The sequence below is a fragment of the Azonexus hydrophilus DSM 23864 genome (assembly GCF_000429605.1).
Classification (GTDB): domain Bacteria; phylum Pseudomonadota; class Gammaproteobacteria; order Burkholderiales; family Rhodocyclaceae; genus Azonexus; species Azonexus hydrophilus.
Genome location: NZ_AUCE01000012.1, coordinates 333,077 through 389,460, shown reverse-complemented (window position 1 = coordinate 389,460; position 56,384 = coordinate 333,077). Strand labels below are relative to the sequence as shown.

Below are 56,384 nucleotides of genomic sequence, written 5' to 3'. Positions count from 1 at the left end.
TCGATAACGACTTCCTCGACTTCCGGGCACCGTCCGGCCAGGGCTGGGGCTACTGCGTCTTCGGCCAGGTCGTCGAGGGCATGGACGTGGTCGACAAAATCCGTGCCGTCGCCACCGGCAACAAGGGTTTCCACCAGGATGTGCCGAAGGAAGACGTGATCATCGAAAAAGCGGAAGTGGTTTGATCCTTTTCATTTCCGACCTGCACCTGTCGCCCCGGTCACCCGGGGCGACTTGTTTGTTCCTCGACTTTCTTGCCGGCCGCGCCCGCCAGGCCGAGCAGCTCTACATCCTCGGCGACCTCTTCGAGGCCTGGATCGGCGACGATGACATCGACGACCCCTACCACGCGCCCATCGTCGCTGCCTTGCGTGCCGCCAGCGATGCCGGCCTGGCCATCAGCGTCATGCATGGCAACCGCGACTTCCTGCTCGGCGAAGGCTTTGCCGCCCGCACCGGCGTCCGCCTGATCAGCGAACCTTATATCCTGTCCACCGCCGAATGGCAGTTCGTTCTCGCCCACGGCGACGCGCTCTGCCTCGACGATACCGACTACATGGCCTTCCGTGCCCAGGTCCGCGATCCGGCCTGGCAGGCGGCTCTGCTGGCCAAGCCGCTGAGCGAACGCCGGGCCATCGCCGCGCACATGCGCGAAGTCTCCGAAACCAGCCAGCGCGCCAAGGAAAATCCCTACACCGACCTACAGCCGGCAGCGACCGAGGACTTTCTTCGCCAGCACGGCTACGCCACCTTCATCCACGGCCATACGCACCAGCCGGCAAGGCACGATCACATCGTAGACGGCATCCACGTCGAACGCTGGGTGCTCTCCGACTGGCACGAGGACTGCGGCGAATGCCTGGCCTGGGACGGCGAAGCGCTACACCGCGAAGTCCTGCGCCCGGTCGCCCAATGAAACAGAACGGCAGCGCCCTCGACATCCTGCGCGACGTTTTCGGCTACCCCGCCTTCCGTGGCGAGCAGGCTGAAATCATCGCCCATGTCGCCGGCGGCGGCGACGCCCTGGTGCTGATGCCGACCGGCGGTGGCAAAAGCCTGTGCTACCAGATTCCGGCCTTGCTGCGCCCGGGTTGCGCCATCGTCGTCTCGCCACTGATCGCGCTGATGCAGGATCAGGTCGACGCACTGACCCAGCTCGGCGTACGCGCTGCCGTGCTCAACTCGACGCTCGACCGGCGTGAAGCGCAAGCTGTCGAACAGGCGATCTTCGCCGGCCAGCTCGACCTCGTCTACATCGCCCCCGAACGGCTGATGCTCGACCGCACCCTGGCCATGTTCGACGCCCTCTGCGAAGCCGGCAAGCTCGCCCTGTTCGCCATCGACGAAGCGCACTGCGTGTCGCAATGGGGGCACGATTTCCGCCCGGAATACCTGCAGTTATCGGCGCTGCACGAGCGCTACCCGCGGGTGCCGCGCATCGCCCTCACCGCCACCGCCGACCGGGCGACGCAGAACGAGATGCTGCAGCGCCTGGGCCTGGGCGAAGCGCGCGTCTTCCTGTCCAGCTTCGACCGCCCGAACATCCGCTACACCGTCGTCGAGAAGGACAACGCGCGCCAGCAACTGCTCGGCTTCCTTGGCGGGCGCAAAGGCCAGGCCGGCATCGTCTATTGCCTGTCGCGCAAGAAGGTCGAGGAAACCGCCACCTGGCTGTCGACTCAAGGCTATCCGGCGCTGCCCTACCACGCCGGCCTGCCGGCCAACGAGCGCGCCGCCAACCAGCGCCGCTTCCTGCGCGAAGACGGCCTGGTCATGTGCGCGACAATCGCCTTCGGCATGGGTATCGACAAGCCCGACGTGCGCTTCGTCGCCCACCTGGATCTGCCCAAGAGCATCGAAGCCTACTATCAGGAAACCGGCCGCGCCGGCCGCGACGGCGAGCCGTCGGAAGCCTGGATGGCCTACGGCATGCAGGATGTCGCCTTGCAGCATGCGCGCATCGCCGAATCGGGTGCCGGCGAAGGCCAGAAAATCCTCGAATCGCAACGCCTGACCGCCCTGCTCGCCTATTGCGAGGCGCCGCGCTGCCGACGCCAGGTGCTGCTCAACTATTTCGGCGAAGAGCGCCAGCCCTGCGGTAACTGCGACGTCTGCGCCGAACCGCCGGAACTGTGGGATGGCACCCAGGCGGCGCAGAAGGCGCTGTCGGCGATCTACCGCACCGGCATGCGCTTCGGCGTCAGCCACCTGATCGACGTATTGCGCGGCAAGACCAGCGACAAGATGCGCCAGTGGGGCCACGATCAGTTGCCGACCTTCGGCGTCGGCGGCGAACTCGACGAACGCGAATGGAAGAGCGTCTTCCGCCAGCTCGCCGCCGCCGGCCTGGTCCATGTCGACATGACCGAGCACGGCGCCCTGCAACTGACCGAAGCAGCGCGCGAAGTGCTCAAAGGGCAGCGCACGGTGCAACTGCGCCGACCAACCAGGAAACGCAGCGCACCAAGCAAGACCAGCCGCGCCCCGCTGGTCGACCTGGCGCCGGCCGACGCCGCGCTGTTCCAGCGCCTGCGCCAGTGGCGCGCCGACACCGCGCGCGAACAGAGTGTGCCGGCCTATGTCATCCTGCACGACAAGACCCTGCGCGAACTCGCCGAATGCCGCCCGGTCAGCCACGGCCTGCTCGCCGGCATCACCGGCATGGGCAGCGCCAAGATCGAGCACTACGGCGAGGAACTGCTGCAACTGATCCGGGCAGAGGGCTGACCTCAGCAGCAAAGCATTTTGCATTTGCCCGGACGGCAAACTACCGCAAACACCAACGAGGCGTGGACATGTAGAATCAGCCATTCAAGCCATTGTCTTCTGGCAAAGCCGATCTAATACACGCGCGACATGAGCAACCCAGCCACGCCCTTCGAAATTGCCCGCGATACACTCAAGCAGCTTGCGCAGCGCCGCATTGCGCCTACTCCGGACAATTACCAGACGCTGTATCACGAGATTGCCGGCACGAAACCTGTCAGCAAGGATTTCCCGGAAAAACACCTGCGCACCCTGTCTGGCGCGCTGCCCAAAAGCTCGCCGGACCAGATGCGTCTGGCCAGACAACTCGACGAGGCCGTCAAGGCGGAGGACTGGGACGCCTACCAGAAACATCTGACGACCTTCATCAACGGTTTGATCGAATCGCAAAAACTCGCCTGGGGGGAATTGATCGGCGATCTACTGCGCCAGTGGGAAACAAAGCATGCCGGTGTAACGTCGGCCCGAAAACGCGAATCGCTGGAACATGTACTGAACGGCAGCGCCAACAACCCCGACAACCTGTTCTCCCGCCTGCAGAGCCTGATGCGTTCCTGGGGACAAGGGCGGGAGGGTGAACGACCGACCGAGAACACGAGCGAAGAGGAGATAGCCGCGCCCGCTACCGCCGCCGTAACAGGCAGCAACGACCCGGCGCTGCTCGCCGAATTGCGTGAGCTCTTTGCTTTCACCCTGGAAACTGCGATTGCCACCCAGTTGATCGAAAGCCCTCAGCTTGCCCAGGATGCCAAACAACTTGCCAGCCATATCCGGCGCGCCCGCAAGTCAGATGAGCTCAAGGAGTTTCTCTCTCACCTCAAGCGCTTTGCCTTCAAACTGGAATTGCTGGCCGAAGACCAGCAAGAACTGCGCAAAAGCCTGCTTGGGCTGCTTCGCCTGCTGGTCGAGAACATGACCGAGCTGGTCATCGATGATCGCTGGCTGCACGGGCAGATCGAAGTCGTGCGCGACATCATCGAGAAACCCTTGTCCCAGCGCGCCATCGATGACGCCGAGCGGCGCCTGAAGGAAGTCCTGTTCAAGCAAAGCCAACTCAAGGCCGGCCTGTTCGAAACCCGCGAAGCGATCAAGCAGATGCTGACCGGCTTCGTCGACCACCTGGCCGACTTCGCCGATGCGACATCCGACTATCACGACAAGATCGAACGTTACGCGGACAAGATCAGTGCCGCCGACAACATCACCGAACTGGAAAACGTCATTGACGAGGTCATGCGCGAAACCCGCAGCATCCAGACCAATGCCCAGCGTTCCCGCGACGAGCTCCGGCTCACCCAGGAAAAGGTCAAGGCTTCCGAAGCGCGTATCCGCGAACTGGAAATGGAACTGGAAAAAACCAGCGACCTGGTGCGTCACGACCAACTCACCGGCGTACTCAACCGGCACGGCCTGGAGGAAATGTTCGACAAGGAAGTGGCTCGCGCACTACGCCACGACACCGTGCTTTGCGTCGCCCTCCTTGACATCGACAATTTCAAGAAACTGAACGACTCGCTGGGGCATGATGCCGGTGACCAGGCTTTGATTCACCTGGCCTCGGTTTGCCGGGAAACCCTGCGCCCGCAAGACACGATAGCCCGTTTCGGTGGCGAAGAATTCGTCATTTTGCTGCCCGAAACGCAAATCGCCGATGCTACTCACGTGCTGGTACGTCTTCAGCGAGAACTGACAAAGCGCTTTTTCCTTCACGATAACGAAAAGGTATTGATCACATTCAGCGCGGGTGTCACCCAAATGACCGAAAGGGACAATCAGGCAAGCGTGATCAAACGGGCCGATGAAGCGATGTATAAAGCGAAACAGACTGGCAAGAACCGAGTCGAGACAGTCATGGAGAACGCCTAATGGCAGGCGCCGCGCAGAGCAAAGCTCGCCCCTCGGCATCGAAACGCCTGCATACGTCGCTACGTTTCCTGAAATCGTCATTGGTAGTCGATAGCGCGACCACCCCCAACGCAACCATCGCCAACTGGCTGGACGAAGAGCGCCAGTCGGCAAGCCTGTCGATCGAACGCATACCACTGACCGATCTCGAATCCTGGGAATTCACCGAAAATGGATGTTTTGCCCACCGAAGCAAACGTTTCTTCTCCATTCAAGGCATCGAGGTAGCGACCGACTGGGGCCCCATCACCAACTGGGACCAGCCGATCATCGACCAGCCTGAGGTCGGCTTTCTCGGCATCATCGCCAGAGAATTCGACGGCATACTGCACTTCCTGATGCAGGCCAAAGTTGAGCCCGGCAACATCAATGCTGTCCAGATATCACCTACCCTGCAAGCCACGAAGAGCAATTACACTCGGGCCCACGGCGGCGCAACGCCGCAATATCTGGAACACTTCATGGATGCGAAACCCGAGGAAGTCCTCCTCGACCAATTGCAATCCGAACAGGGCGCCAGGTTCCTCGCCAAACGTAACCGCAACATCATCATTGAGCCCCAGCGACCGCTCTCGGCGATGCGCAATTTCAGATGGCTCACACTCGGTCAGATCAAGCGCCTGCTCCGCCAGCCGAACGTCATCAACATGGATACCCGTACCGTCATTTCCGGGATTTCCTACGGTGAATTCGACGACCGTGCCGAATACTATTTCGACCTCTTCGCGACACACTTCTCGACAAGCAACCTGCCAGCCATTTCTCTCCTGAGGTCATTTCTCCACGCCGGCGAGAGCCTGCACAGCCTGGAAGAAATCCTTTCCTGGGTCACTCACCTGCGCTCGCGTTACGAACTTCGCGTTTCCCGAAAACCTCTTGCCGAACTTCGCCAGTGGCAGATCGAAAACGACTGCATCCGCCACCAAGCGAACCGTTTCTTCAAGGTCATCGGTACCCGCGTCGATATTCGCGGCAGGGAAGTTCGCGCTTGGAGCCAACCGCTGATCGAAAGCGCTCAGGAGGGCCTGCTCGCCTTCATCATCAAACCGATCAATGGCATATATCACTTTCTGGTCCAGGCTAAACTCGAACCCGGCAATTTCGACATCATCGAATTCGCACCGACCGTCCAGTGCCTGACCGGTAATTTCCGTGACACAGCCCCGGAAAAACGCCCCCCCTATCTGGACTACATCCTCACAGCCCAACCGCAGCAACTTCTGTTTGACACCATGCAGTCAGAGGAAGGTGGCCGATTCTTCCAGGAACAGAACCGCAACCTGCTGGTCCTCGCCGACGAGGATTTCCCACTGGAGACCAGTGAGAACTATCGCTGGATGACTCTGAACCAGATCAAACAGTTCATCCGCTTCAACAATTATCTCAACATGCAGGCCCGTAGCCTGATTTCCGCGATTTCCTTCACATGACAGAGGCATGACCATCCGCTTCGGCATACTGGGCTGCGCCAGCATTGCGCGCAGAATGTTCGCCCCGGCCATCGCCCAGGTCGAGGAAGCGAAACTGGTCGCTATTGCTTCGCGCGACGCCAGCCGGGCTGCGCAGTTCGCCAGCGAGTTCGGCTGCGCGGCGGAAGACGACTACGCAGCCCTGCTGATCCGAAGCGACATCGACGCCGTCTATCTTCCTCTCCCCCCCGCTCTGCACGAAACCTGGGCCCGGAAAGCGCTGGCCGCAGGCAAACATGTCTTGAGCGAAAAGCCGCTGACCACGAATCTCGCGGCGACGGCGCGCCTGGTCGAGGAGGCGCGCCAGGCTGACAAAATACTGGGGGAAAACTGGATGTTCCTCCACCACCGCCAACTACAGTTCATCAAGGACACCCTGGCCTCCGGCCGACTGGGCGAAATCCGCCTACTCCGGGCAAGCTTCGGCTTCCCGTCACTACCGCCGGACAACTTCCGTTACCGGGCGGGGATGGGCGGTGGTGCGCTGCTTGATGCCGGCGGCTACACCCTGTGCATTGCCCGCGAACTACTGGGCGATCCGCTGACGCTGCTGGCCAGCCATCTGCAAACCCCACCCACCAGCGAAGTCGATCGCTTCGGCAGCGCCCTGCTCGTGTCAACGGACGGCATCGCCGCCCAGCTCGCCTTCGGCTTCGACAGCCATTACCGCTGCGAACTGGAGATCTGGACCGCCAACGCCAGGCTGACCGCCCCCAGGATTTTCACCGCGCCACCGGGATTCGCACCCCTCATCCGGATTGAAACCGGGCAGGGCACGGAAGAACACACCATCGCCGAAGACAATCACTTTGCCAATGCCCTGCGTAGTTTCATCCGCCGCATCAACAGCCACGACGCGGATTTTGACGGACTGCTCCGCCAGGCCAAGCTCACCGAAGCACTGAAAACCCATGCCCACCATACATGTCACCAAACCGGCCCTGGCCCGGCTTGAAGCCTTCGCCCGCAAGCTGGAACCCGCCTGGGAAAGCGGCGTCCTGACGCACAACGGCCCCCTCGTTTGCGAACTCGAAGCCCGGCTCTGCGACTACCTGGCCCTGCCCCGGCTCGCCGCCGTCACCAACGGGACCATCGCTCTGCAACTGGCGATCCGCGCGCTCGGCCTGCGCGGTGAAATCATCACCACGCCGTTTTCCTGGGTCGCCACCACCAGCGCCATCGTTTATGAAGGCTGCCGGCCGGTCTTCGTAGACATCGACCCGGAAACGTTGAATATCGACCCCGCACAGATCGAAGCCCGCATTACCCGGCACACCAGTGCCATCCTGCCCGTCCATGTTTTCGGCAACCCGTGCGCCACCGGGCGGATCGGCGAAATCGCCGCCGGGCACCGGCTCAAGGTCATCTACGACGGAGCCCACGCCTTCAACGTCAGGCAGGGCGGCCAGCCGCTGGCGCTGGCCGGCGAAGTCACTGCCCTGAGTTTCCACGCGACCAAGCTGTTCAACACCGGCGAAGGCGGCGCCTGCGTCACCGCCGACCCTGAACTCGACGCCCGCATCCGCCGCCTGCGCTTCTTCGGCCACGACGACGCGCGCAACATCGTGGACGACGGCACCAACGGCAAGATGACCGAGATCCACGCCGCGCTCGGGCTGGTCAACCTCGAATTCGCCACCGCCGTCGAACACAAGCGGCGCAGCGATTACGCACATTACCTGGCTTGTCTCGGCACGGCGCCGGCACTGCGCTTCCAGCGCATCGACCCGGAAGCCTGCAACCACAGCTACCTGCCGGTCATTTTTCCGGACGAGGACAGCCTGCTCGCCACTGAGCAAGCGCTGCTCGCCGAATCGATCGTCGCCCGGCGTTACTTCTACCCAGCGCTCAACACCCTCAATCACCTTTTTCCCTACCAGCCATTTCCGGTCGCCGAAAGCATTTCCCGACGCATCCTCTGCCTGCCACTGTATTTCGAGCTTGGCACCGCCGACATCGAGCGGATCAGCGGCATCGTCGTCGATTCGCTGGCCCGGCATTCCTCGGCGAGGCGCGCAATGCCATGAGCCATCCCCATCTCTTCATCTACGGCGCCGGTGCCTTCGGCAAGGAAATCCGCGACATTGCACAGCGTGCCAATCGGCTGGCGAGGACCTGGAACGACATCTTCTTCATTGACGATTTCGCCGCTCCCGGCACCTGGTTTGGTGACACGCAATCCTTTTCGCTCGCCTCGGTACTGGAAAATTTTGACACGACCTCGATTGAGGTGGTGGTCGCTCAGGGCGAACCGGTGCACCGAGAAACCCTGCACGGGAAGTTGACCCAATACGGCATCCGCCTGGGCCGGGTCGTCGACCCATCGGCGATCGTCTCGCCTTACGCCTGCCTCGGCGAAGGCGTCGTCCTGACAGCATTTTGCAGCGTCGCCGCGGATGCTAAAGTCGGTAATAATGTCGCCGTTAATGTCCAAGCCATCATTGGTCACGACGTCGTCGTCGGCGACCATACGGTGATTTCGTCGATGGTCAACCTGGGCGGTGGAACCCGCGTCGGGTCTGCCAGCTATATCGGCATGGGGTCGCAGATCAAGGAACAACTGCGCATCGGCGACCGCAGCATCGTCGGCATGGGTTCGGTCCTTCATCATGATCTCGGTGATGATCTGATTGCATTGGGCAATCCGGCAAGGGCAATGAGAAAAAACGAAACCCGCAGGGTTTTCAACAAATCTTGAAAGGCGCGCGCTCAATGAGCAATCAGGAACAATACCAGCAGGTCTTTATGGAATGCTTCGGGGTCGAAGCCGACGTCCTCGGCGACAACTTCACCTATCAATGCGTTCCAGCCTGGGACTCGGTCGGTCACATGGGCATGATCGCGGCACTGGAAGACACTTTCGGGATCATGATGGAAACCGACGACATCGTCGATTTCTCGTCCTACACCAAGGGAATGGAACTGCTCGGCAAGTACGGCGTGACCTTCTGAGGCAGTTTGCGTCGGCATGGACTTCATCGCCCGTCTAACTGAGTTCGCCGACCGGCCGCTGATCCAGGCCGACGACGCGAGCGTCCACCGCTACGCCAGCGTGCTCGAACTGGCCACCGCCTTCGAACGGGCCGGCTGCGCCAGGCAACTGGTCTTCTGCCTGGCCGGCAACACGCCGGGCGCGCTGGTCGGTTACCTGGCGCTGCTACGCTGCGGGGCGGTACCGCTGATGCTCAACAGCAGCCTGCCCGCCCCCCAGTTAAGTGCATTGATCGCCGCCTACCGGCCGGCCTTCCACTGGCTGGAGCGGCAGCGCGCCGCGGAACTGGCCGGCACCCGGGAAGCCGCCGCCTATGCCGACCATGTCCTGCTCGGCAGCGCAACGCCGGCCGACTATGCGATCCAGCCGGACCTCGCCCTGCTGGTCGCCACCTCCGGCAGCACCGGCAGCCCGATGTTCGTCCGCCAGTCCCGGCGCAACCTCGCCGCCAACGCCGCGGCAATCGCCGAATATCTCGCCATCGGCCCCGACGAGCGGCCGATCACCACCTTGCCGCTGTCCTACACCTACGGCCTGTCGATCATCCACAGCCATGTCCTGCACGGCTGCCCGATCGCCCTCACCGGCAAGAGCTTCTTCGACCGCGGCTTCTGGGACTTCTTCCGGGAAGTCGCGCCGACCTCGTTCGGCGGCGTTCCCTACCACTACGAAATGCTGCGCAAGCTGCGTTTCTGGCGTATGTCGCTGCCCGGCCTGCGCACGCTGACGCAGGCCGGCGGTCGCATGGCGCCGGAAATCGCCCTCGAAATGGCGGTCGAAGCGCGCCAACGGGGCCTGCGCTACTACACGATGTACGGCCAGGCCGAAGCGACCGCGCGCATGTCCTACCTCGAACCGGAAATGAGCGTCGAGAAGGCGGGCAGCATCGGCCGCGCCATTCCCGGCGGCAGCTTCAGCCTGGAAGACGAGGCAGGGAGCGCACTGGGCGACGCCTCAGCCAGCGGTCAACTAGTCTATCGCGGCGACAACGTCAGCCTCGGCTACGCGACGGGTTACGCCGACCTGGCGCGCGGCGACGACAACCAGGGCTGCCTGCGCACCGGTGACCTCGCCCGCCGCGACAGCGACGGCTATTACTACATCACCGGCCGCCTGAAGCGCTTCCTCAAGCTGTTCGGCCACCGCATCAACCTGCAGGACGTCGAGGACATGCTGCGCACCCTGGGCCACGACGCGGCCTGCGGCGGCGAGGACGATCATCTGGTGATCTACCTGAACGAAGCCGACGGCGCCGACGCCGGCAACCTCAAACGCCAGCTTGCCGAGACCCTGCGCGCGCCGCCTTCGGCCATCGCCGTCGTCGGCGTGGCGGCGCTGCCGCGCAACGATGCCGGCAAACTGCGCTATGCCGAACTGGCCGGCCTGGCCGGAAAAACCCTGGCATGACGGTGGACGACTACCTGGCCGAGCTGGCGCAGTGGCTGGAAATTCCGCCCTTCGCGCTGGCTGCCGGCGACAAGACGCCCCGTCTCGCCGGCGCCCTGGCCCGCCTGACGCAACACCATCGCCGCCACTGCCCGGCCTACGCGCGCCTGCTCGACATCTTTGGCGATGACGCGACAGCCGCCGCCGGCCTTGCCGACATTCCCTTCCTGCCGGTCCGGCTGTTCAAGGAATACGAACTGGCCAGCGTTGCTCCCGACCAGGTGTTCAAGACGATGACCTCGTCCGGCACCAGCGGCCAGGCGGTTTCCCGGATCTTCCTCGACCGCGCGACGGCGGCCGGGCAGAGCAAGGTACTGGCCCGGCTGATGGCCGAGCTGATCGGCCGCCAGCGGCTACCCATGCTGATCGTCGACGCGCCCGGCGTGCTCAGGGACCGCCAGCGCTTCTCGGCGCGCGGCGCGGCAATTCTCGGCTTCTCGCTGTTCGGCCGCGACCTCACCTATGCGCTGGACGACGACCTGCAGCCCGACCTGCCGGCGATCGAAGCCTTCCTCACCCGCCACGCCGGCGCGCCGATCCTGGTCTTCGGTTTCACCTTCCTGATCTGGCAGCACCTCTACCTCGGCCTGCGCGCCCGGGGCCGGCGGCTGGCGCTCGACAACGCGCTGCTCCTGCATGGCGGCGGCTGGAAAAAGCTGCAGGAACAGGCCGTCGGCAACGCCGAGTTCAAGGCCGGGCTCAAGGCGCAGACCGGCATCGAGCGCGTCGTCAACTACTACGGCATGGTCGAGCAGACCGGCTCGATCTATCTCGAATGCCCGGCCGGCCACCTCCACGCCTCGCTGTTTTCCGACGTCCTGATCCGCAACCCGGCCGACTTCTCGGTCCTGCCGGCGGGCCAGAGCGGGCTGATCGAAACCCTCTCCGTCCTGCCCTTCAGCTACCCGGGACACGCCCTGCTCACCGAGGATCTCGGCGTTCTGCTCGGCGAGGACGATTGCCCCTGCGGCTGGCGGGGCAAGTACTTCACCGTGACCGGCCGCGCCCCGAGCGCCGAACTGCGCGGCTGCAGCGATGTCCGGGCGAGCCATGAGTAAACGCCCGCTGCCCGCCGACCTGCCGCTGGTGTACCACGCCGGCGCCGGCATCGCCGACATCGACTGCCGCCCGCTGCCGCCCTACGCGCCGCCGACGCTGGCCTTCCTCGCCGATCTTTCGCGCCGCCTGCTCGCCGACAGCGCCTGCCGGAACTTCCCCGACATCGCCGCCTTCGGCTACTGGTGCCGGCCGGCCAACCTGGCCCGCCTGGCCGCCGCAGCCGCCGGCCCGCAGCGGCGCCTCGGCCGCGGACTGGCGCTGCACATCGCACCGGCCAACGTCCCGGTCAACTTCGCCTTCAGCCTCGCCTTCGGCATGCTCGCCGGCAACGCCAACATCGTGCGGGTACCGGCCGCGCCCAAGGAGCAGACCTTGATCCTGTGCGCCGCGCTGCGCGAGCTGTTCGCCGAACCGGTGCATGCCCGCCTCGCGGCGATGAACCGCGTCGTCGGCTACCCGCGCGACGACGCCATCACCGCCGCCCTCTCGGCCTGCTGCGACGCCCGCGTGCTGTGGGGCGGCGACCGTACCATCGCCCAGTTGCGGCAACTGCCGATGCCACCGCGCTGCGTCGAGATCGCCTTCGCCGACCGCTACTCGCTGTGCCTGCTCGACGCGGCGAGTGTCGCGGCAAGCGACGCGGCAGCCTTGGCGAAGCTGGCCGGCGATTTCTACAACGACGCCTACCTGCTCGACCAGAACGCCTGCTCGTCGCCGCACCTGGTGCTCTGGCTTGGCGACGAGGCAACCGCCGCGCGCGCCCAGGCGGTTTTCTGGCCGGCGCTGGCCGAGGTCGTCCGGGACAAGTACCCGCTGAGCGCGGTGCAGGCGGTGGACAAGCTGAGCGACCTCTGCCGGATCGCCCTCGAGCTGCCCGCCGCCATCGCCAGCACGCGGCACGGCAACGCCATCTACCGCATCCGGCTGGCCGCGCTGCCCCCGGACATCGAACGCGTGCGCGGCCGGCACGGCCTGTTCCTCGAATACGTCAGCCCGGACACCAACTGCCTCGACGCCATCGTCGACGAGAAAACCCAGACCCTGACCTGTTACGGCATCGACCGCGAACAGCTTGCCCAGATGATCGTCGACCGCGGCCTGCGCGGCATCGACCGCATCGTTCCCGTCGGCCGCGCACTCGACATCGGTCCCATCTGGGACGGTTACGATGTCGTCGGCGCGCTGTCGCGCATCGTCGCCACCCAATGACCCACTGGAAAGCCGCCATGGAAGCCTTCAGCCTGAATTGCGTCGAACTCCTCGAATACCAGCCCAACCGCTACCCCTTCCTGATGATCGACCACGTCGAGGAAGTCATCCCCGGCGTCAGCGCCCGCGGCTACAAGAACCTGACGATGAACGAATGGTATTTCCCGGTGCATTTCCCGGGCGCCCCGAACATGCCCGGTGCCCTGCAACTGGAAGCGATGGCGCAGATGCTGACGGTGGCGATCACCACCCTGCCCGGCAACAAGGGCAAGGTCACACATGCGCTGCAGCACCTGGTCCGCTTCCGCAAGGAGGTCCTGCCGGGGCAGCAACTGGTCATCGAAGCCAAGGTGCTGTCCTGGAAGCGCGGCATCGCCAAGGGCACGGCCACCGGCTACACCAACGGGGAGATCGCCTGCGAGGCAGAAATGATGATCACCATCCCCGAAATCCTCGAACAATTCCTGCCGAAAAAGCCGCAAAACTGACGATGGCCAAAGCAGAGCCCGTAGACATCCTGATCGTCGGCGCCGGCGCCACCGGTGCCGCGGTCGCCTGGCGCCTCGGCCAGGCCGGGCTGGATGTACTGTGTCTGGAGCAGGGTGACTACATGGACCCGGCCCACTACCCAAGTACCCGCCCGGACGGGGAGCTGGCCAGCCAGCAGGAATTCCACGTCAGCCCCAACGTCCGCCGCCGGGAAGCCGATTACCCGATCAACGACAGCGATTCACCGATCGCCATCGCCAATTTCAATGCCGTGGGCGGCAGCACGATCCTCTTTTCCGGCCACTTTCCGCGCTTTCACCCTTCTGACTTCCGCGTCCGCAGCCTGGACGGCGTCGCCGATGACTGGCCCATCGACTATCAGCAACTCGCCCCGTACTTCGCCTTGAACGACCGCATGATGGGGGTTTCCGGTCTCGGCGGCGATCCCGCCTACCCGCCGATCGACGGCCTGCTGCCGCCGGTGCCGATGGGCCGACTCGGCGAATGCCTGGGACGCGGTTTCAACCGGCTCGGCTGGCACTGGTGGCCCGCCTACGCAGCCATTGCCACGCGTCCACACCGCGGCCGCCCGCCCTGCATCAATCTCGGCCCGTGCAACACCGGCTGCGCTCAAGGCGCCAAGGCCAGCACCGACGTCAGCTACTGGCCGGAAGCCAGGCAGTCCGGCGTCCGCCTGCAGACCCGCGCCCGCGTCAGCCGGATCACGCTCGATGCACAGGGGAAAGCCAGCGGCGTCCTCTATTTCGACGCTGACGGCAACGAATGGCAGCAGCCGGCACGACTCGTCGTCCTCGCCTGCAATGGCGTCGGTACCCCGCGCCTGCTGCTCAATTCCGCCTGCCCGACCTTTCCCGACGGACTGGCCAACCGCTCCGGACTGGTCGGCAGGAACCTGATGCTGCATCCGCTGGGTTACGTGGAAGGCCTGTTCGACGACGCCCTGGACAGCCAGCTCGGCCCTCAGGGCTGCTCGATCTACAGCCACCAGTTCTACGAAACCGACACCTCCCGGGGATTCGTACGCGGCTACACGATGCAGTTACTGCGCGGCCCAGGACTGCTGGAAACCGCAACGACCGGCTTCCTGCGGCGAGAAATACCGCCAGGCACAGGATTTCACGCGGCGCTACGCGAACGCTTCGGCCATCTCGCTGGCATGGGCATCATCGTCGAAGACCTGCCTGACCCGGACAACCGCGTCACGCTGGACGCCGAACTCACCGACAGCAACGGCATCCCGGCGCCGAAAATCCATTACACGCTGAGCGAGAACAGCCGGCACATGCTCGCCCACGGGCTCGAGCGCGGCAAGGAGGTCATGCGTGCCGCTGGCGCCCGGCGCACCGCGGCATTCGGTCCGGTCCGCCACACCGGCTGGCACCTGATGGGCACCACGCGCATGGGTAACGACCCGGCCCGCGCCGTGGTCGACGCCCGGGGGCGCTGCCACGACATCGACAATTTGTATATTGTCGATAGCAGCGTTTTTGTAACATCTGGCGGCGTTAATCCAGTCTCGACGATGCAGGCAATCGCCCTGTATATCGCTGATGGCATCATCGCCAGAAAGCGCTCCGCCCCATGAGCAGCGTTCTGGAAACCGGCGACCGCACGCTTTCCGTCCTCCTCGGCGACCTGCTGCCACCCGACGTCGGCATTGCCGCCATGAATACCGACCAACTTGTCGCCTTTGCAGCACAACACGCCCGTACATCGCAACTCGAGGCCCTGCAGAAAATCATCACCGGAGAATGTACGGACGCATCCTTCGCCGCTCTCGACGCGCCGGCACGCGAAGCGGTGCTAGCCCGGGTCCGTCGCAAACATCTGAAGGCCTTCGCCGACTTCTTCTTGCTCGCTCTCCAGTGCTACTGTCTGGATCCTGGCGTTCGCCAGGCTTTCGGTGACATTCCAGGCGCACCTTTCCCGGCGGGACGGGACGTAGCTGATGGCAATCTGGAACTGCTGGAAATCGTTTACGAACGCGGCCCGATTTTCCGGGTTCCCCCGCCGTATCCGGCAAGTGAGACCCGTCTGACATTCGAGGATCCCCCACCATGCTCCTGAAAGACAAACTTGCCATCATCACCGGCTGCAACCGCGGCATCGGACTGGCCACGCTGAATGCTTTTGTCGCCCAGGGCGCCAGCATCATCGCTTGCGTCCGAGCCGAGACCGCCGATTTCGCGCAGCATTGCGCCCAATTGGCGGCAACGCATGGCGTCGCCATCGAGATCGTTTCTTTCGACCTGACCTCGACCGACGCAACCAAGGAAGCCGTGGCCAGCATCGTCGGCATGCGACGTCAGATCGACATCCTGGTCAACAATGCGGGAGCGGCCAGCGGCGCACTGTTCCAGATGACCACCCAGAGAGACCTGCGCCAGATATTCGAGATCAACTTCTTTGCCCAATTGCAGTTCACTCAATCGATTTCACGACTGATGGCGCGCCAGCGCTCGGGCAGCATCATCAACCTGGCTTCGGTCGCCGGGCTGATCGGCGAACCCGGGATGACCGCCTATGGGGCGAGCAAAGCCGCATTGATCCAGGCCACCCGGACCATGGCCAGCGAACTCGGCGCCTCGGGTATCCGGGTCAATGCCATCGCCCCCAGCATCACCCACACCGACATGTACGACCAGATGGACCCGCTCGCCCGCAACCGCCTGATCGAGGCGTCAGCACTGAAACGCGCTGCGGAGCCCGACGAAATCGCCAACGTCGCCCTCTTTCTGGCCAGCGATCTTTCCAGTTACATTACCGGGCAGGTCATTCGTGTCGATGGCGGCATTCTTTGAAGAGAGCTTGGGCGATGAATTTTGACGAATTGGAAAACATGGCCCGCTTCATGCGGCGAAATATCCTTGAGGCGAGTCTCGCTTGCAATCTCAGTGCGCATCTTGGCGGCGGACTGTCAATTGTCGAAATCACCGCCACCCTATATGGGAGAGTACTCCGTTTCGACCCCAAGAATCCCTCGTGGGCGGACCGTGATCGATTCATCCTGAGCAAAGGTCACGGCGTTCTCGGCTTCTACAGCGCGCTGCTCGCGGCCGGCATGATTTCCGAAGAAACATTCAAGACCTTCCAGCACAATGGCAGCGACCTGATTGCCCACCCGGTCATGAATCCCGCATTGGGCATCGAGTCTTCCAACGGAAGTTTGGGGCACGGTCTTTCAATGGCCATCGGCCTGGCACTGGCCGCCAGAAGAAAACATCAGAATCACAAGATATACGTACTGCTCGGGGACGGCGAATGCAACGAAGGCTCCGTCTGGGAAAGCATCATGTCGGCCGCACAGTTCAAACTCGACAACCTGATCGCCATCATCGACTACAACCAGCTTCAGAGCGACGGCGACAGCAGGAAAATCATGGATCTGGGGGGGCTTTCCGAAAAATTGGGAAGTTTCGGCTGGGACGCCTGCGACGTCGATGGCCATTGCATCCCGGAACTATTCTCGGCCATGACTCGCCCGCCCCGCCCGGGGTGTCCGCGGGTGCTCGTCGCCCACACGGTCAAGGGTAAAGGAATCTCCTTTATGGAGAACAATAATGACTGGCACCACAATCGCCTGACGCAGGCAAATTTTGAGCGTGCAATCGCCGAAGTGGGAGAAATTCAATGATGGAAATCACCCCGGCCAACGCCAGACTGTGGTCGCGTCTGGGCAGCCGCGGCATGTTCGGCCAGGCCATCCTAGCCCTTGCGGGTTCGGACCCGAAGCTTATGGTTTTATCGGCCGACCTGGGCAACTCGTCAGGCTTGGAGCGCTTCAGGAACAGTTATCCGGAACAATTCCTGAATGTCGGCATCGCCGAACAGAACATGATCGGTATCGCGGGCGGATTGGCCAAAGAAGGCTTCACGGTATTCGCGACATCTTTTGCCCCATTCATTTCCATGCGGGCAGCAGAGCAAATCCGCATGAATCTCGGATACATGGAACTCAATGTCAAGGCCGTCGCCATCGGCAGCGGGCTGGCCATGGGACTGCTAGGCAACTCGCACTATGGATTGGAAGACGCCGCAATCATGCGTGCGATTCCCAATCTGACGGTTGTCTGCCCGGCGGACTGCGGCGAAATCGCTAAAACCGTTTTCGCCGCAGCCAGCCATCATGGCCCGATGTACATCCGCCTGACGGGCAGCGTCAACACTCCGGTCGTTTACCAGGCTGACTATCCATTCGAGATCGGCAAGGCCATCACCCTCCGCGAGGGGAAGGACATCGCGCTGATTGCTACCGGCTCGATGGTCCATGCAGCATTGGAAACTGCGATACGTCTTGAGGCGAAGGGTATTTCATGCAGCGTGGTCAATATGCACACTTTGAAACCCCTCGACACCGGCGTGCTCGAGCATCTCTGTACAACAACAAAACTTATGGTAACGCTTGAAGAGCATAGCCGCATCGGCGGACTGGGCAGTGCCGTTGCCGAGCATCTCGCTGGATTCGGGCAACATCCGCCATTGGAAATCATTGGACTGGCTGACAAGTTCGACAAGGCCGGCGAATATCCCTACCTTCTCGACATGCACGGCCTGACGCCCGAGAGACTTACCGAAACGGTCTTCACGCGCTATCAACGAATCGCGTAGCCGTAATATTCGCCACGACCAGCCTCCACCATCCCACCCGGCCACCAATACCCAAAATGCAAAAAACCAACGCACCTCGGTCCATCCTGTTAAGTGATGCACCGATTGATATTCCCGGGCATGCACGGCATGGAACAAGCTTTCCTGATGACAACTTTCACGGCATGCTGCCCTACGACAATGCCTCGATCAGCGAAATCATCATTCCGGAAACCTCAGGGGGATTCGAAGGGCCGCAGACCCAGAAGATCTTTCGGGAATGTCGGAGAATACTGAAGCCGGGTGGAAAAATTCGCCTGTGCATCAACACCCCGCCAGGCATAGCGCTACGTAACCTGCAGAACGAGTTGGCGGACTATGCCGCCTTTTGTGGCCTCATGCCGCCGCAAGCATTCACGGCGAGCTGTCGAGCGGACCAGAAAACCCTGGAAAAGCTTGGAAACCCGGGATTGATTCTCGAAATCCTCAAGCCTATTCCCGAGACGAACAAGAATCCTCTGGTCTCTTTGCTCATCCCTGCCTTCCGCAGCGATTTCTTCAAAATCTGCATCGATTCGTGCCTCAGGCAAACCTATTCGAACATCGAAATCATCGTTCTCGACGATAGCCCCAACGACAGGATCGGCGAGCTCACCCGGGAATTTCAGGCCTTGGACCCACGGATCAGTTATATCCGCAACCGTCCAGCGCTGGGAGAGGCGGAAAATCTCATGAAGGGCATTCGGCTTGCCAGCGGCGAGTTGATCAAGCCCGTATGCGATGACGACGAACTGTCGGATGATGCCGTCGAACAACTGCTGAATGCCCTGAACAAAGCCCCGGGCGCAACGCTCGCCACCGGACAGCGGCAACCAATCGATGCATCAGGCTCGTCCTTGTCCCCTGACCTTCTGGGCAAACCGCTGAGTACCAGCTCAGGACAATTCGATGGCCGCATGGTCATTGAAAAAATTCTCTCCACCCGCATCAATTATCTTGGCGAACCCACCGCCATGATGTTCCGGAAAAGTGATGCCCTGGCTGTCAGGGAAAAGAACATCATGACCCTGCATGGCTTTCCGTGCGTCGGCCTCGGTGACGTCTGCACTGCCATGCACCTGCTATCCAAGGGGGACTTGGCCTATGTTGCTCACCCTGTATGCAAATTCCGGATGCATCAGGGGCAAACCCAAAAGCAGGGCGACACCCGAAAGGAATACGTCAACACGTGGAAGCACCTGCAACTCAAAGCCGCCGAATTCGGGTTTACGCCACCGGCTAGAGAATCAGCGCTTGCTGGCACCCCGTTCGAGCAGGCTTATCAACAATGGCAAAGACTGCGCGCCTTGTCTGAGAAAGACATCAAACGGCTCGCAAACGAGATCGCCGAACTTGACGAAGAAGGACGGCGTTTTCAGATATTCATTCGGGTTCCCGATGGTCACGAGACGCTTCTTGCGGAAACCCTCGACAGCCTAAATCGGCAACATCTCGGTACCTGGCAACTGGACATCCTGACGCAGATTCCGGCACCAGATGGACTGGAGGAAATTCCCTGCATTGCCTGGCACACCCTGCCCAGCCTGGATGAAGCAAAACCTGTCATGGATGCCGTGGTCAAGATCAACCAGCCAGACTGGGTCCTGGAACTCCCCGCGGGTGCACGCCTGGACCCCTTGTACCTCTGGCGAATATCCGTCGAAGCAGGTAAGTCAGCGGGGATTTGCTGCTTCTTTGTCGACGACGATTGTTTCGATACAGGAGAGCAGACCTTCGCTCCCCGTTTCAAACCAGGTGTCAATCCTGCAGCAATGGAGTCAGCCGATCTGGCGGGACCAGTCTGCATGACACGCCAGAACTGGAATGCCATCGGCGGGGCCTCTCCACATTCCGCCAGCCCCTGGTTTCACCAGATACTGCGTACGGCTCGCAGTTCGGGTTGGCAAAGCATCGGACACATCCCGGACGTACTCATTTCCTACCCTATGGAATTTCCGAGTGATCCGAAAACCTGCGTGATATCCGTTCTCGAATACGTCGATCATGAAAAGACGGGAACGGAAATTGTCCCCGCGACCGGGAAAAGCTGGAATATTCGCTACCGTCTGAACACACTCCCGAACCTTACGCTAGCCGTTCTGTCCAGAGGACGTCTTGAGTTGCTTCAACGCTGTCTGCAAGGCCTGACGAAGGAAACTCGCTATCCGCGGGAAAAACTGCAACTCCGTCTGGTTCTGGCTCAGGATGTCCGTGATGCGGACCTCGAGGACTGGCTGGAGACCTTCGTCCGTAGCAACGATTCGCACTTGGAGGTCATCAGGCCCAGCCCTGGCAGTCTCGCCAGCCTGTGCAACGCTGCCAGCCAATCCGCAACAGGAGAATTTATCGTCTTCCTGGACGAAGAAGCCTGTGTCATTGATCCTGAATGGCTGGAAATACTGGTCAGCACATGCGCCCAAAGCGGCGTTGGAGGAGCTACTCCGTGCATCGTCCGACCAGACGCCCGCTCCATTCATCATGCCGGACTGGTACTCGGCATCACGGCAGGCGACATCACCCCAGAGTCTGGACCACAGGCTGGCACCCGCCTCCCGATCAACAAGATCCTTAACGGCATCGCTGCCCCTCTGTACGAAAAAAGTGCGACGCAAGAAAGTGCCGGATATCTGAGCAGCATCAAAGCCGCGCGCGACGTCAGCGCACTATCGACGATCTGCATGCTGATCAGGCTTGATGGGCTCCGCGCGGCCGGAGGTTTCGATGACGAAAACCTTGGCGACTATTTTGCCGACATCGACCTCGCCCTCAAGTTACGAGACAGTGGACTGAGACTGATCTATCAACCATTGTCATCGATTGGCTTCGGTGATGTCAGCGACATTGCCCCCGCACTGGACCCGCTCGCCGAAGCCGGAAAGGCCTACACAAGACTAAAAGCCCGGGAATACTTCTACCAACGCTGGTGGCCCCGGGCTGCAGTCGATCCGCTGTGGAGCCCGAACCTCTCCCTCTCGTCGTCCAAGCCCGCACCAACACCGCATGCCGCCATCTGGGACCGGATGCCGCTCGATCTGCCCCGAATTCTGGCGCATCCCCTACAAGCGGGCCAAGGCGCAATTCGCCTCGGCATACCGGTTCAGGCAGTGCACGACCGGGGACTGGCACAAGCCTCCATTCACGTGCAAAGACAGGGTGAGCCAAATATACCGCCAGCAGACTTGCTGCGAATGAAGCCCGATGTCCTCATCGTGCATCAGTATGTCAACAATACTCGACTGGCTGAACTGAACGCCTGGCATAGACTTCCTGCCAGACCCTTCATGGTCTATGCCATGGACGATCTGCTGACGCAGCTTGATGAGACCAACCCGATGAAGATCAACATCCCGCCCGACAGCCGCACGCGTCTCAAATACGCACTGGAACACTGCGACCGCTTAGTCGTTTCAACGGACTATCTGGCCGACTCCTACCGCAACCTGATCGCCGACATCCGCGTTTTTCCCAACCTGATTCCCGGTGAAACCTGGCTATCTCTGCCAAAACTGAAAAGAACTTCCGTCCGCCCGCGCATCGGTTGGGCAGGCGGCACGACGCATCAGGGCGACCTGGTGCTACTCAAGGAAGTCATAGAAGCAACCCGCAAAGAAGCTGACTGGATTTTTTTCGGCATGTGCCCGGAAGATATCAAACCTCTGCTTGCCGAGTACCACCCCTTGGTCAAACTTTCCGAATACCCTGCATATCTTGCCGGGCTGAATCTCGACATTGCCGTCGCGCCTCTGGCCGAAACGCCATTCAACCGAGGCAAGAGCAATTTGCGCCTGCTGGAATACGGTATTCTCGGCCTCCCGGTGGTGTGCACCGACATCGACCCTTACCGGAACAGTCCCGCCTGCTGTGTTCCCAACAACGCCAAGGCCTGGATAGCGGCACTACGTGAGCGTATTCATGATGCCGACGCCCGCGAGGTCGAAGGCAAACGCATGCATCACTGGGTCAGCGCCAATTTCCTGCTCGAATACAATCTCCCGGAATGGCTGGCTACCCACTTGCCGATTTCGGAAAAAAAACACTAAAGTAAATCCCGGCATGGCCGTTAATGAAACTGTCAGCGAATCAATCGCCGCAAGAATGAGGCAATAAGGGCATATGCCCTGAGGCCCCAAGGTACAATCAACCAGGAGATGCAAAATGACCCAGATCAACACCAACGCTTACTCGCTCAACGCGCAACGCAACCTGGCCAAGAATTCCCTTGGCCTCTCCTCGGCGATTGAGCGCCTCTCTTCCGGCCTCCGCGTCAACTCCGCCAAGGACGACGCCTCGGGTCTGGCCGTCGGCATGACCAAGGAATCCCAGTCGCGCGTCACGGCAGTGGATATCCGGACCGCACAGGATGCGATCTCTGCTGCACAGATCGGCGATGGTGCCTTGGCGGTGGTCGGCGATATCGTCACCCGAATCATCGAACTGAACGCGATGGTTGCAGCTGCGGGTTCCACCTCCGGTCAATTCACTGCCGAACTGGATGCACTTGTCTCTACCGCCGGTGATATCCAAACCGACGCAGCTGCCGCCGGTGGTGTCTTCACCTCGGTTGCCGTCACCTCAGCCGCAGACCAGGCGACGCTCGACTCCGTAGCCTCTGCCCGTGCTTCGGCCGGTGCTGAAATGAACAATCAGGAATACGTCATTCAGGCACTGCGCGTCAGCTACGAAAACCAGCAAGCCGCCCGCAGCCGCATCATGGATGCCGACTTCGCCGAAGAAACCTCGCGTCTGTCGCGCTTCCAGGTGCTCCAGCAGGCTGGTACGGCCATGGTTGCCCAGGCCAACGCCATCCCGCAGAACGTGCTGTCGCTGCTGCGCTAACCGCTAGCTTCAGCGGTTTTCCGAAAAGGTGCGGTGGCTGCAAACAGCCTCCGCACCTTTGTTCGTTAGGAGTAGAAAATGAACATAGAATCTGCAGCTTCCGTTGGCGCGGTTTCCAAGCCCATGCCTGGCGAAGCAGGCCAACAGTCTGCGCGCCCCGCGCTGAAATCGGAAGCCCCGGCATCCGGCGCCCAGCAGGCCAACACCCCTTCGACCGCCAAACGCGAACAGGAAAATGCACCGTCGCGCCAGAGTGTTGAGGACGCCGTTGATCGCTTGGCAAAATTCGTGGCGCCAAACCAGGCCGACATCAATTTTTCGGTTGATGAATCATCCGGTATCCGCGTAGTCAAAATCATTGACCGCAATTCCAATGAAGTCATCCGGCAGATGCCGTCCGAAGAAGCGGTTGCCCTGGCTCAGGCGCTGGATAAACTGCAAGGTCTACTGATCCGGGACAAGGCTTAACCTAAGCAGGAGGGTGTCATCATGGCAAGCGTCAGTTCACTGGGTATCGGCACAGGCGTCGATCTGCAAAACATGCTCACCAAGATTCTTGCGGCTGAGCGTGCACCAATTTCTCGCATCGATGCCCAAATTTCGTCTGCCAAAAGCAAGATTTCGGTTTACGGCACCCTTAATTCCAAGCTGGACAGCTTCAAGAGCGCGGCCGAAACCTGGCAGTTTCCATCGCGACTGTCTGCCATGGGCGCAAGCTCCAGCGAAACTTCGGTACTGAATGCATCCGCAAGTTTCATGGCCGCCGTTGGTTCCTACACGATGGAAGTCACGCAACTAGCCAGCCCGCAAAAAAGCTATTCCGACGCCTATGCTGCCGGTACCACATTTGGTGCAGGCAGCATCGAGATCCGCATCGACGGAGGATCCCCGATCAGCGTCCCCGTTGATGCCGGCTCAACGCTGTCGCAAGTCAGCGCGCAGATCAACAGCGCCAAAGCGGGCATCACGGCAACAGTCGTAACCTCGGGCGACGGTAGCCAGCGCATGATCCTCACCGGCGACAAGCCGGGAGCAGAGAACAGTTTCACCCTGACATCCTCCGCCGCCCCGTCCTCCGGGCAGGCACTAGAAGTCGCAACATTGACCGATTCAGAAATTGCCATCGCAAACGCCGCGGATGGTCTGATGCGCAGTTCGGCCAAGGATGCCAAGATGAAGATCGATGGCATCGAGGTTACCTCAAGCACGAACACATTCTCCAGCGCCATTCAAGGGCTGACACTCACCGCAGCCAAGCTTGGCACTTCGAACATCACTGTCAACACTGACACGGCCAAGATCACTACGGCAGTCCAAGCCTTCGTTGATGGTTACAACGAGGTCGCCAAGGTCATCAAATCCAACAGCAGCTACGATGAGGCCACTAAAACAGCCAAGGCCCTGAACGGCGACAGTTCGGCGCGCTCCGTGCTTTCCGTTCTCGGTTCGGTACGCACCAGTGTTCCCAGCGAGTTATCCAGCGCCAACCTGAAAGCACTTCATGAAATAGGCATCAGCATCCAGCAATCCGGCGAACTCAAGCTCGATACAGCCAAGCTGGAGAAGGCAATCAAAGATACACCAAATGACGTGACAAACCTGCTTCAGGCTTATGGCAAGGAATACGCAACCGCCATCACCAACCTGCAGAGTAGCAATGGCACGATAGGCTTCAGGGTAAAAAGCCTTAACGAATCCGTCTCACGTTTCAACGCCAGCAAGGAAAGCATGGAGGCACGCATTGCCCTTGTAGAGAAACGTTACCGTGCTCAATTCACGGCGCTCGACAAATATGTGAACTCCATGCAGACTACGAGCGGTTACTTGGGGCAACAACTCGCCATGTTTACCAAGTGACTAGTCGTTGACCTGCCTGAGTTTTTCACCTTTTTGATTGCACCAGCATGTTTTCAAGCCCCATTGCTGCTTACAAGCAGATTGATCTTGAGTCAGAAGTCCATGGCGCTGACCCGCATCGGCTGATCATCCTCTTGTTCGATGGTGCAGAAAGCGCCATGCACCAAGCACTGGCTTGTATTGAAGCCAATGATATTCCCGGCCGTTCCAATGCCTTGATGAAAGCCATCGACATCATCCTCAGCGGCCTCTCGGCCAGCCTGAACGTCGAGGAAGGAGGGGAACTGGCGCAAAATCTCAAGGCACTGTATGACTACATGGTCACTCGCCTGATTCACGCCAACGTTCACCAGGACCCGAACGCCATTCGCGAAGTGCAAAAGCTGCTCAGTGAAATTTCGGGCGCCTGGCGCGAGATGGGTGAAAACCTCCGTAAAGGCGGCGCTTGACCAACAACGGGGGATCAGCTGTGCCCACAGACGCCCTCTCCGCGCTGGACGAGCAACTGGATACCTTGATGAGCATGCTCAACAACGGGGAATGGGAAAGCTTGCCGGACCTGGAGCCTGCCTTGCTTGGCGCACTGAACGCCGCAAACGGTCCCTTGCCATCGGGAAGCATCACGCGCCAGCGGCTCGAAGCCATGCAAGACAAGCTGACGCGCGCGATCGAAGCCTGCATGACGCGCAAGGAGCAGATTGCCCCGCTGGTTAATGCACTGAGCAAACCGAAAATCCAGCCATGATTCCGCCGGATGTCGCCAGCGCCCTGCGCCCCACCCTGGCCGATTCGAGTAGCACGCAACAATCCCAGCAGACCCAGCCGGTTTCTCCCACGCAACGGATTGCCGATGTCCTCAGCAATCTCGTTCCCGGCCAGCGCATATTTGCCGAAATTCAGGCGCTGTTGCCCAATGGCAGTTATCGAGCTCTGGTCGCCCAGCGTGACGTTACGCTGGCACTGCCCTTTGCCGCAAAGCCCGGGGATAGCCTGGAACTCGAGGTCGCAGAGTCCGATGGCAAGCTGACACTGGCTTTTGTCGCCAACCGATCGGACGCCCAGGCCAAGACGGCTGATCCTTCCGTTGCCACCTACCTGAGCCGGGCCGGCAAACTGATTGGCGACCTGATGCAAGGCATCGACGGCGAAGGCAAGCGGGCGCCGGCCGCCCCTCTGAACGGCAACCAGGCGCTGGTATCGACCATGCCAAAGGATGGCGCAGCACTCGCCCCCCTGTTAAAGCAGGCACTGAGTCAAAGTGGCGTTTTTTACGAAGCCCACCAAGCACGCTGGATCAGCGGCAAGTTGCCCGCCGAACAGTTGCAGATGGAGCCTCAGGGTAAACTCTCTCCGGCAATCAATTCAGGACAGCCCACGGCAACCACAAGCAATCCGGCATCAACCGCCAACCCGCGTACCGAATCGGCTGCGGGACAGACCGCGCTCACCGGTGGCGTCCCCCGGGAAATCGCCCCCATCGTCCAGCAGCAACTCGACGGACTGGCCAACCAGAGCTTTGCCTGGCAGGGACAGGTCTGGCCGGGCCAGAAGATGTGGTGGGAAATTGGTGAAAACCCGGAAGATCGTCAGTTAACCGGCGAAGAAGCCAGTGCCCGCTGGCATACCCGCCTGAAGCTGCAATTGCCCCTGCTGGGCGATATCGATGCTCGCCTGCATCTGCAGCCAGGTGGCGAGCTCGGCATCCGCATCCTGTCCACCTCGAGCGATGGCGAATCCCGCCTGCGCGATTCGCTGCCTACACTGCAGAAGCAACTTGAAGCGGCCGGCCTGACGGTACGCCAACTCCTCGTCGACCATGGCACAGATCAATCCGAACGACCCAGTACGTGAGGCCATTGCCCTAGCCTACCGGCAAACCGACGCAGCGCCCCGCGTCGTTGCCAAGGGCAAGGGGCTGGTTGCCGAGGAAATCATCGCCAAGGCCAAGGAACACGGCGTATTCGTTCATGAATCGCCAGAGCTTGTCGCCTTGCTAACCCAAGTGGATATTGACGAACACATCCCCCCACAGTTATACATGGCGGTAGCCGAGTTGCTGGCTTGGCTGTATCGTGTTGAACAGGGGGAAACCCTGGAACCGCCGACAGTGTGATCAATTGGATAGCCTCGGGCAAATGATGTCAGTCTCTGAAGAAACCTCCGTTCCAGTTTTCGAAATCGACCAACCGGAAAATTACGGTCAGTACATTCTCGGCAACCCGCTGGAAATCTTGCGCCACCTGCGCACGCTCCAGGAACAACGCCACTTCATCACACTCTACCTAGACGCCGGCCAGCGCTTTTTCCTGACCACCATCCTGGCTATCGACGAAGACGGGCAACGCCTGGTGCTTGACCCACCCGGCCAGGCAACACTCCTGCAGCCAGCACTGGACGCCACCCAGAGTACGACGATGACGCTGGTCGACCGGGTCAAGATACAGTGGCGTCAGGCCCCACTACAACTGACGCAACACGAAGGCCGACCGGCACTGGCGGCGCCACTACCGACACGGATTCTGCGTCTGCAGCGCCGGGAGTTTTTCCGTATCGAGACGCCCAAGCTGTCGCCTCTGCATTGTAAATTCGCACGGATCCACTCTGACGGACGTGCCGAAGCCTTCGACTTTCCCTTGTTTGACATCAGCGGGGGCGGCATGTGCCTGACCGGACCGATCAGTCACGCAGACAAGTTCTCCCTCGGCGAACTATTTGCCGACTGTCGCCTGGACATTCCCGGAGAGAGTGTGTTGTCGGTCAACATCCGCATCCGCGAGATCTCGCGCATCGAGACAGCAAGCAACGAACAGCTATTGCGCCTGGGATGCGAGTTCATCAACCTACCGGGTACGCGACAGACCTTGATCGAACGCTACATCACCCGCCTTGAACGGGAGCGCAAGTTGCGCCACCAGGCGCTTGCCTGACGTCCTTGGCAAGTACGCCAGCGCTGACTAGAATGCGCCCCTTCCGTCGAACAAGTTCCCCAAGGCATGCAACCCAGCAGCATTCAGTACCAACACTTCTGGATTGAACTCGTTCTCGGCATCACGATGATCATCGTGCTTGCCATCAATCCACTGGAGAAAGCCCTGATCGCCACAGTCGTATTGGGCATCGGCATCCTCGCCAGCCGGACCATTCACAAGGGCCGCGTAGCGGCGGCAAAGCTTGCCGAAAAGCGTCGAGCACAGAAGGAAGCCTACGAGCGAGCCGAAGAGGCGCGCCGTCAGAAACAGGAAGCTTTCTTGCGCGCGCAGCGCGAAGCCGCAGAGAAATATCTCGCCTGAACAGGCCCGGTCAGACCTGCATGTTCATCATGTCCTGGTAAGCGGTAACCAGTTTGTTACGCACCTGGACCATTTCCTGGAAGGAAACGCTGGCGGTCTGCAACGCAATCATCACTTCGTGCAGATTTTGCGTCGTGTCGCCGGCGACCATTTTCTCGGCCATCTGATTGGCGGACTTCTGCGTATCGTTGACCTTGTCGATGGAGTTTTTCAGGACTTCGGAGAAATCGGCAACGCCCGCCACCCCTGCAGAAGAATCTGCCGGCTTGCCGGATGCCTGCGCTGCGGTGGACCGCAGCACGCTCAACATTTGTTCGATACCCTTGGTGTCCATGATTCCCATCCTCCAACTGCGGAATACAAAGCAATAAACGGACCAGGATCAATCCCGGTAATGCCCTTCTTCCCGATACTGCTGAAGCTTGTAACGCAAGGTTCGCTCGGAGATCCCCAGGCGCTCGATCGCCAGCTTGCGTGAACCACCGACTTCGGCCAGGGTCTGCAGGATGTGCTCGCGCTCCAAGTCCTTGATGTTCATATTATCCCCCCTTTTTTCGTCGACGGTCACGGCGATTGAGGCAGGAGCCACCACCTGACCAAGCAGGTTCAGGTGCTCGGGTTCGATGCGCTGGCCTGGCGCCATGATCAGCGCGCGCTGGACAACGTTTTCCAGTTCGCGCACATTGCCCGGCCAGCCATACGATGTAAGTGCTTGCTCTGCCACTTGAGACAGCTGCATGCCGGTTCGCCCAAAACGAGCACCGTGCTCAGCGATGAAATAACGGGCGATCGGCAGGATGTCCAGCGGACGCTGACGCAGTGCCGGAATGGCGACGGGGAAGACATTCAAACGGTAATAAAGGTCCTCACGGAAAACACCGCGGGCAACGGCTTCCGCCATATCCCGGTTGGAGGTGGCGACGATGCGGATATCGAGCTCGACCGGTTTCTTGCCGCCGACCCGTTCGACTTCCCGCTCCTGCAGCACACGCAGCAGCTTGGCTTGCAGCCCCATGGGCATTTCGGTCACTTCGTCCAGCAACAGGGTGCCATGCTGGGCCTGCTCGAACTTGCCGGCCTGCGCCTGCTGCGCACCGGTAAATGCCCCCTTTTCATAACCAAACAGCGTCGCTTCAAGCAGACTATCGGGAATGGCCGCGCAGTTGATGGCAACGAATGGGCCGTCACAACGGGCCGAATTGCGATGAATGAAGCGAGCGACCACTTCCTTGCCCACCCCGGATTCACCGGTCAGCAACACGGTCGCATCGGTCTGCGCCACACGCTTGGCCATGGCAAACATGTCGCGGCTGGCCGTATCTTCGGCAACCACGCCGGCATCGTCACGGTGCGTCGCCAGCTCGTACTTGTTGATGTAACCCAGCAGGGCTTGCGGTTCGAAAGGCTTGAGCAGGAAATCACAGGCGCCGGAACGCATGGCGTCGACCGCCTTGTCCACCTCGGCATAAGCCGTCATCAGCACCACCGGCAGGTAGGGCAGGCGGGCACGGATTTCCTTGAGCAGGGTGATGCCGTCCATCGGCATCATGCGCACATCGCTGACGACGATGGAAAACGCCTGGTTCTCAAGCGCCCGCAAGGCGGCCTCGCCGCCATCGACGGCCACATAAGGCCGACCGGCCAGTTCCAGCGTATCGCCGATGGCTTCGCGCAGACTGGGATCGTCCTCGACGACAAGAATCGGCAAACTGTTTTCGCTCATTGATCGACTTCCGTTGTAGCCACCCCGGCCGGCAGCGTCATGACAAACTCGGCCCCATCGACGACCGACGGAGAAATTTCTATCGTACCGCCGTGCGCCCGGGCAACGCCCAGCGCGATCGCCAGCCCCAGCCCGGTCCCCTGGCCCTTGGTCGTGTAAAACGGTTCGAAGATACGGTCGCGCTTTTCCGGGGGAATGCCCGGCCCGGTATCGCGCACCGAAAAGCGCAGGCTTTCGCCGGAAAAATTGCCGCCCAGGCAAATTTTGCCGGCAGCCGGCGTCGCCTGCAGGGCATTCTCGAGCAGATTCACCAGGGCGCCAAACAAAGCCTTCCGGCTGCCGACCAGGCGCCCATCCAGGCAATCATCAAGGACGACGAAATCGACGCCCTGTTCGCGCATCAACGGCTCCATGGTCTGGGCTGCCTCGGCGAGCAATTCGCTGGCAACGATCACGTCGGCACCGATGCTCTCGCCTCGGGCGAATAACAGTACATCTTGAATCAAACGCTCCAGGCGACGAAGTTGCCCGGTTGCCTTGTCGGAAAACCGGGCACGCGCTTCCTCGCTCATGCCGGGCTGTCCGAGATTGGAAGCATAGAGCAGCGCCGCTGCCAGTGGCGTTCGCAATTGATGTGCCAGCGACGCCGCCATTTCGCCCATCGCCGCCAGCCGCTGGCTGCGTTCCAGCTCTTCCTTCATCCGCTGCGCGGTGCTGATGTCGTGCAGCAGCAGAATTTTTCCGTCACCGGACGGCAATGCACTTTCCGCGATGGACAGGCGACTCTCGCCGAGCATCCACTCACCGATGGTCAGGGTCGGTTCCAGGCAGCGATTGACGACATCGCCCCAGTGCGCCCCGAGCACCTGTTCACCGAACATCTCGATGGCCGCCGGATTGACTGCCGCCACCCGCGCCGAAGCATCGAGCAGCACCACGCCCGCCGGCAAAGCATCGAGCAGCGAAGAGAGACGCTCGGACAAGGCTTCCTTCTCTCGGTACTGACGACGCAATTCGCCGTTGGCCACCGCCAGCTCCTCGGTCAGCGAGGCCACCTTGCCCTGCAGGGTTTCGTAAGCCTGCGTCAACTCGGCAGAAACCTGGTTGAACATGGCGAAAGCGCGCTGCAATTCGGCCGCTTTGTCGGCTGGCGCGGCGTCGCTGGAGGCTGGCTGAGGGTTTGTCATTAAAAACTTAAGGTGCATTCGGCGCCGGTAATAGTAGAATATTTCTAGGAAAATTTGGCTTCCCGATTGATTCTTCTTCTGTTTCCCATAACCCGACCTGGCATTTGATGGCAGCTAGCACTGAAACCACAGCAGGAAATACCCCGGCGGAAAACCCGACGGATCGCCTGCGCGAGGCTTTCAACCGCCTGAATGACCAGCAGAAGATCGGTCTGGCCGTTGCCATCGCTGCCATCATCGCGGTCATCGTCGGCACCATCCTGTGGAGCCAGCAGCCCGACTTCAAGGTCCTGTTCTCCAACCTGAACGAGAAGGACGGCGGCAGCATCGTTGCTGCGCTGGAACAACAGAACATTCCACACCGCATGTCGAGCTCTGGCGCCATCATGGTGCCCAGCGAGCGGGTGCACGAAGTCCGCCTAAAGCTGGCTTCGCAAGGCTTGCCGCGCGGCGGCAATGTCGGTTTCGAGCTGATGGAGAACCAGAAGTTCGGCATCAGCCAGTTTGCCGAACAGGTGAATTATCAGCGGGGTCTGGAGGGTGAGTTGGCGCGGACCATCATGTCGATCGGTTCGGTGGAGGCGGCTCGGGTGCATCTGGCCATTCCCAAGCCTTCGGTGTTCGTTCGCGAAGAGCAGAAACCGACTGCCTCCGTCATGCTCAACCTCTACCCCGGCCGCACGCTCGACGGCGCCCAGGTCGCCGGCATCACCCACCTGATCTCGTCCAGCGTGCCACAACTGCAGTCGAGCAATGTCAGCATCCTCGACCAGAATGGAACGCTGCTGTCCACGCTGAAGAATCGCCTGACGGAAGCCGGCCTCGATGCAACGCAGCTGAAGTATGTGCGCGAAGTCGAAAACAGCATCGTCGGCCGTATCGAACAGATCCTCAAGCCGGTGCTCGGCGAGGACAATTTCCGCGTGCAGATTGCCGCCGACATCGATTTCTCGCAAAGCGAGCAGACGGCCGAAACCTTCCGCCCCAATTCGACCCCAGACGCGAGTGTGATCCGCAGTCAGCAGAACAACGAAACTGCCAGTGTCAATGAAGCCGTCGGCGGCGTCCCCGGCGCATTGACCAACCAGCCACCGGTACCGGCAACCGCCCCGCTGACCGCCCCGGCTGTCGGTGGCACCCCGGGCCAGCCTGACGCTCAGGGAAACATCCCCGGGCGCATCGACGCCGCAGGCATTACCGCCCCCCTCAACGCCGCCGGTCAACCGATCAACACCAGCAAGAACTCGACGATCAATTACGAAGTCGATCGCACCATCCGTCACACCAAGCAGGGAATGGGCGCCGTCCGGCGCCTGACGGCCGCCGTGGTGGTCAATCACCGCAAGGGCGTAGACGCGAAGAGCGGCCAGGAGGTCAGCCGTCCGCTGCCGGAAGCGGAAATGAAACAGATCAACGACCTGGTCCGCGAGGCCATGGGCTTCAGCCAGGAGCGTGGCGACTCGATCTCGGTCGCCAACGCGCCGTTCGCCAGCGTCGAGAAAACCGATCTGTCGATGCCGATCTGGAAGGATCCGGACAACATCGATTACGCCAAGGAACTGATCAAGTACCTGCTGATCATCGGCGTTATCGCTTTCCTGTATTTCAAGGTCATCCAGCCTTCGCTGAAAACCATGTTCCCGGCGCCCTCGACCGGCGACGACCCGACCACGGCGGACGGCGTCGCCGGTGCCATCGGCCATGTTGCGGTCATCGGCGAGGACGGAGAACCCGAGGACATCGTGCAGATCGACCACTATGCCGCCAAGGTGCAAAAGGCGCGTGACCTCGCGCAAGCCGACGCCAAGGCGGTCGCAAACATCATCAAGGACTGGATAGGTGCCAATGCCGGGTGACGACGGACTGGAAAAGAGCGCGACGCTGTTGATCGCGCTGGGTGAAGACCACGCGGCCGAAGTGCTCAAGCACCTCGGGCCTCGCGAGGTCCAGAAGCTCGGGCATGCGATGGCCGCGCTGAAGACTGTGCCGCGGGCGACTGTCGAAACCGTGCTCGACGAATTCCACAAGAACATGGAAGAGCACGCGGCGGTGCACGTCGACACCGACAACTACATCCGCTCGGTGCTGACCAAGGCACTCGGTGACGACAAGGCATCGAACCTCATCTCGCGCATCCTCCAGGGTGGCGAAACTTCGGGGATCGAAGGGCTGAAATGGATGGATGCCCAGACCGTTGCCGACCTGATCAAGAACGAGCACCCGCAGATCATCGCCACCATTCTGGTTCACCTCGAACACGATCACTCCAGTGAAATCCTCAACCATTTCACCGAACGCTTGCGCAACGACGTGGTCCTGCGTATCGCCACGCTGGAAGGTATCCAGCCGGCTGCGCTGCGCGAACTGAACGAGGCCATGCTACGCATCCTGTCCGGCTCGACCAGCATCAAACATACCGCCATGGGCGGGGTGCGGACGGTCGCGGAAATCCTCAACTTCATCGGCACCGCCAACGAAACCTCGGTGGTCGACGCGATCCGCGAATACGACCCGGATCTGGCGCAGAAGATTCTCGACGAGATGTTCGTGTTCGAAAACCTGCTGGACATCGACGACCGCTCGATCCAGATGATCATGCGCGAAGTCCAGTCCGACTCGCTGGTCCTGGCGCTGAAGGGTGCTTCGCCGGAATTGCGCGAGAAGATTTTCAAGAACATGTCGCAGCGGGCAGCGGAAATGCTGCGCGAAGACCTGGAGTCCAAGGGACCGGTCCGCCTCTCCGAAGTCGAAGCCGAGCAGAAGGAAATCCTCAAGATCGTCCGCCGCCTGGCCGACGAAGGACAGATCGTGCTCGGCGGCGCTGGCGGCGAACAGATGGTCTAACCCATGGCAGGCGTCATCCCGAAAGAACAACTGGCCGCTTACCAGCGCTGGCAGGCGAACGCCTTCGATGCGCCGAACGAGGTCGTCGAGGCGCCGGCAGAGCCCCCGCTTGAAGCGGCCGAGGTCGTGGAAGAGGAACAGGGAGAAGCTGTCGCCGGACCACTCAACCTGCCGACTGCCGACGAGATAGAGCAGATTCACGAACAGGCCCGCCAGGAGGGTTATCAGGCGGGCTACGAGGAAGGCCTGCAAGCCGCCGCCGCAGCCATGCAGACTGCCCGCGACGAGGAAATCGCCCGGCTGCGCGCCCTGATCGAAAATTTCCAGCAGTCCCTGGGCGAACTCGACCAGGCCGTCGGCGAACAAACACTGGACCTCGCCCTCGAAGTTGCCTCACTGGTCCTCGGCAGCACGCTGGCAATCCGCCGCGACCTGTTGCTTCCCATCGTTCGCGAAGCCCTGCAGGCCTTGCCGCTGCATCACGGCAACCTGGCCCTGCATGCCAACCCGGAGGATCTCGAAGCCCTGCGGGCCGGCCTTGTCGAACTCGGCCCACCGGGCAGCATCAACCTGGTTCCCGACAGCACCCTGAGTCCTGGCGGATGCCTGCTCAAGGCCGGTCACAGCGAGATCGATGCAACGCTGGAAACACGCTGGAAACGCGTCCTTGAAGCCATCGGCGTCGAGCCCGAAAAATGGCTGATCCGCTGACCCCGCCCGACCATCGCCAACGCTGGCAGGAGTTCATCGACGGTTGCCGGCAGAGCGCCGGCAACGCCCAGGCAATCTGGCCGAGCGGCCGACTGACCCGGATCAACGGCCTGGTCATGGAAGCCTCGGGACTCAAACTACCACTGGGCAGTACCTGCCGCATCCACCCCACCATGGGCGCCCCCATCGAAGCCGAAGTCGTCGGTTTTGCCGGCGAAAAACTTTTCCTGATGCCTTCCGACGAGGTTTTCGGTCTGGCCCCCGGTGCCCGTGTCGTTCCCTTCGATGCCCCCAGCCCACCACCACAGGTCGATCAGCCCGGCCACCTCAAACGGCGCGCCATCGACCGCGCCAAACAGGTACCGGTTGGCGACGAACTGCTTGGCCGGGTGCTCGATGGTGTCGGCCGGCCGCTCGACACCAAGGGCCTGCTCCGTGCCAGCCAGGCCCGGCCGCTGCAAAGCCGGCCGATCAATCCGATGAGCCGCGCTGCCATCGAACGCCCGCTCGACGTCGGCATCCGCGCGATCAACGCCCTGCTGACGGTCGGTCGCGGACAGCGCATGGGCCTCTTTGCCGGCTCCGGCGTCGGCAAGTCGGTCCTGCTCGGGATGATGGCCCGCTACACCGAAGCGGAAGTGATCGTAGTCGGACTGATCGGCGAACGCGGCCGTGAGGTCAAGGAGTTCATCGAACACATTCTCGGCGAGGAAGGCATGCGCCGGGCTGTCGTCGTCGCCGCCCCGGCCGATACCGGCCCACTGATGCGTCTGCAGGGTGCGGCCTACGCCACGACCATCGCCGAGTACTTCCGCGACCAGGGCAAGCACGTCCTGCTGATCATGGATTCGCTGACCCGCTACGCCATGGCCCAACGGGAGATTGCCCTGGCTATCGGCGAACCGCCGGCCACCCGCGGTTATCCGCCATCCGTCTTCGCCCGTCTGCCGCAACTGGTGGAACGCGCCGGCAACGGCGTCGAAGGCGGCGGCTCGATCACCGCCTTCTACACCGTACTGGCCGAAGGCGACGACCAGCAGGACCCGATTGCCGATTCGGCACGTGCCATTCTCGACGGTCACATCGTGCTCACCCGGACGCTTGCCGACGCCGGCCACTATCCGGCCATCGACATCGAGCAGTCGATCAGCCGGGCCATGGTCAATCTGATCGACGACAACCAACTCGACCACATCCGCCGCTTCAAGGTCCTGTTCTCCCGCTACCAGCGCTCCCGCGACCTGATCGCCGTCGGCGCCTACGCGCCCGGCTCGGACCCGGTACTCGATCAGTCGATCGCCATGTACCCGCGCATGGAAGCCTTCCTGCAGCAGAAACTGAGCGAAAAATCGGACTTCCTCTCCAGCGTCGGCCAGTTGTCTGGGCTGTTCAGCTGACGCGTTAAACCATGGCATCAAATTTTTCCCTGCAACCGCTGCTGGAACTGATGCGGAACCGTACGGACGAAGCCACACGCAATCTGGGCAAGCTCATTTCCGCCGAGCAGAACGCCAGAAGCCGGCTGGAAATGCTTGAGCAATACCGCGCCGAATATGCCGACAAATTGCGGGACGCCACAACCCAGGGACTGACCCGGCAAGTCCTGGCCAATTACCAGGACTTCCTCGGCCGGATTGACGAGGCCATCGGCCAGCAACGCGATATCGTCCGCCAGAGCGAGGCCGGCACCCGCCGTGGCCAGGAACACTGGAAACAGCAGAATACCCGACTCCAGGCCATCGGTACGCTGGCAACCCGCCACGAAGCCCGGGAAAAGCAAAAGGAGAACAAGCAGGAGCAGAAATTGCTCGACGAACTCACCAACCGCAAGTTCGCCACTCTGCCCAAAAAAACCCATGATGAATCATGACTGAGCTTTCCCGAAGCAGAAAACCGACGCCATTCCTTATCAATAAAAAACATGAATACCGATAGAAAATACTGGCTGGTGGGCAACTCTCAATTGATCACCAGCATAATCCCGGCCTACTGCTCTGCCGAGGAGCTTGAACAATGCAGCGATGACTGGAGCAACGCACGCGTTACCCAAGGCCGTCTGTCGGCTGAAGGCACCACATTTCAGTACCTGGCATGCAACATGGGCGTCCTCGGAGATCCGGCGTTCGAAGAAGACAAAATCACCTACTCCGATAATCTGAAGCACTTCATCAATGCGACCGACGCCGATGCCGAAGCCATCTTCATCATGCTTCGCGGCAACGAATTCGCCATACAGTCCTTGGCAGACACGAACCCGCGCTGGGATTTTTCCTATGAATCCCAACTTGCCGTACCTGGGCGCCAGTTCATACGCCAGAAAGACATTTTCACGCACTTCTGGCGTGTCACCACGCCCTTGCTGGCCACCTGCCTGCTCTATCGGTACGCATTCCCGAAAGCCAGGGTTTTCCATGTTGCAGCGCCTCCTCCGATCGAATCGGAAGAACATATTCTGAACAACCCGGAAATTTTCGGCACTATCCTGAAAACGTATGGCATTCGCCCCTTCGCGCTAAGGCAAAAGATTTACGCGGCAATGTACGAGCCACTAGCGAAGGAAATGAACGTACATGGCATCAAGACGCTCTTCTCTCCCGATGAATGCCTGACCCAATCGGGTGGCCTGCTCAAGGAATATGCACACGGATGCCTGCACGGAAACAAGAAATTCGGGGAAGCACTGATGAAAATTTTTCTGAAGGAGCTAGAAAGTGCACCCCTATAAGGAACTACCTGAGGATCGTTTCTGGAAAACCGCAGTTGCAGGAAGGATCTGGTCCGAGGTTGACTTCAAACCGACCACCCGATTCAAGCTTAGCCCCCAGGAAAAGATAGCGACAGCGGGAAGCTGCTTTGCCCAGCACATTGCGGGCAACCTCGGCGCATTCGGTTTGAATCACTTCATTACCGAACCCGCCCCCCGCATACTGTCTCAGGAACGCGCCTCACAGTTGCAATACGGGGTATTCTCCGCGCGATACGGCAATATCTATACGGCGCGCCAACTTAGACAGTTAATTGAGTTTGCCTTCGGTCTGCGGCAAGGCAGCACCATTTGCGAAGAAGCAGGGGATGGCTGGATCGACTTACTGCGTCCAGGCGTGCAAGCCGAAGGTTTTCCAAGTCAGCACGACCTAGTATGCGACAGGCTATTTCATCTTGAATGCGTTAAACGCATATTCCTTGAGAGCGACTGCTTCATTTTCACCTTGGGACTCACGGAATTCTGGTACGACAGAGGTACGAATCTCGCCTTTCCGACTTGCCCCGGTGTTAGAGGTGGGACATTCAACCCGGAACACCACTTGTTTGCTAATGCGAGCGTATCTGAAGTCGTAAGGGACTTACGCTGGTGCATCGATTTTGTTGCCACACAGAACCCAAAACTAAAATGGATACTGACCGTATCTCCCGTAGCACTCTCCGCTACCGGAACAACACAACATGTCCTCGTTGCCAGTTCGGCCTCTAAGGCAATATTGCGCGCGGCAGCAGAGGAAATATATCTTGCTTACTCTTGCTGTGAATATTTTCCGAGTTATGAAATCACTTTGGCCCCCCCCTCATTCGGGCAATTTCTCGACTCGGATCTGAGAAGCATATCCTCGCGCGGAGTTATGCTCGCCATGCGCTTGTTTCATAGAGTTTTTTTACCATCAACCACCCACTTTCCTACATTGACAGAAACTTCCCCTCATCTGGAAGAGCAAGTCGCACGTGCAGTAGAGGCCGAATGCGACGAATTTTTCAATGATCCAGGTGCAGCCAAATAAACTTGGCAAGTATTCACATGCCCTTCTGACGACGACCTAAAAAACCCGGCACGCTGTTTGCTTTTAGTGGGCAGGCACTTTTGATCTGGAACTCACATGAGCATCTCCGTCATTCCGACTGCGGCACTCCCCGGCAATGCAGCCACCGATAACACGTCTTCGGTCTTGCCGGGACTCGACGCCGACGCAATCGACTTTGCCGCGCTACTGGCCGGACAACTCGGTGACTTCAGCCAGATGCTCAACAGCATGAGCAATGGCGCTGCCTTGCCGAATACCCAGGATCGCCAGCTGGGCGCCGGCAGCAAGGATCGCGATGCCGCACTGCTCGGCGCCGACGGCGACGAGGCCGGCGAAGCTGCGCCGCAGGCTGCGCTCAATATTTTCGAGATGATCGCCCAGCGCCCCGGCAACGACACTGACGTACGCGGTGATCGGTCCGCCCGTGGCGATATCGGGCTTGGCAGGGCCTTTGTTCCAACCGACGACAAGGCGGCCGCTGGCAACCCGGCAATGCTCGCCGCCCGGGCGGCGGCAAGTGATGCGCTGGCCGTCAGCAGCGAAACGGCAAATCTTGCCGGCAAGACCGAATCCACGAACTCCCCGCTCTTCAACCCGGCGACCGCCGGCGAACGTCTGCAGGGTACCGGCAAGGGTGAAATGCAGCACCACGTTCCGGCACCGGTCCATGATCCCCGCTGGGCCCAGCAATTCAGCGAACGTGTTGTCTGGCTGGCTCGCGGTGACGTTCAGAATGCCCAGATCAATGTGAATCCGGCACAACTGGGTCCGATACAGATCAACATCAGCCTCAATGGCGATCAGATGACCGCGCACTTCGCGGTTGCCAACCAGGAAGTCCGCCAGGCCATCGAAGACGCCATGCCCAGGCTGCGCGAAATGCTCTCTGGCGCCGGGATCAACCTGGGACAGTCGAACGTCGGCTCACAGGCGCAGCAACAGCAGCAAGCTCAGCAGGAATCCTCGCAGCAGACCGGCAACGCCCCCCGCTTCGACGGTGAAGAGGCTATACTTTCGCCCGACCAAGCAACACATTCCGGAACCTCCGGGCTACCTGCCCGTCAAGGCAGGGGAATGGTTGATCTGTTCGCCTGACACCAGAAGATAGAAAGGGAGAAGCATGGCCAAGGATAACAAGCCAGCAGAAGAAGGCGCGGAAGCCGCACCGAAGAAAAGCAAGAAACTCTTGATCATCATTGTGCTGGCGGTGGTCCTGCTGGCAGCAGGCGGTGCCGGCGCATTCCTGATGATGAGCGGAGGCGGCGACGAAGAACTCGACGAAGACGAAGTCGCCGAGCAAGCGGAAAAGAAGCCTGCCAAAAAGAAGAAAAAGGCCGATGCCGGACCGCCCACCTTCGTTAACCTTGATCCCTTCACGGTCAATCTGGTGCCGGAAGTCGGCGATCAGTACCTGCAGGTCGTACTTTCCGTCGAACTGGATGAAGCGCCGTCGCAGGCAACACTGGCCATGATGATGCCACGCATCCGCAATAACGTGACCCTGCTGCTGTCGAGCAAAAAGGCCTCCGAACTCCAGTCCAAGGAAGGCAAGGAGCAACTGGCCGCAGAAATCCAGACCGAGATCAATTCGGCCATCGAGCCGCCGACCAAGAACAAGCGGGGCGAGATCATCCCGCCGGAAGGTCCGGTCGTGTCCGTCCTTTTCACTTCCTTCATCATTCAGTAAGGAGCCATGGCCGGCGACTTTCTCTCCCAGGACGAGGTTGACGCCCTGCTCAAGGGCGTCACCGGGGAAACCGACGAGCCCGAAGAGCACGGCGGCGACGATGCCTCCATTCGCGCCTACAACCTTGGCACGCAGGAACGCATCGTCCGCGGCCGCATGCCGACGCTTGAGCTGGTCAACGAGCGTTTTGCCCGCTACCTGCGTATCGGGCTGTTCAACTACATGCACCGCAATGCGGAAATCTCGGTCGGACCGATCCGCGTGCAGAAATACAGCGAGTTCATCCGCAACCTGGTGGTGCCGACCAACCTGAACCTGGTCGCTGCCAAGCCCTTGCGCGGCACAGCGCTCTTCGTCTTCGATCCCAATCTGGTCTTTCTGGTGGTCGACAACATGTTCGGCGGCGACGGGCGCTTCCATACCCGCGTCGAAGGCCGCGACTTCACGGCCACCGAGCAGCGCATCATCCAGGGCTTGCTCGGGGTCGTGTTCGCCGAGTATTCAAAATCCTGGAAACCGGTGTACGACATCAGCTTCGAGTACATCCGCTCGGAAATGAACTCGCAGTTCGCCAACATTGCCACGCCATCGGAAATCGTCGTCTCGACGTCGTTCACGCTGGAATTTGGCGGCGCCACGGCCGACATGCACATCTGCTTCCCATACTCGATGCTCGAGCCGATTCGGGATCTGCTTTACAGCACCATGCAGAGCGATCAACTGTCGACCGACAAGCGCTGGATCATCACCCTTCGCAAGCAATTGCAAGGTGCCGAAGTCGAAATCGTCGCGCAACTGGGCTCGGGTACCGTGTCCTTGCGCGACATACTCAAGCTCAAACCGGGCGACGTGATTCCGATCACCATTCCACCGCGCGTCGAAGCCCTGGTGGATAATGTCCCGCTGATCGAATGCAGCTATGGTCAGCAGAATGGCCAATATGCCTTGCGCGTTGAAAAGTTCATTGCCACGCCGCCTGAGACGGGTTCGGGAGATGTCGTAGCAGGAGGAAGGAATGTCTGAAGATATGGAAAACATCGAAAACGCGGCCGCCGAAGAGCAGATCAGCGAAGACGACTGGGCAGCCGCCATGGCCGAACAGACGACGATCGACGCAGCGCCGGCTGCCGCGGCACAACCTGCCGACATCTTTCCTTCCTTTGCACCGCCAACCGGGGCCGGCGGTGTCATGAACGAACTCGACATGATCCTGGACATTCCGGTCCAGATCACCGTCGAACTCGGCCGTACCAAGATCACCATCAAGAATCTGCTGCAACTGGCCCACGGCTCGGTCGTCGAACTTGACGCAATGGCTGGCGAGCCGATGGATGTGCTGGTCAACGGAACCCTGATCGCCCAGGGCGAAGTCGTCGTCGTCAATGACAAGTTCGGTATCCGGCTGACCGACATCATCACGCCCTCGGAGCGGATGCGCAAAATCAACCGCTGAGCACGCCAACGCTGCGGCGGCGGTATTTGGGTTTAAGATAGCGCATCCCGAAACCCGACGACGACCCTCCCTTGCTGCGCGCCCTTCCTTTATTGCTGACCCTGCCTGCTCCGCTGCTGGCAGCCGAGAGTGCCCCGCCGGTGGTTTCCGCCGGCACCTACCTGCAGGCCACCCTGGCCCTGCTGCTCATTGTCGGCCTGTTATTCGCCGCCACCTGGGCCGCGCGCAAGGTTTCCGGCGGCAAGATGTTCGGCCAGGGCAACATGCGAGTGATCAGCGGCATCGCCCTTGGCCCCAAGGAACGCATCGTTCTGGTCGAGGTCGAGGATAACTGGCTGGTCATCGGCATCGTTCCAGGGCAGATCCGTACCCTGCACACGCTGCCCAAGGGTACAAGTACAACACCAGCCAGCGCCCAGGGACCGGCCTTCGGTGACTGGCTCAAAGCCATCCGGGAGCGCCAGAATGCAGCGCAATAAGCTGATCCTGCTGGCGCCGCTGCTACTACTTGCGGCGCCGGCACTGTCCCAGACGGCAGGCGGCCTGCCGGCCATCACCAGCACCCCGTCCGGTGCCGGCGGCACGACCTACAGTCTGACCATCCAGACACTGCTGCTGCTGACCGCGATGAGCTTCATCCCGGCGGCCATGCTGATGATGACCAGCTTCACACGCATCCTGATCGTGCTCTCGCTATTGCGACACGCCATGGGCACCCAGACCGCGCCGCCAAACCAGATCCTGGTCGGCCTGTCGCTGTTCCTGACCTTTTTCATCATGGCACCGACCTTTGACCGGGTCTACACCGAGGCCTATGTCCCTCTGTCGGAAAGCCGGATCAACATCATGGAGGCAGGAGAACGTGCGGTCGTTCCGATGCGAGCCTTCATGCTCAAACATACGCGCGAAGCCGATATCGCCATGTTTGCCGGGGTCGCCAGGATCGACAACATCGCGACGCCCGACGATATCCCCTTGCGCATCCTGATTCCTTCATTCGTCATCAGCGAACTGAAGACAGCCTTCCAGATCGGCTTCGTGCTGTTCATTCCCTTTCTGATCATCGACATGGTGGTCGCCAGCATCCTGATGTCCATGGGTATGATGATGATGTCACCGATCATGGTGGCGCTGCCGTTCAAACTGATGCTGTTCGTTCTCGTCGACGGCTGGCACCTGGTCATCGGCTCACTGGTCCAGAGTTTCAACATATGACCCCGGGCATCGTCATGGAAATCGGCCGCCAGGCCATCGAAGCCACGCTGATGATGGCTGCACCGATGCTCATCGCTGCCCTGGCTGTCGGTCTGATCGTCAGCATCTTCCAGGCAGCCACCCAGATCAACGAGGCCACGTTGCAATTCGTCCCCAAACTGGTCGCCATATTTCTGGTATTGATCCTGCTCGGACCATGGATGCTGCAGTACATGGTGGACTACATCCAGCGGCTGTTCGGCAGCATTCCCCAGATCATCGGCTGACCTATGCTGAGCCTGAGCATGGCGCAGATCGATGCCTGGATCGCGTTCTACGCTTTCCCGCTGGCCCGCATCCTCGGGCTGGTCGCGACTGCGCCGCTATGGAGCACCGCCGGCATTCCCCGGCGGACCCGCCTGATCCTCGGACTCGGCATCACCATTGCCATCGCCCCGGTGCTGCCACCGATGCCCAATGTCCAGCCGGCATCGCTGGCCGGCCTGTGGATCCTTGGCCAGCAGGTGCTGATCGGCATTTCCATGGGTTTCGCCGCCCGCATCGTATTTTCCGCCATCGATATGGCCGGCACTTATATCGGTTTCCAGATGGGTCTGGGCTTTGCCACCTTCTACGATCCGATGGAAGGTGCACAAACGGCCGTTCTGGCCGAATTCATCGGTCTGATCGCCCTGTTGCTTTTCATGGCCTTCGATGGGCACCTGCTGTACATCTCGACCCTGGCGCAGAGTTTCCATGCCATACCGGTCGGCCCGGAGGCCTTGTCTCCGAACAGCTGGCGCAACCTCGCCGAACTGGGCGGGAAGATATTCTCCGCCGGATTGCTGCTCGCACTCCCTGTACTGGTGGCATTGATGATCACCAACGTGGCACTCGGCGTGCTGACCAAGGCCGCGCCGCAACTCAACCTCTTTGCGCTGGGTTTCCCGCTAACCCTGATGGGGGGGTTCATGGCGGTAGGTGTCAGCCTGAACTACCTGACCGGCCCATTGCAGGACCTCTACGACTTCGCCATCCGGGCCATGCTCGGCTTCGCCTTGCCGGCGGCTCAGTAGCTGCCGTTCAGCGCGAATGAATCGGCGTCCTCGCGCTTGACGAAACGGATCGTTCCTTCAGCCACCCGACGCGTCATCAGGGTCTGCGAATCAATCCCTTCCGAATAGCCGGCAATCTCGTAACCAACATGCCCCTGTTCCTCCTGCAACTGCCGCGCCCGGCGCTTCAGTACCTGGATCGCCTCACCGGAACCGCCGGTATGAAAGCGCTTCATTTTCATCGACAGGCGGTAGCTGTCGTCCGGCAGACGCGTTTCCTCGATTTCCCAGTTGGGTGCCAGCGGATCGTAGATCAAATAGATCGCGGCCGCTCCGCCGAGCAGAATATTGGGTTTTAGGGAACTGTTCGCTGTCAGCTTGAATACATTTTCACCAGTAGCTGAGCAGCCTGTCAGCAATAGACCGAAAGCTGCGAGCACCACAACGATGGTCGATTTCACAGTAGGTTGAACAGACTGAGTTGGCTGGTCTGCTTGAAAGTCAGCTGTGTGGCTTCAAGTTGGGTCTGGTAACGCGAGAAGCGGGAAATAGCCTCGGTATAGTCCAGATCCTGCAATTCCGACAAACGGACATTATAAAGATAATCAATGTCTGTCGCTGTTGTAGTCAGCCCGTCAAGCGCGTTCAACCGAGCCCCCAATGACGCACGGATATTTGCCACATGATCGATTGTACTCTTCAAGCCAGCTCTGACAGTCTCTAGCTCCGTCGCCGTGAAAGTCATGCCGCTCGACGGATCAATGACATCGATCAGGTTTTTGACCGTATCAAACATGCTCTGGCCGGTAATATTGCCCTGAGCGTCCCGCACCTGCATGAATAGCTCCCGCCCATTCTCAGAGACAGCCATCGATTTGGATGCTGTGACTTGAAGTGCGGGGGTCCCCGCATCACCTGAATAAGTCACGTAGGTATTGGCAAGATTGTAGGCAGGAACCGTATCACCAGAATTTGGCGGGGTGGCGGTTGCATTCAAGGCAAATGGTTCCTGAGTACTCTTGAACCCGGAAAAAATATACAAACCCGTACCATCCTGAGTGTTCGCCAAACCCCTCAAAGTCTCCACCTGCAGCTTCAGTTCAGCTGCAATCATACCCCGCTGCCCATTATCGATCATGGGATTCGCTGCCTGAGCAGCAAGCTCGGAAATGCGCGTCAGCGTATTTCCGACACTCCCAACGATCCCCTCTGCCAACGTAAGCTGGACACTGGCATCCGCCTGATTGCTCTTGAATTGGGCATTCACCCCTTTTGATTGAGAGACCTCCAGCGCTTCTGCCGCACCAATAGGATCATCAGCAGGCGTTAGTATTCTGCGCCCGGTCGATAGCTGATTCTGTGTCCGGTACAACTCTGATTGCAGATTCATCATGCCTCGCAACCCAGAGTTATATAGCATTGAAGTACTGACACGCATGATTTTCCCCTTACCTGATCGACAACAAGGTTTCAAACAGTTTGTTGCCGACGTCAAGAATCTTTGCCGCTGCCTGATAGGCTTGCTGGAATTTCATCAGGTTGGCCGCCTCTTCGTCGAGGTTCACGGCTGAGAGCGAATCCCGGGCATTCTGCGCCTGAGCCAAAACAGCCTCCTGAGCTGCAAGACGAACCTTGGCCTCCCGTGTCCGAATGCCGTTCTCGGCAACAAGCCGCGAATATGTCGACTGATAGGTAGCGGTGCCACCTGCCGTTGTATTCGATGTCTGAAGCGCAGCAAACTGAAGGGCGTTACGACCATCCTGAACGCCCCCGGCGTTGCGTTCGATAGTAAAAACATCATTCGCAGCGGGCCTTCCGGTAATCGAGAAATACATTCCCTCTGTCCAGATACCCGCCAAGGTTGCAGTTCCATTGACCAAGTCAATATCACCGGTAGCAGGAGGATCACCCAGGTTTGCCGGGATGCTTGTTCCATCAGAATAGGTTGCACGCCAGGAAGTCGTGATCCCCGTAAGCTGAGTAGCCGTCGCGGTAAGGGTCTGGGGCATAGCTGAAATTGAATAACCTATACCGACAACCCCCTGGGACATCACCATTACACCGGTATTGGTGATCCCAGGCATTGTACGAACAGGAGCAGCAGCAGGCACCAGTCTGGGATCAGCGACGATGCGCGTATCGAGCGAAATATTTTTGGCTGCCTCGGCAACCGGTTTGACCACGAAGCGGTCTCCCTCCATCGCACCGGCAACCGAAATATCGAGTGAAACACCATCAAATTGAACGCCTGCTGGACTGGTTCCGTTCGCGACGGTAGTACCGTCGTTCCGTCGGGTAACCGTATAGTTTCCCCCTGCGCCGAACGTCACCAGATAGTCGCTGGTCGTCAAATTGGTATAGAAATTCCCCGCATAATTTGGCTCGGAGGGCGCTACGGGAGGCAAAAAACTTGCGGTCAGCTGCCCAACCCCCTGATTCATCGCACTCGGCACGACCTTGGGTTCTGGAACAGAAAAAAGTTGCCCGACGAATCCCGTTTCGCCGGAAATTCGGCCACTCAAATCCATCCCCAAACCATACTGAGCATTGAAAGTCAGGGTAAGGGATGCAGCGACGCGGCCAAGCTCGTTAACTGCCGCGTCCAATGACTGGCTTCTAAAACCGACCAGCCCGCCCAGTTCTCCGCCAACAATCAGAGACTCAGGCAATTCCTGGGTACCTCCCGCCGTCTTCAAACCAACAGCGATGCGTGTCAGGTCGAGACTGGAAGCCTCTGCTGTCATTTGCACTGTTTTTCCACCAATCACCAGTTGCTGACCGGTCCCGATAAAGACATTGAAACTGCCATCACTGTTGGTACTGGTATTGACCTTGATCAATTTGTTCAATTCATTGACCAACTGATCCCGTTGATCAAGCAAATCGTTTGGCGGCTGGGAGTAACCCGACTGAGCTAGCACGATACGCTGGTTCAAATCGGCAATTTCGCTCGCGTAAGCATTGATGTCGGCAACAGCACTGACGATTCGGCCATTCAACTGATTGGATATCTCTGTCAATCTCTGGTCGAGATTATTGAACCGCGTCACCATCGTCTGCGCGGATGTCAGCATGGATTGCCGTGCCGGCAAAGAGGAAGGATTGGACGAAACCTGCTGAACACCGGTAAAAAAGTCCTGCATTGCCGGTGACATACCCGCATCCGGGTCGGCCAGCATCAGGTCAATCTGCGACAACTGCGTATACAAGGCATCCAGGTTGCTGACCTGAGTCTGGGCGGTGTTAACCTGACTGTTAAGATAGGCATCGTATTGCCGCTTGATGGTGACGACCTGCACCCCCTGACCGATCGAACCCGAACCAGTCGTGATCGCGTTGTTGGTCGCCTGCACGGTATTTTGCCGGGAATAGCCCGGGGTGTTGGCATTCACGATGTTGTGCTCGGTCGCGAGCAGGCCCAGTTGAGCCGCCCGTATGCCGGTGATGCCGATGCTGATAAGTCCAGTACCCATGATTTACCTCTATGAGGTTTAACGGCGCAGGCGCCGGAATGTTTAGGGCGGATTAGCCGATCAATGCCTGACGCAGCGTTGGTCCGTTGATGATCCCGGACAGCTTCTCAGCGTATTTCGGATCGGTGGCGTATCCGGCCGTCTGCAAACGTCGTGCAAACTCCGTGCCATCCTGGGTCCCGATCACGCCGCCATAGCGGGGATTGTTGCGCAGCAGGTTGGCGTAATCGCGGAATGCGTCGGCGTAGGAATCGTAAGCCCGGAATTTCTCGACCGATTGCTGCGGCACACCGTTGACGTATTCCGTCGTCAGCGTATCCACGGTTTTTCCGGTCCAGCTCTTGCCGGCCTTGATACCGAACAGGTTGTGCGCGCTACTGCCGTCAGGATGACGGATCTCGCTCTTTCCCCACCCACTCTCCAGCGCCGCATGGGCCACCAGGAATTGTGGCGGGATGCCGGTAGAACGGGAAGCCTCAACCGCATTGGGCCAGAGCTGATTGACGAAGTCCCGCGCCGACGTCGGCGCCTCACCCGAACTGCGGGCCGAGTTGGCCGCCAGCGCACTCTGCAGGGCATAGGCGGCCGATGTCGGCAGGCTGCTCGGGACTTCGCGATACTGCAAGGCACCGGCAGCCGGCAGGCCGGCCGGCAAACCCTTGCCGGCAATCATTGCCGAAAGGTCGTCGATGCCATCTTCAAGCTGCGCGCCACCGAGATGCCCCCCCAGTTGCTGCTCAATCAGCCGGGCGAAACCGATTCCGTTCCCTGAACTAGCCATGTTCTGCGCCATCTGCTGATCGAGGAGGCTGTTGTAGAAACGCGTCTGGTCGCTGTGCATCAGACCATCGGTCGGCACCGTATCGCGCATGCTCTTGAGCACCATCTGCAGAAACAGGGTCTCGAACTGCTGCGCGGCGGCTTTCAGACCGCCCTGAGGGTCCTTCTTGAACTGGTTGCGCAGGTCCTGCGAGGCCTGGACGTCAAACGCCGCGCGATTCGGCGCATTCTGGATCTTGGCGACCATGACTCAGATCACTTCGAGTTCGGCACGCAGCGCACCGGCTGCCTTCATTGCCTGAAGGATGGCCAGCAGGTCCATCGGATTGGCCCCCAGGCTGTTGAGTGCCTTGACCACATCGGCCAGACTGGCACCGGCGGCGACCGTCAGACTACCACCATCCTGATTGACCTGCACATCGGCGCCCCCGCGTCCGGGCTGGCCCGCATCGACGACCACCGACAGATTGCCGTGAGCGACCGCGCAGGGCAACAGGGAAACCCGCTGATTCATGACCACCGAACCGGTACGCGGATTGACCACGACCCGTGCCTGAGCAACGGCGGCACGCACTTCGATATTCTCGACCCGGCCCAGGAAACTGACCCGCGCATCGGCGGAATCCGGCGCCCGCAGGGCGATGCGACGACCGTCGATGGCTTGCGCGGTCCCTTCGCCCATGGCCTTGTTGATCGCCGAAACCATGTTCATTGCCGTTCCGAAATCGGACTCGGCCAGTTCGTAGTAGAGGTATCCGCTCTGCCCCAGAGCCGTCGGCACCGTTCGCTCGACCGTCGCCCCGCCCGGGATTCTGCCCGCTGCCAGGTGATTGACCGTCACCGCAGCCCCACCGGCGCCGGCACCGGCACCGCCGACCATGACATTACCCTGAGCAATGCCGTACACCTGTCCATCTGCGCCCTTGAGCTGGGTCAGCAGCAGGGTACCGCCACGCAGGCTCTTGGCGTTGCCGATCGAGGAAACCGTCACATCCAGGGCCTGCCCGGGACGGGCAAACGCGCCAAGATTCGCCGTCACCATGACTGCGGCGACGTTTTTCAACTGCAACTTGGTCGCCTGATCGGCCGTCAGATTGATGCCCATCTGCGACAGCATGTTGCCCATGGCCTGCGTGGTGAACGGCGTCTGGGTAGTCTGGTCGCCCGTACCGTCGAGACCGACGACGATACCGTAACCAATCAGCTGGTTGTTGCGCACACCCTGCAAGCTTGCCAGATCCTTGACCCGTTCGGCCATCGCCGGGCTTGCCAGCAAGGGCAACAGGCAACAGCAGAGCAAGGCCTTGCGAACCTTGATCATGAGCGCGTTAGAGGATTTCATGGTGCACCTTCCGGGAATGGCTACTAGAACGGCAAGACACTAAGAAAGAAGCGTGCCAGCCATCCCATAACCTGCCCATCGGCAATCTGCCCGGAGGATTTGTACTCGATCCGTGCATCGGCGATCTTGGCCGAGTCTACGGTATTCGAGAAATCGACGAACGCGGGATTGACCACCCCGGAAACACGGATGAACTCCTGCTCGGTACCGATGGCGATCTGCTTCTCCCCGGAAACAAGCAAGTTTCCGTTGGGCAGGACATCAATGACCGTCACAGTCAGATTGCCGGTGAATACGGCATTGTTTGCCGCATCGCCCTTACCGGCAAAGTTGGTCGCACTATTGGCGGACAGATCGAGACCATTCAAGCCGCCGACCGGCAAGCCGGCAAACGCGGTGACCGAAGCGCTCTGGCTACCGGAACGGGTCAGATTATTGCTGGCCTTTTTCGAAGCAGAGGTATTTTCGGTGATCTTAACCGTAATCGTATCGCCAACGAAACGTGCGCGCCTATCCTCGAACAGCGGGCGACTGTTGCCTGCCTGGTAGATGGCACCATTACCCGTTGCCAGCACCGGCCGCGCTTCCGGTCGAACCGTCATCGGCTGATGCACATTGGTCGGCGGCACGGTCGTGCAGGCAGCAAGCAGGACGCTGGAAAGCAGGATCAGGTGACGCATGATTTCACCTCTTACATCTGGGTCAGGCGTCCGAGCATGCTGTCGGATGTGCTGATCACCTTGGAGTTGAGTTCGTAGGCCCGTTGCGTCTGGATCATGGTCACCAGTTCCTCGGCCACGTTGACATTCGACGTTTCGACGTAGCCCTGGACGACGATCCCGGCACCGTTGGCACCCGGCGCATTGGGCGTCGGCGCGCCGCTGGCGGCGGTCTCCATATACAGGTTCTGACCGATGCTGAGCAGGCCGCCGTTATTGACGAAACTGGCCAACTGGATTGCCCCGATTTCCGTGGCGGCTGCCGAACCCGGCTGGGTAATGGTGACGGTGCCGTCGGTTCCGATCGAAACCGTCTGGGCATCGGCCGGCACCGTGATGTTCGGCTGCAGGGGGTAACCGTCCGAGGTTACGATCTGCCCCTGATTGTCCTTGTGGAAGGAACCGTCGCGGGTGTATCCCGTCGTTCCATCGGGCAGCAGGACCTGGAAGAAGCCATTGCCGTTGATCGCCACATCAAGCGTGTTATCGGTCTTCTGCAGGTTGCCCTGGGTGAAGATGCGCGCCGTGGCCACCGGGCGCGCGCCGGTGCCCAGCTGCAGACCGGTCGGCACCTGGGTCTGCTGCGAGGTCTGCGCGCCCGGCTGGCGCATATTCTGGTACAACAGGTCCTCGAACACCGCCCGCGCCCGCTTGAAACCGTTGGTGCTGACGTTGGCCAGATTGTTCGAGATGACATCAAGCTGGGTTTGCTGAGCATCCAGGCCAGTCCGGGCGATCCACAGGGAACGTATCATTTTTCTTTCCTATCAACCATTGAGGGACAGCAACTGATCGGCGCGCTGGGCATTCTGATCGGCGGTCTGCATCATCTTGATCTGCAATTCGAACTGCCGGGCCAGGCTGATCAGATTCACCATCGAATCCGTCACATTGACATTGCTGCCTTCAAGCGCCCCGGCGGCCACCCGGACATTTTCATCAACCGGGGCCGGCTGGCCGCTACGCAAACGGAACAGGCCGTCGGCACCACGCACCAGATCACCTTCCGGCGGATTCACCAGCTTCAGGCGTCCGACCGGATTGACATTGTTCGGCGTACCGAATGCGGGAATGATCGACACCGTGCCATCCGGCGCGATCTCGATGTTGTTGTCGGGCGGAATGGCGATCGGACCGCCATCACCGAGCACCACATGCCCGGCCTTGGTTTCCAGTTCACCATTGACGTTGACGTCCAGGCTCCCTGCGCGGGTGTAGGCCTCGCTGCCATCGGGCAACTGGACGGCCAGCCAACCGCGCCCCTGGACGGCGACGTCGAGATTGCGGCCGGTGAACATCAGCGGGCCCTCGTCGAAAACGTCGGCCACCGATGCATCGACGACAAAGGCCCGGGTCGGCATGCCTTCGCCCTGAACCTCGACGGCGCGGAAACGGTGTTCCTGCGCCTTGAACCCGATCGTGCTGGCATTGGCCAGATTGTTGGCCGTACCGGCTTGCTGCATGAACACATGCTTGGCACCGGTCATTGCGGTATAGATCAGGCGGTCCATGTTGCCGGTTCCTCAGGAATCAGCGCAGGTTGACCAGGGTCTGCAACACCTGGTCCTGCGTCTTGATCGACTGGGCATTGGCCTGGTAGTTGCGCTGATTGGTGATCAGGCTGACCAGTTCGGAGGTCAGATCAACGTTCGATTCCTCGACCGTCGACGAGGACAGCACACCAAGGCTCGACGTGTTGGGCGCCCCCACCAGCGCCGGCCCGGAAGCCGAGGTTTCGCTCCACTGATTGTTACCCAGCGACTGCAGGCCGTTCGGATTGGTGAAGTTGGCCAGCACGACCTGCCCCTGGGCAAAGGTCTGACCGTTGCTGTAGCGGCCAAGAATGACGCCATCGTTACCCACTGACAGACCAATCAGGTTGCCGGCGGTATAGCCGTCCTGTTCCAGGCGATTGGTTCCGAAGGAACTGCCGAACTGGGTGGTCCCGGTGAAATCGATATCGAAGTTCATCACCGGGTCGGCACCGTTGGTCGTCCCCAGCGCGCCCATGACATTGTTCAGGTCGATCTGCAGGCTCATCGGGTTACCGCTGGCAATCTGTCCCAGGGTGTTGAAGGTCAGTGCATTTCCCGGTGTAACCGTGATGTAGTTGTTGCTCGTCCCATCCAGTGTGAAATGAACATTCCACTCACCCGATGCGTTGGTCTTTTCAAAGAACATCGTCAGCGTGTGCGCGTTGCCCAAGGTATCGAAAATGGATAGGGCCGTCGAGTAGCTGTAAGACTGGGGATCCGGCGAATAATTGGCCCCTGCCAAACCAGCCGTACGTGCGGCCGTGGCTTCAAGAACGGTACCGCCTGCACCGATCACAGCGTCGTAGGCAGCCTGAGCCGCCTGGGCTTGGGTCTGTGCACCGGCGATTGCGGCATCGTAGGCGGCAAGCGCTGCCGCGGCTTCTGCCGCCGAACCGCCATTGGCCGTCACGTTGGTCGCCACCGTGGCCCCGGTCGGTGTTGCTGCGTTGGCCCAAGGCACCTCAGGCTCCTTGGCCCGCGAATCTAGCTGCAGATTGGCCTTGACCCCGCGGAAAGTGCTGGCGACATTGGTTCCGGTAGCCACTGGTGCCAGGTCGGATGCCGAAATCTGCAAGGGCTGCGGCGTCGACGGAACGATGATACCAGCCTGAGCCGGGTAACCGGTCAGGCGCATGTTCTGGTCATTGATGATGTAACCACTTTTATCCAGATGGAACTGGCCGGAACGAGTAAAGGTCACCGCGCCGTTGGTATCCATGCGGAAGAAGCCGGAACCGTTGATCGAGATATCCAGCGGGTTGTTGGTCGCCGTGATGTTGCCCTGGGTGAACTGTTGCTGCACCGCCGCCAGGTTCACGCCGATACCGATCTGGCTGGCGCCGGCGCCATTCAGCGAGGCTGCATAGACATCGGCAAAATGTGCCGACCCGGCCTTGTAGCCGACAGTGCTCGCGTTGGCGATATTGTGGCTGGTGACATCGATTGCCTTGCCGGCCACATTCAGGCCACTGAGCGCTTGTTGAAATGCCATGATCTACCTCGTCAAAGTATCTGCTGGATGTCCTTGAAGGCCACATTGCCCATGTCGCCCAAATCAAGGAGGAAACCGTTGTTCGTACGAGTAACAGCAGAAACCGTGCCAATCTGTCCGGTCGTCGCTTCGATCTCCTTGCCATCGGCAAGCGCCTTGACCGAGAAAGTGTATTTGCCATCCGGCAGGACATCGCCGTTCTCGTTCTTGCCGTCCCAGGCGAAATAGAACATGCCGGCCTGCTGCTCACCGAGTTCGTTGGTCTGTACGACCTTGCCGCTCGCATCCTTGATCGTCACCACGACCGAGTCTGCATTCCCCGTCAAGGCGATACCGGCAAATGCCTTGCTTCCGGAAAGCGGCAAGGCATTGCCGGCAATCATGACATTTTTGCCGATCATTCCTGCCGCCTGCATCGCCTGCGCCTCGGCATAACCGCCGAGCAGCTGGTTCATCGTCAGGTTCAGTTTCTCGATCCCGTTAACCATGTTCAACTGGGCCAACTGGCTGGTCACCTGGGCGTTGTCGAGGGGATTCAGCGGATCCTGGTTCTTGATCTGCGTCATCAACAGGGTCAGGAAACGGCTTTCCAGATCCTGGGCTGTGGTGGTTTCCTTCCCCTTTGCCTTGCCGGCAATCGACTCGAATATTTCGGCAGGCGTCTTGGTCGTTGCATTGCTAACGGTAGACATGGTCTATTCCTCCAGAATTTTCATCAGGCCTGCTGGCCGATCTGCAAGGTACGCAGCATCAGGCTCTTGGCGGTATTCATGACTTCGACATTGGTCTGGTAGGCACGAGACGCGGAAATCATGTTGGTCATTTCCTCGACCACATTGACATTCGAAAAAGCGACGTAGCCCTTTTCATCGGCTGCCGGATTCTTCGGGTCGTACACCATCCGCGCCGGGGCAGCACTTTCGACGACCTGACGCACGCGGACGCCCTTGGACACCTCGCCAACACCGCCCATGGGGGTAGCTTCGAAAACCACCTGCTTGGCCCGGTAAGGCTGGCCGTTTGAAGAAACGATGCTGTCGGCGTTGGCCAGATTGGACGCGACGGTGTTCAGACGCATCGACTGGGCAGTCATTGCGCTGGACGACACCTTGAAGACATTGAACAGACTCATGAATGCGCTCCTTAGCCCTGCGTGCCGGCCATCGCCGAACGCAAGCCCTTGAACTTGTCGCCGATCAGCTGGGTGAGAATCTGGTACTGGATGGCGTTATCGGCGATCTGGGCGCGCTCGACATCCATATCCACCGTATTGCCGTCGACTGCCGACTGGGTTTCCTTGCGGTATTGAACATGAGCGCTGCCGGTCATGCCCTCACCCGAGAGGTGACCACCGGCGGTCCTGGCCAAGGGCATCGCACCAGAAGCTGCGCGGCCGGCCAGTGCGTTCTGCATGGCGGCGCTGAAATCGAAGTCACGCGCCTTGTAATTCGGCGTATCGGCGTTGGCAATGTTCGAGGCCAGCAACTGATGGCGCTGTACGCGCAAACCTATCGCTTTGCTGTAAACCTCGACATGACTTTGAATATTTGCCATACAAACTCTCCAGATGTTGCATTTGCATCCAAAAAAGCAATGTACGTGCCAGAAACCAGACTTTCAGCCAAGGACAAGCTGGGGCACAATTCGGTGATGCTTTTTCGTACCCTTGCACTACTTCTCGTCGTCACATCTGTCGCCGCCAGCGAGGGCGATGCGATTCTGGCCGCCGTCGAACAGCACGCCCGCCAGCTTGCCGCCGGACATGCCGGCGAGATTCACATCGAAGCCGGACCCATCGATGACAGCCGGCTGCAAGCCTGTGCCCAACGCGAAGCCTACTCACCGCCAAATACCCGCAACATCGGCCGCACCCATATCGGCATCCGCTGCCTGGCCGGCGCCAACTGGAACATTCTGGTCCCTGTCCGGATCGGGGTAATCTCCACCTATGTCACCACCCGCCGGGCATTGCTGGCCGGCAAAACCATTCAGGCCGACGATCTCTCCACCGTCAGCGGGGACCTCGGGGCCTTGCCAACAGGCACCGTGATCAAGCCGGAACAGGCCGTCGGCAAGACCTTGCGCAACTCGATCGGTGCAGGCCAGGCATTGCGCACCCATCAGTTGCTGGCCCCCCGGGTCATCCGCCAAGGACAGACGGTGCGCGTCGTTTCCCAGGGCACGGGTTTTGCTGTGAGAGCGGAGGGCAAGGCACTGAATCATGCCGCCGCCGGAGAGCTCGCCAGAGTCAAGATGCCATCCGGCAGGACCATCAGCGGCATTGCCCAGGAAGATGGCTCCATTCTTTTGACGAATTGAGCTAAAGTTCTGCCTGCAGCGTCCGTAATAACGTACAACAATCATGGCATTTCGAGTCCCATCATGAAAATCGACACTTCGACCTTCAAGACGCCCCCGCTGCGCACCGCAAATACGCCGCCGAAGGCGCCGGAAAATTCCGCCCGGGCAAGCGAAGCCGTCAGTCTCAGCCAGACGGCAGCACCGCTCATGAGCGGCGAAAAGCCGCCGGTAAACGCTGGCAAGATTCAGGAAATCAAGGATGCGATCGCCCAAGGTCGGTTCCAGATCAACCCGGAAGCGATTGCCGACGGACTGATCGAGACGGCGCGCGATCTGGTCAACAGCCAACGCAAGGCCTGATGTCCCAGCTACACCGCGCATTGCTCGATGAAACGGCGCTACTGCGTCGCTTTATCGAGGTTCTGCGCGAAGAGCAATCCTTGCTGACTGCCGGTCAAGCCGATGCCTTGGCCGAAGTCGGTGCAACAAAACTGGATTTGGTTGAAAAGCTGAATGCTGCCGAGCAGTCCAGGCTCAGCCTGCTTGGCCTGACACCGGCGCAGTCCAGCCGCCAGGACACGGCGGAATGGTTCCGCCTGCACCCGGCAGAATCTGCCGCCCGGCAATCCTGGGAACAACTGATTGCCCTCGCCGGCGAAGCACGGGAACTTCACGTCATGAATGGTGAGTTGATCGCCATGCACCTGGCCAAAACCAGTGAGGCCCTCGACATCCTGACCCAGCGCCAGAGCGAAGCGTCCCTCTATGGTAGCGATGGCCAGGCAGCCACCGGTTCGGGCAGCCGCATCGTCGATTCAGCCTGATCCAGGCTTGCTGCGCTATTGAGATAGCGGCTTGCTGATCAGTTCGGTCGGCTCCTCCGGCCGATTCGAGTCGATCAGGATACTGACCCGACGATTCCGCGCCCTGCCTTCGACGCTGGTATTGGTCTCCACCGGACGCGTTTCGCCATAACCAATGGCCGTCAGGCGCTCGGCACCCACCCCCGAATCGTTGAACAGACGTAGCACGGTAGTCGCCCGCATGGCGGACAGCTCCCAGTTCGAAGGGAATTGCGGGGTGGCAATCGGCACGTTGTCAGTATGTCCTTCAATCGTGATCGGAAAAT

62 protein-coding genes (2 of these 62 running past the window's edge) are annotated in these 56,384 nt (G+C 60.2%); 46 read left to right on the top strand and 16 right to left on the bottom strand.

Annotated elements, in window-relative coordinates; translation table 11 throughout:
• From G471_RS0106020 to G471_RS0105885, 28 genes are all read left to right on the top strand, one after another.
• Positions 1-185, top strand: the 3' portion of a protein-coding gene (locus tag G471_RS0106020; RefSeq protein ID WP_028994551.1) for a peptidylprolyl isomerase. Its footprint begins 307 nt before the window's first position; only the last 185 of its 492 coding nucleotides appear in the window; the start codon falls outside the window, past its left edge; it ends in the stop codon at positions 183-185.
• Positions 182-916, top strand: a complete 735-nt coding sequence (locus tag G471_RS0106015) for a UDP-2,3-diacylglucosamine diphosphatase (protein ID WP_028994550.1) — start codon at positions 182-184, stop codon at positions 914-916. Before G471_RS0106020 ends, G471_RS0106015 begins: the two co-directional genes overlap by 4 nt.
• Positions 913-2,727, top strand: a complete 1,815-nt coding sequence (gene recQ, locus G471_RS0106010) for a DNA helicase RecQ (RefSeq protein WP_028994549.1) — start codon at positions 913-915, stop codon at positions 2,725-2,727. The genes G471_RS0106015 and recQ overlap by 4 nt, the downstream gene beginning before the upstream one ends.
• Before the next feature lie 129 nt (positions 2,728-2,856).
• A complete protein-coding gene (locus tag G471_RS0106005; protein ID WP_028994548.1) occupies positions 2,857-4,632 on the top strand; it encodes a GGDEF domain-containing protein in 1,776 nt (591 codons plus the stop codon).
• Positions 4,632-6,101, top strand: a complete 1,470-nt coding sequence (locus tag G471_RS0106000; RefSeq protein ID WP_081700122.1) for an NDP-hexose 2,3-dehydratase family protein — start codon at positions 4,632-4,634, stop codon at positions 6,099-6,101. The genes G471_RS0106005 and G471_RS0106000 overlap by 1 nt, the downstream gene beginning before the upstream one ends.
• A gap of 7 nt (positions 6,102-6,108) precedes the next feature.
• A complete protein-coding gene (locus tag G471_RS0105995; RefSeq protein ID WP_028994546.1) occupies positions 6,109-7,095 on the top strand; it encodes a Gfo/Idh/MocA family protein in 987 nt (328 codons plus the stop codon).
• On the top strand, positions 7,052-8,167 hold the full coding sequence (locus G471_RS0105990) for a DegT/DnrJ/EryC1/StrS family aminotransferase (protein WP_028994545.1): 1,116 nt from the start codon (positions 7,052-7,054) through the stop codon (positions 8,165-8,167). Before G471_RS0105995 ends, G471_RS0105990 begins: the two co-directional genes overlap by 44 nt.
• On the top strand, positions 8,164-8,838 hold the full coding sequence (locus G471_RS0105985; RefSeq protein WP_028994544.1) for an acetyltransferase: 675 nt from the start codon (positions 8,164-8,166) through the stop codon (positions 8,836-8,838). The genes G471_RS0105990 and G471_RS0105985 overlap by 4 nt, the downstream gene beginning before the upstream one ends.
• Before the next feature lie 14 nt (positions 8,839-8,852).
• Positions 8,853-9,092: an acyl carrier protein gene (locus G471_RS0105980; RefSeq protein WP_028994543.1), complete on the top strand. Its 240-nt coding sequence runs from the start codon at positions 8,853-8,855 to the stop codon at positions 9,090-9,092.
• A gap of 16 nt (positions 9,093-9,108) precedes the next feature.
• Positions 9,109-10,539: an AMP-binding protein gene (locus G471_RS0105975; protein WP_028994542.1), complete on the top strand. Its 1,431-nt coding sequence runs from the start codon at positions 9,109-9,111 to the stop codon at positions 10,537-10,539.
• Positions 10,536-11,636, top strand: coding sequence for a LuxE/PaaK family acyltransferase (locus G471_RS0105970; RefSeq protein ID WP_043420935.1), 1,101 nt, complete (start codon positions 10,536-10,538; stop codon positions 11,634-11,636). The genes G471_RS0105975 and G471_RS0105970 overlap by 4 nt, the downstream gene beginning before the upstream one ends.
• Positions 11,629-12,846, top strand: a complete 1,218-nt coding sequence (locus tag G471_RS0105965; protein WP_043420933.1) for an acyl-CoA reductase — start codon at positions 11,629-11,631, stop codon at positions 12,844-12,846. Before G471_RS0105970 ends, G471_RS0105965 begins: the two co-directional genes overlap by 8 nt.
• 17 nt (positions 12,847-12,863) lie before the next feature.
• Complete coding sequence (gene fabZ, locus G471_RS0105960; RefSeq protein ID WP_028994539.1) at positions 12,864-13,334, top strand: 3-hydroxyacyl-ACP dehydratase FabZ; 471 nt, start codon at positions 12,864-12,866, stop codon at positions 13,332-13,334.
• Between the two features lie 2 nt (positions 13,335-13,336).
• Positions 13,337-14,941: a GMC family oxidoreductase gene (locus G471_RS0105955; RefSeq protein WP_028994538.1), complete on the top strand. Its 1,605-nt coding sequence runs from the start codon at positions 13,337-13,339 to the stop codon at positions 14,939-14,941.
• Positions 14,938-15,423, top strand: a complete 486-nt coding sequence (locus G471_RS16830) for a hypothetical protein (protein ID WP_043420931.1) — start codon at positions 14,938-14,940, stop codon at positions 15,421-15,423. Before G471_RS0105955 ends, G471_RS16830 begins: the two co-directional genes overlap by 4 nt.
• Entirely contained in the window at positions 15,414-16,157 is a 744-nt protein-coding gene (locus G471_RS0105945; protein WP_028994537.1) for an SDR family NAD(P)-dependent oxidoreductase, read from the top strand. The genes G471_RS16830 and G471_RS0105945 overlap by 10 nt, the downstream gene beginning before the upstream one ends.
• A gap of 14 nt (positions 16,158-16,171) precedes the next feature.
• Complete coding sequence (locus tag G471_RS0105940) at positions 16,172-16,990, top strand: transketolase (protein ID WP_028994536.1); 819 nt, start codon at positions 16,172-16,174, stop codon at positions 16,988-16,990.
• A complete protein-coding gene (locus tag G471_RS0105935) occupies positions 16,987-17,964 on the top strand; it encodes a transketolase family protein (protein WP_028994535.1) in 978 nt (325 codons plus the stop codon). The genes G471_RS0105940 and G471_RS0105935 overlap by 4 nt, the downstream gene beginning before the upstream one ends.
• A gap of 56 nt (positions 17,965-18,020) precedes the next feature.
• Positions 18,021-22,022 (top strand): glycosyltransferase, encoded by a 4,002-nt coding sequence (locus G471_RS0105930; RefSeq protein WP_081700120.1) that lies wholly within the window; start codon positions 18,021-18,023, stop codon positions 22,020-22,022.
• Positions 22,023-22,137: 115 nt separating this feature from the next.
• Positions 22,138-22,818: a flagellin gene (locus tag G471_RS0105925; protein ID WP_028994533.1), complete on the top strand. Its 681-nt coding sequence runs from the start codon at positions 22,138-22,140 to the stop codon at positions 22,816-22,818.
• A gap of 78 nt (positions 22,819-22,896) precedes the next feature.
• Positions 22,897-23,286 (top strand): flagellar protein FlaG, encoded by a 390-nt coding sequence (locus G471_RS0105920; protein ID WP_028994532.1) that lies wholly within the window; start codon positions 22,897-22,899, stop codon positions 23,284-23,286.
• A gap of 21 nt (positions 23,287-23,307) precedes the next feature.
• Positions 23,308-24,675: a flagellar filament capping protein FliD gene (fliD, locus tag G471_RS0105915; RefSeq protein WP_028994531.1), complete on the top strand. Its 1,368-nt coding sequence runs from the start codon at positions 23,308-23,310 to the stop codon at positions 24,673-24,675.
• Positions 24,676-24,722: 47 nt separating this feature from the next.
• The gene (fliS, locus tag G471_RS0105910; RefSeq protein ID WP_028994530.1) at positions 24,723-25,124 is read left to right on the top strand and encodes a flagellar export chaperone FliS; all 402 of its coding nucleotides are present in this window, start codon (positions 24,723-24,725) and stop codon (positions 25,122-25,124) included.
• Positions 25,125-25,144: 20 nt separating this feature from the next.
• On the top strand, positions 25,145-25,420 hold the full coding sequence (locus G471_RS0105905) for a hypothetical protein (RefSeq protein ID WP_157272452.1): 276 nt from the start codon (positions 25,145-25,147) through the stop codon (positions 25,418-25,420).
• Positions 25,417-26,526: a flagellar hook-length control protein FliK gene (gene fliK, locus G471_RS16825; protein ID WP_051295306.1), complete on the top strand. Its 1,110-nt coding sequence runs from the start codon at positions 25,417-25,419 to the stop codon at positions 26,524-26,526. Before G471_RS0105905 ends, fliK begins: the two co-directional genes overlap by 4 nt.
• Positions 26,492-26,788: an EscU/YscU/HrcU family type III secretion system export apparatus switch protein gene (locus G471_RS16820; protein WP_043420927.1), complete on the top strand. Its 297-nt coding sequence runs from the start codon at positions 26,492-26,494 to the stop codon at positions 26,786-26,788. The genes fliK and G471_RS16820 overlap by 35 nt, the downstream gene beginning before the upstream one ends.
• Before the next feature lie 22 nt (positions 26,789-26,810).
• Complete coding sequence (locus G471_RS0105890; RefSeq protein ID WP_028994528.1) at positions 26,811-27,602, top strand: flagellar brake protein; 792 nt, start codon at positions 26,811-26,813, stop codon at positions 27,600-27,602.
• A 66-nt stretch (positions 27,603-27,668) separates the two neighbouring features.
• Positions 27,669-27,965 carry a hypothetical protein gene (locus G471_RS0105885; RefSeq protein ID WP_028994527.1) on the top strand — a complete coding sequence of 99 codons (297 nt, stop codon included), beginning with the start codon at positions 27,669-27,671 and terminating at the stop codon, positions 27,963-27,965.
• A gap of 10 nt (positions 27,966-27,975) precedes the next feature.
• Here the strand turns inward: G471_RS0105885 and fliE are convergent, their stop codons facing one another.
• From fliE to G471_RS0105870, 3 genes are read right to left on the bottom strand one after another with little or no spacing between them, the layout of a single operon-like run.
• A complete protein-coding gene (gene fliE, locus G471_RS0105880) occupies positions 27,976-28,299 on the bottom strand; it encodes a flagellar hook-basal body complex protein FliE (RefSeq protein ID WP_028994526.1) in 324 nt (107 codons plus the stop codon).
• A gap of 48 nt (positions 28,300-28,347) precedes the next feature.
• Positions 28,348-29,688 carry a sigma-54-dependent transcriptional regulator gene (locus G471_RS0105875; RefSeq protein ID WP_028994525.1) on the bottom strand — a complete coding sequence of 447 codons (1,341 nt, stop codon included), beginning with the start codon at positions 29,686-29,688 and terminating at the stop codon, positions 28,348-28,350.
• The gene (locus G471_RS0105870) at positions 29,685-30,875 is read right to left on the bottom strand and encodes a sensor histidine kinase (RefSeq protein WP_051295305.1); all 1,191 of its coding nucleotides are present in this window, start codon (positions 30,873-30,875) and stop codon (positions 29,685-29,687) included. The genes G471_RS0105875 and G471_RS0105870 overlap by 4 nt, the downstream gene beginning before the upstream one ends.
• 107 nt (positions 30,876-30,982) lie before the next feature.
• On the opposite strand from G471_RS0105870, the gene fliF reads away from it, so the two are divergent.
• The 15 genes from fliF (at position 30,983) to fliR (ending at position 43,634) form a co-directional block, all read left to right on the top strand.
• Positions 30,983-32,731, top strand: coding sequence for a flagellar basal-body MS-ring/collar protein FliF (gene fliF / locus G471_RS0105865; protein ID WP_028994523.1), 1,749 nt, complete (start codon positions 30,983-30,985; stop codon positions 32,729-32,731).
• Positions 32,721-33,719, top strand: a complete 999-nt coding sequence (fliG, locus tag G471_RS0105860) for a flagellar motor switch protein FliG (RefSeq protein ID WP_028994522.1) — start codon at positions 32,721-32,723, stop codon at positions 33,717-33,719. Before fliF ends, fliG begins: the two co-directional genes overlap by 11 nt.
• A gap of 3 nt (positions 33,720-33,722) precedes the next feature.
• On the top strand, positions 33,723-34,430 hold the full coding sequence (locus G471_RS0105855) for a flagellar assembly protein FliH (protein ID WP_028994521.1): 708 nt from the start codon (positions 33,723-33,725) through the stop codon (positions 34,428-34,430).
• Positions 34,415-35,827, top strand: coding sequence for a flagellar protein export ATPase FliI (fliI, locus tag G471_RS0105850; RefSeq protein WP_028994520.1), 1,413 nt, complete (start codon positions 34,415-34,417; stop codon positions 35,825-35,827). The genes G471_RS0105855 and fliI overlap by 16 nt, the downstream gene beginning before the upstream one ends.
• An 11-nt stretch (positions 35,828-35,838) precedes the next feature.
• Positions 35,839-36,300: a flagellar export protein FliJ gene (fliJ, locus tag G471_RS0105845; protein WP_028994519.1), complete on the top strand. Its 462-nt coding sequence runs from the start codon at positions 35,839-35,841 to the stop codon at positions 36,298-36,300.
• 51 nt (positions 36,301-36,351) lie between these two features.
• On the top strand, positions 36,352-37,155 hold the full coding sequence (locus tag G471_RS0105840; RefSeq protein WP_028994518.1) for a hypothetical protein: 804 nt from the start codon (positions 36,352-36,354) through the stop codon (positions 37,153-37,155).
• Positions 37,142-38,203, top strand: a complete 1,062-nt coding sequence (locus tag G471_RS18650; protein WP_081700119.1) for a GSCFA domain-containing protein — start codon at positions 37,142-37,144, stop codon at positions 38,201-38,203. Before G471_RS0105840 ends, G471_RS18650 begins: the two co-directional genes overlap by 14 nt.
• A gap of 96 nt (positions 38,204-38,299) precedes the next feature.
• A complete protein-coding gene (locus G471_RS18270) occupies positions 38,300-39,319 on the top strand; it encodes a flagellar hook-length control protein FliK (RefSeq protein ID WP_028994517.1) in 1,020 nt (339 codons plus the stop codon).
• Positions 39,320-39,344: 25 nt separating this feature from the next.
• Entirely contained in the window at positions 39,345-39,911 is a 567-nt protein-coding gene (locus G471_RS0105830) for a flagellar basal body-associated FliL family protein (protein WP_028994516.1), read from the top strand.
• Between the two features lie 6 nt (positions 39,912-39,917).
• Complete coding sequence (fliM, locus tag G471_RS0105825) at positions 39,918-40,934, top strand: flagellar motor switch protein FliM (protein WP_028994515.1); 1,017 nt, start codon at positions 39,918-39,920, stop codon at positions 40,932-40,934.
• A complete protein-coding gene (gene fliN / locus G471_RS0105820; RefSeq protein ID WP_028994514.1) occupies positions 40,927-41,364 on the top strand; it encodes a flagellar motor switch protein FliN in 438 nt (145 codons plus the stop codon). The genes fliM and fliN overlap by 8 nt, the downstream gene beginning before the upstream one ends.
• 71 nt (positions 41,365-41,435) lie before the next feature.
• Positions 41,436-41,843: a flagellar biosynthetic protein FliO gene (gene fliO / locus G471_RS0105815; protein WP_245580510.1), complete on the top strand. Its 408-nt coding sequence runs from the start codon at positions 41,436-41,438 to the stop codon at positions 41,841-41,843.
• Entirely contained in the window at positions 41,830-42,579 is a 750-nt protein-coding gene (gene fliP / locus G471_RS0105810) for a flagellar type III secretion system pore protein FliP (RefSeq protein WP_028994512.1), read from the top strand. Before fliO ends, fliP begins: the two co-directional genes overlap by 14 nt.
• The gene (fliQ, locus tag G471_RS0105805) at positions 42,576-42,845 is read left to right on the top strand and encodes a flagellar biosynthesis protein FliQ (RefSeq protein ID WP_028994511.1); all 270 of its coding nucleotides are present in this window, start codon (positions 42,576-42,578) and stop codon (positions 42,843-42,845) included. The genes fliP and fliQ overlap by 4 nt, the downstream gene beginning before the upstream one ends.
• 3 nt (positions 42,846-42,848) lie before the next feature.
• Positions 42,849-43,634 (top strand): flagellar biosynthetic protein FliR, encoded by a 786-nt coding sequence (gene fliR / locus G471_RS0105800; RefSeq protein WP_028994510.1) that lies wholly within the window; start codon positions 42,849-42,851, stop codon positions 43,632-43,634.
• Here fliR and G471_RS18265 read toward each other — a convergent pair.
• Genes G471_RS18265 through flgB form a run of 12 tightly spaced genes read right to left on the bottom strand, consistent with a single transcriptional unit; the run spans position 43,628 to position 54,460 of the window.
• A complete protein-coding gene (locus G471_RS18265; RefSeq protein ID WP_157272451.1) occupies positions 43,628-44,074 on the bottom strand; it encodes a hypothetical protein in 447 nt (148 codons plus the stop codon). The two genes, fliR and G471_RS18265, sit on opposite strands and share 7 nt — an antisense overlap.
• A complete protein-coding gene (gene flgL / locus G471_RS0105790) occupies positions 44,071-45,051 on the bottom strand; it encodes a flagellar hook-associated protein FlgL (RefSeq protein WP_028994509.1) in 981 nt (326 codons plus the stop codon). The genes G471_RS18265 and flgL overlap by 4 nt, the downstream gene beginning before the upstream one ends.
• A 10-nt stretch (positions 45,052-45,061) precedes the next feature.
• Complete coding sequence (flgK, locus tag G471_RS0105785) at positions 45,062-47,086, bottom strand: flagellar hook-associated protein FlgK (protein WP_028994508.1); 2,025 nt, start codon at positions 47,084-47,086, stop codon at positions 45,062-45,064.
• 52 nt (positions 47,087-47,138) lie between these two features.
• Positions 47,139-48,113, bottom strand: coding sequence for a flagellar assembly peptidoglycan hydrolase FlgJ (gene flgJ / locus G471_RS0105780; protein WP_028994507.1), 975 nt, complete (start codon positions 48,111-48,113; stop codon positions 47,139-47,141).
• A gap of 3 nt (positions 48,114-48,116) precedes the next feature.
• Positions 48,117-49,208 carry a flagellar basal body P-ring protein FlgI gene (locus G471_RS0105775; RefSeq protein ID WP_028994506.1) on the bottom strand — a complete coding sequence of 364 codons (1,092 nt, stop codon included), beginning with the start codon at positions 49,206-49,208 and terminating at the stop codon, positions 48,117-48,119.
• Positions 49,209-49,231: 23 nt separating this feature from the next.
• Positions 49,232-49,888 carry a flagellar basal body L-ring protein FlgH gene (locus G471_RS0105770; protein WP_028994505.1) on the bottom strand — a complete coding sequence of 219 codons (657 nt, stop codon included), beginning with the start codon at positions 49,886-49,888 and terminating at the stop codon, positions 49,232-49,234.
• 11 nt (positions 49,889-49,899) lie between these two features.
• Positions 49,900-50,682, bottom strand: coding sequence for a flagellar basal-body rod protein FlgG (flgG, locus tag G471_RS0105765; RefSeq protein WP_028994504.1), 783 nt, complete (start codon positions 50,680-50,682; stop codon positions 49,900-49,902).
• 12 nt (positions 50,683-50,694) lie between these two features.
• Positions 50,695-51,438: a flagellar basal body rod protein FlgF gene (locus G471_RS0105760; protein WP_028994503.1), complete on the bottom strand. Its 744-nt coding sequence runs from the start codon at positions 51,436-51,438 to the stop codon at positions 50,695-50,697.
• Positions 51,439-51,457: 19 nt separating this feature from the next.
• Positions 51,458-52,954 (bottom strand): flagellar hook protein FlgE, encoded by a 1,497-nt coding sequence (locus G471_RS0105755; RefSeq protein ID WP_028994502.1) that lies wholly within the window; start codon positions 52,952-52,954, stop codon positions 51,458-51,460.
• Between the two features lie 11 nt (positions 52,955-52,965).
• Positions 52,966-53,646, bottom strand: a complete 681-nt coding sequence (locus G471_RS0105750; RefSeq protein WP_028994501.1) for a flagellar hook assembly protein FlgD — start codon at positions 53,644-53,646, stop codon at positions 52,966-52,968.
• 23 nt (positions 53,647-53,669) lie between these two features.
• Positions 53,670-54,086, bottom strand: a complete 417-nt coding sequence (flgC, locus tag G471_RS0105745; RefSeq protein WP_028994500.1) for a flagellar basal body rod protein FlgC — start codon at positions 54,084-54,086, stop codon at positions 53,670-53,672.
• 11 nt (positions 54,087-54,097) lie between these two features.
• Positions 54,098-54,460 carry a flagellar basal body rod protein FlgB gene (gene flgB, locus G471_RS0105740; protein WP_245580509.1) on the bottom strand — a complete coding sequence of 121 codons (363 nt, stop codon included), beginning with the start codon at positions 54,458-54,460 and terminating at the stop codon, positions 54,098-54,100.
• Between flgB and flgA the strand changes: the two genes are divergently transcribed.
• The 3 genes from flgA (at position 54,443) to G471_RS16805 (ending at position 56,079) form a co-directional block, all read left to right on the top strand.
• Positions 54,443-55,273, top strand: a complete 831-nt coding sequence (gene flgA, locus G471_RS0105735; RefSeq protein ID WP_245580508.1) for a flagellar basal body P-ring formation chaperone FlgA — start codon at positions 54,443-54,445, stop codon at positions 55,271-55,273. The genes flgB and flgA overlap by 18 nt on opposite strands.
• A gap of 63 nt (positions 55,274-55,336) precedes the next feature.
• Positions 55,337-55,615, top strand: coding sequence for a flagellar biosynthesis anti-sigma factor FlgM (gene flgM / locus G471_RS0105730; protein ID WP_028994497.1), 279 nt, complete (start codon positions 55,337-55,339; stop codon positions 55,613-55,615).
• Positions 55,615-56,079 (top strand): flagella synthesis protein FlgN, encoded by a 465-nt coding sequence (locus G471_RS16805; protein ID WP_081700118.1) that lies wholly within the window; start codon positions 55,615-55,617, stop codon positions 56,077-56,079. Before flgM ends, G471_RS16805 begins: the two co-directional genes overlap by 1 nt.
• Positions 56,080-56,094: 15 nt before the next feature.
• Here the strand turns inward: G471_RS16805 and motD are convergent, their stop codons facing one another.
• Positions 56,095-56,384: the 3' portion of a flagellar motor protein MotD gene (gene motD, locus G471_RS16800; RefSeq protein WP_043420920.1), read on the bottom strand. Its footprint extends 508 nt past the window's final position; only the last 290 of its 798 coding nucleotides appear in the window; its start codon lies beyond the right edge, outside the window; its stop codon occupies positions 56,095-56,097.

Bases quoted from the DNA above. Each gene is read 5' to 3' on its own strand.
- flgJ (WP_028994507.1), bottom strand. From the start codon at position 48,113: ATGGTCGCCAAGATCCAGAATGCGCCGAATCGCGCGGCGTTTGACGTC.
- fliG (WP_028994522.1), top strand. From the start codon at position 32,721: ATGCCGGGTGACGACGGACTGGAAAAGAGCGCGACGCTGTTGATCGCG.
- fliE (WP_028994526.1), bottom strand. From the start codon at position 28,299: ATGGACACCAAGGGTATCGAACAAATGTTGAGCGTGCTGCGGTCCACC.
- fabZ (WP_028994539.1), top strand. From the start codon at position 12,864: ATGGAAGCCTTCAGCCTGAATTGCGTCGAACTCCTCGAATACCAGCCC.
- fliK (WP_051295306.1), top strand. From the start codon at position 25,417: ATGATTCCGCCGGATGTCGCCAGCGCCCTGCGCCCCACCCTGGCCGAT.
- fliS (WP_028994530.1), top strand. From the start codon at position 24,723: ATGTTTTCAAGCCCCATTGCTGCTTACAAGCAGATTGATCTTGAGTCA.
- G471_RS16805 (WP_081700118.1), top strand. From the start codon at position 55,615: ATGTCCCAGCTACACCGCGCATTGCTCGATGAAACGGCGCTACTGCGT.
- G471_RS0105840 (WP_028994518.1), top strand. From the start codon at position 36,352: ATGAATACCGATAGAAAATACTGGCTGGTGGGCAACTCTCAATTGATC.
- G471_RS0105970 (WP_043420935.1), top strand. From the start codon at position 10,536: ATGACGGTGGACGACTACCTGGCCGAGCTGGCGCAGTGGCTGGAAATT.
- G471_RS0106000 (WP_081700122.1), top strand. From the start codon at position 4,632: ATGGCAGGCGCCGCGCAGAGCAAAGCTCGCCCCTCGGCATCGAAACGC.
- flgG (WP_028994504.1), bottom strand. From the start codon at position 50,682: ATGATACGTTCCCTGTGGATCGCCCGGACTGGCCTGGATGCTCAGCAA.
- fliR (WP_028994510.1), top strand. From the start codon at position 42,849: ATGCTGAGCCTGAGCATGGCGCAGATCGATGCCTGGATCGCGTTCTAC.
- G471_RS0105775 (WP_028994506.1), bottom strand. From the start codon at position 49,208: ATGAAATCCTCTAACGCGCTCATGATCAAGGTTCGCAAGGCCTTGCTC.
- flgA (WP_245580508.1), top strand. From the start codon at position 54,443: ATGGCGCTGTACGCGCAAACCTATCGCTTTGCTGTAAACCTCGACATG.
- flgC (WP_028994500.1), bottom strand. From the start codon at position 54,086: ATGAGTCTGTTCAATGTCTTCAAGGTGTCGTCCAGCGCAATGACTGCC.
- G471_RS18270 (WP_028994517.1), top strand. From the start codon at position 38,300: ATGAGCATCTCCGTCATTCCGACTGCGGCACTCCCCGGCAATGCAGCC.
- G471_RS0105855 (WP_028994521.1), top strand. From the start codon at position 33,723: ATGGCAGGCGTCATCCCGAAAGAACAACTGGCCGCTTACCAGCGCTGG.
- G471_RS0105830 (WP_028994516.1), top strand. From the start codon at position 39,345: ATGGCCAAGGATAACAAGCCAGCAGAAGAAGGCGCGGAAGCCGCACCG.
- G471_RS0105990 (WP_028994545.1), top strand. From the start codon at position 7,052: ATGCCCACCATACATGTCACCAAACCGGCCCTGGCCCGGCTTGAAGCC.
- fliN (WP_028994514.1), top strand. From the start codon at position 40,927: ATGTCTGAAGATATGGAAAACATCGAAAACGCGGCCGCCGAAGAGCAG.
- fliM (WP_028994515.1), top strand. From the start codon at position 39,918: ATGGCCGGCGACTTTCTCTCCCAGGACGAGGTTGACGCCCTGCTCAAG.
- fliQ (WP_028994511.1), top strand. From the start codon at position 42,576: ATGACCCCGGGCATCGTCATGGAAATCGGCCGCCAGGCCATCGAAGCC.
- G471_RS0105985 (WP_028994544.1), top strand. From the start codon at position 8,164: ATGAGCCATCCCCATCTCTTCATCTACGGCGCCGGTGCCTTCGGCAAG.
- flgK (WP_028994508.1), bottom strand. From the start codon at position 47,086: ATGGGTACTGGACTTATCAGCATCGGCATCACCGGCATACGGGCGGCT.
- fliJ (WP_028994519.1), top strand. From the start codon at position 35,839: ATGGCATCAAATTTTTCCCTGCAACCGCTGCTGGAACTGATGCGGAAC.
- G471_RS0105875 (WP_028994525.1), bottom strand. From the start codon at position 29,688: ATGAGCGAAAACAGTTTGCCGATTCTTGTCGTCGAGGACGATCCCAGT.
- G471_RS0105935 (WP_028994535.1), top strand. From the start codon at position 16,987: ATGATGGAAATCACCCCGGCCAACGCCAGACTGTGGTCGCGTCTGGGC.
- G471_RS0106005 (WP_028994548.1), top strand. From the start codon at position 2,857: ATGAGCAACCCAGCCACGCCCTTCGAAATTGCCCGCGATACACTCAAG.
- flgL (WP_028994509.1), bottom strand. From the start codon at position 45,051: ATGCGTGTCAGTACTTCAATGCTATATAACTCTGGGTTGCGAGGCATG.
- G471_RS0105965 (WP_043420933.1), top strand. From the start codon at position 11,629: ATGAGTAAACGCCCGCTGCCCGCCGACCTGCCGCTGGTGTACCACGCC.
- G471_RS0105930 (WP_081700120.1), top strand. From the start codon at position 18,021: ATGCAAAAAACCAACGCACCTCGGTCCATCCTGTTAAGTGATGCACCG.
- G471_RS0105755 (WP_028994502.1), bottom strand. From the start codon at position 52,954: ATGGCATTTCAACAAGCGCTCAGTGGCCTGAATGTGGCCGGCAAGGCA.
- G471_RS0105945 (WP_028994537.1), top strand. From the start codon at position 15,414: ATGCTCCTGAAAGACAAACTTGCCATCATCACCGGCTGCAACCGCGGC.
- flgM (WP_028994497.1), top strand. From the start codon at position 55,337: ATGAAAATCGACACTTCGACCTTCAAGACGCCCCCGCTGCGCACCGCA.
- G471_RS0105995 (WP_028994546.1), top strand. From the start codon at position 6,109: ATGACCATCCGCTTCGGCATACTGGGCTGCGCCAGCATTGCGCGCAGA.
- G471_RS0105890 (WP_028994528.1), top strand. From the start codon at position 26,811: ATGATGTCAGTCTCTGAAGAAACCTCCGTTCCAGTTTTCGAAATCGAC.
- G471_RS0105940 (WP_028994536.1), top strand. From the start codon at position 16,172: ATGAATTTTGACGAATTGGAAAACATGGCCCGCTTCATGCGGCGAAAT.
- fliD (WP_028994531.1), top strand. From the start codon at position 23,308: ATGGCAAGCGTCAGTTCACTGGGTATCGGCACAGGCGTCGATCTGCAA.
- G471_RS0105760 (WP_028994503.1), bottom strand. From the start codon at position 51,438: ATGGACCGCCTGATCTATACCGCAATGACCGGTGCCAAGCATGTGTTC.
- G471_RS0105925 (WP_028994533.1), top strand. From the start codon at position 22,138: ATGACCCAGATCAACACCAACGCTTACTCGCTCAACGCGCAACGCAAC.
- G471_RS0105870 (WP_051295305.1), bottom strand. From the start codon at position 30,875: ATGACAAACCCTCAGCCAGCCTCCAGCGACGCCGCGCCAGCCGACAAA.
- G471_RS0105980 (WP_028994543.1), top strand. From the start codon at position 8,853: ATGAGCAATCAGGAACAATACCAGCAGGTCTTTATGGAATGCTTCGGG.
- fliF (WP_028994523.1), top strand. From the start codon at position 30,983: ATGGCAGCTAGCACTGAAACCACAGCAGGAAATACCCCGGCGGAAAAC.
- fliP (WP_028994512.1), top strand. From the start codon at position 41,830: ATGCAGCGCAATAAGCTGATCCTGCTGGCGCCGCTGCTACTACTTGCG.
- G471_RS0105975 (WP_028994542.1), top strand. From the start codon at position 9,109: ATGGACTTCATCGCCCGTCTAACTGAGTTCGCCGACCGGCCGCTGATC.
- recQ (WP_028994549.1), top strand. From the start codon at position 913: ATGAAACAGAACGGCAGCGCCCTCGACATCCTGCGCGACGTTTTCGGC.
- G471_RS0105920 (WP_028994532.1), top strand. From the start codon at position 22,897: ATGAACATAGAATCTGCAGCTTCCGTTGGCGCGGTTTCCAAGCCCATG.
- G471_RS0105955 (WP_028994538.1), top strand. From the start codon at position 13,337: ATGGCCAAAGCAGAGCCCGTAGACATCCTGATCGTCGGCGCCGGCGCC.
- G471_RS0105750 (WP_028994501.1), bottom strand. From the start codon at position 53,646: ATGTCTACCGTTAGCAATGCAACGACCAAGACGCCTGCCGAAATATTC.
- G471_RS0105770 (WP_028994505.1), bottom strand. From the start codon at position 49,888: ATGCGTCACCTGATCCTGCTTTCCAGCGTCCTGCTTGCTGCCTGCACG.
- G471_RS16820 (WP_043420927.1), top strand. From the start codon at position 26,492: ATGGCACAGATCAATCCGAACGACCCAGTACGTGAGGCCATTGCCCTA.
- G471_RS16830 (WP_043420931.1), top strand. From the start codon at position 14,938: ATGAGCAGCGTTCTGGAAACCGGCGACCGCACGCTTTCCGTCCTCCTC.
- G471_RS0105885 (WP_028994527.1), top strand. From the start codon at position 27,669: ATGCAACCCAGCAGCATTCAGTACCAACACTTCTGGATTGAACTCGTT.
- fliI (WP_028994520.1), top strand. From the start codon at position 34,415: ATGGCTGATCCGCTGACCCCGCCCGACCATCGCCAACGCTGGCAGGAG.